Source organism: Candidatus Sphingomonas colombiensis (assembly GCA_029202845.1).
Lineage (GTDB): Bacteria > Pseudomonadota > Alphaproteobacteria > Sphingomonadales > Sphingomonadaceae > Sphingomonas > Sphingomonas colombiensis.
Genome location: CP119315.1, coordinates 3,021,511 through 3,077,190, shown reverse-complemented (window position 1 = coordinate 3,077,190; position 55,680 = coordinate 3,021,511). Strand labels below are relative to the sequence as shown.

57 protein-coding genes and 1 pseudogene (2 of these 58 cut by a window edge) are annotated in these 55,680 nt (G+C 64.6%); 34 read left to right on the top strand and 24 right to left on the bottom strand.

Annotated features, from left to right (window positions below; all coding sequences use genetic code 11):
• The 9 genes from P0Y64_14885 to P0Y64_14845 all read left to right on the top strand — a co-directional run.
• A protein-coding gene (locus P0Y64_14885) for a patatin-like protein (protein WEK42652.1) crosses the window boundary here: on the top strand, nt 1-893 show its end. The gene continues 1,405 nt to the left of window position 1, outside the view; 893 of the gene's 2,298 nt are visible here — the last part of the coding sequence; the start codon falls outside the window, past its left edge; it ends in the stop codon at nt 891-893.
• Between the two features lie 53 nt (nt 894-946).
• The gene (locus P0Y64_14880; GenBank protein ID WEK42651.1) at nt 947-1,267 is read left to right on the top strand and encodes a lipopolysaccharide assembly protein LapA domain-containing protein; all 321 of its coding nucleotides are present in this window, start codon (nt 947-949) and stop codon (nt 1,265-1,267) included.
• A 2-nt stretch (nt 1,268-1,269) separates the two neighbouring features.
• Nucleotides 1,270-1,944, top strand: a complete 675-nt coding sequence (pyrF, locus tag P0Y64_14875) for an orotidine-5'-phosphate decarboxylase (protein WEK42650.1) — start codon at nt 1,270-1,272, stop codon at nt 1,942-1,944.
• A 132-nt stretch (nt 1,945-2,076) separates the two neighbouring features.
• A complete protein-coding gene (locus tag P0Y64_14870; protein WEK42649.1) occupies nt 2,077-2,712 on the top strand; it encodes a phosphoribosylanthranilate isomerase in 636 nt (211 codons plus the stop codon).
• The gene (gene trpB / locus P0Y64_14865) at nt 2,709-3,920 is read left to right on the top strand and encodes a tryptophan synthase subunit beta (protein WEK42648.1); all 1,212 of its coding nucleotides are present in this window, start codon (nt 2,709-2,711) and stop codon (nt 3,918-3,920) included. The genes P0Y64_14870 and trpB overlap by 4 nt, the downstream gene beginning before the upstream one ends.
• Nucleotides 3,917-4,723 (top strand): tryptophan synthase subunit alpha, encoded by an 807-nt coding sequence (trpA, locus tag P0Y64_14860; protein ID WEK42647.1) that lies wholly within the window; start codon nt 3,917-3,919, stop codon nt 4,721-4,723. The genes trpB and trpA overlap by 4 nt, the downstream gene beginning before the upstream one ends.
• 2 nt (nt 4,724-4,725) lie before the next feature.
• Nucleotides 4,726-5,586, top strand: a complete 861-nt coding sequence (accD, locus tag P0Y64_14855) for an acetyl-CoA carboxylase, carboxyltransferase subunit beta (GenBank protein ID WEK42646.1) — start codon at nt 4,726-4,728, stop codon at nt 5,584-5,586.
• A 23-nt stretch (nt 5,587-5,609) separates the two neighbouring features.
• On the top strand, nt 5,610-6,959 hold the full coding sequence (locus tag P0Y64_14850; GenBank protein WEK42645.1) for a bifunctional folylpolyglutamate synthase/dihydrofolate synthase: 1,350 nt from the start codon (nt 5,610-5,612) through the stop codon (nt 6,957-6,959).
• Nucleotides 6,960-7,024: 65 nt separating this feature from the next.
• A complete protein-coding gene (locus P0Y64_14845; GenBank protein ID WEK42644.1) occupies nt 7,025-7,459 on the top strand; it encodes a hypothetical protein in 435 nt (144 codons plus the stop codon).
• Here the strand turns inward: P0Y64_14845 and P0Y64_14840 are convergent.
• Nucleotides 7,418-7,891 (bottom strand): response regulator, encoded by a 474-nt coding sequence (locus P0Y64_14840; GenBank protein WEK45064.1) that lies wholly within the window; start codon nt 7,889-7,891, stop codon nt 7,418-7,420. The two genes, P0Y64_14845 and P0Y64_14840, sit on opposite strands and share 42 nt — an antisense overlap.
• A 110-nt stretch (nt 7,892-8,001) precedes the next feature.
• Between P0Y64_14840 and P0Y64_14835 the strand changes: the two genes are divergently transcribed.
• Together P0Y64_14835 and rsmD are read left to right on the top strand one after the other, a co-directional pair.
• Nucleotides 8,002-9,030, top strand: coding sequence for a pseudouridine synthase (locus P0Y64_14835; GenBank protein WEK42643.1), 1,029 nt, complete (start codon nt 8,002-8,004; stop codon nt 9,028-9,030).
• Complete coding sequence (rsmD, locus tag P0Y64_14830) at nt 9,027-9,566, top strand: 16S rRNA (guanine(966)-N(2))-methyltransferase RsmD (protein ID WEK42642.1); 540 nt, start codon at nt 9,027-9,029, stop codon at nt 9,564-9,566. Before P0Y64_14835 ends, rsmD begins: the two co-directional genes overlap by 4 nt.
• Here the strand turns inward: rsmD and P0Y64_14825 are convergent.
• Nucleotides 9,563-10,852 (bottom strand): MFS transporter, encoded by a 1,290-nt coding sequence (locus P0Y64_14825; GenBank protein WEK42641.1) that lies wholly within the window; start codon nt 10,850-10,852, stop codon nt 9,563-9,565. The two genes, rsmD and P0Y64_14825, sit on opposite strands and share 4 nt — an antisense overlap.
• 269 nt (nt 10,853-11,121) lie before the next feature.
• On the opposite strand from P0Y64_14825, the gene P0Y64_14820 reads away from it, so the two are divergent.
• The 3 genes from P0Y64_14820 to P0Y64_14810 are packed head-to-tail and all read left to right on the top strand — an operon-like array spanning nt 11,122 to nt 13,294.
• Nucleotides 11,122-12,246, top strand: coding sequence for a bifunctional 2-C-methyl-D-erythritol 4-phosphate cytidylyltransferase/2-C-methyl-D-erythritol 2,4-cyclodiphosphate synthase (locus P0Y64_14820; GenBank protein WEK42640.1), 1,125 nt, complete (start codon nt 11,122-11,124; stop codon nt 12,244-12,246).
• On the top strand, nt 12,243-12,767 hold the full coding sequence (locus tag P0Y64_14815) for a hypothetical protein (protein ID WEK42639.1): 525 nt from the start codon (nt 12,243-12,245) through the stop codon (nt 12,765-12,767). Before P0Y64_14820 ends, P0Y64_14815 begins: the two co-directional genes overlap by 4 nt.
• On the top strand, nt 12,764-13,294 hold the full coding sequence (locus P0Y64_14810) for a CinA family protein (GenBank protein WEK42638.1): 531 nt from the start codon (nt 12,764-12,766) through the stop codon (nt 13,292-13,294). Before P0Y64_14815 ends, P0Y64_14810 begins: the two co-directional genes overlap by 4 nt.
• Here P0Y64_14810 and P0Y64_14805 read toward each other — a convergent pair.
• Nucleotides 13,228-13,713 carry a type II toxin-antitoxin system RatA family toxin gene (locus P0Y64_14805; GenBank protein WEK42637.1) on the bottom strand — a complete coding sequence of 162 codons (486 nt, stop codon included), beginning with the start codon at nt 13,711-13,713 and terminating at the stop codon, nt 13,228-13,230. The genes P0Y64_14810 and P0Y64_14805 overlap by 67 nt on opposite strands.
• A complete protein-coding gene (lipA, locus tag P0Y64_14800) occupies nt 13,700-14,617 on the bottom strand; it encodes a lipoyl synthase (GenBank protein WEK42636.1) in 918 nt (305 codons plus the stop codon). The genes P0Y64_14805 and lipA overlap by 14 nt, the downstream gene beginning before the upstream one ends.
• 54 nt (nt 14,618-14,671) lie before the next feature.
• Here lipA and P0Y64_14795 point away from each other — a divergent pair, with 54 nt between their 5' ends.
• The gene (locus P0Y64_14795; protein ID WEK42635.1) at nt 14,672-15,301 is read left to right on the top strand and encodes a carbonic anhydrase; all 630 of its coding nucleotides are present in this window, start codon (nt 14,672-14,674) and stop codon (nt 15,299-15,301) included.
• A gap of 60 nt (nt 15,302-15,361) precedes the next feature.
• On the opposite strand, the gene P0Y64_14790 is transcribed toward P0Y64_14795, so the two are convergent.
• The 3 genes from P0Y64_14790 to aspS all read right to left on the bottom strand — a co-directional run bounded on the left by P0Y64_14790 (nt 15,362) and on the right by aspS (nt 18,662).
• Nucleotides 15,362-16,132: a polyphosphate kinase gene (locus tag P0Y64_14790; protein WEK42634.1), complete on the bottom strand. Its 771-nt coding sequence runs from the start codon at nt 16,130-16,132 to the stop codon at nt 15,362-15,364.
• 31 nt (nt 16,133-16,163) lie between these two features.
• The gene (locus P0Y64_14785; protein WEK42633.1) at nt 16,164-16,769 is read right to left on the bottom strand and encodes an NAD(P)H-binding protein; all 606 of its coding nucleotides are present in this window, start codon (nt 16,767-16,769) and stop codon (nt 16,164-16,166) included.
• Nucleotides 16,770-16,841: 72 nt separating this feature from the next.
• Nucleotides 16,842-18,662 (bottom strand): aspartate--tRNA ligase, encoded by a 1,821-nt coding sequence (aspS, locus tag P0Y64_14780; GenBank protein ID WEK42632.1) that lies wholly within the window; start codon nt 18,660-18,662, stop codon nt 16,842-16,844.
• Nucleotides 18,663-18,800: 138 nt separating this feature from the next.
• On the opposite strand from aspS, the gene rnd reads away from it, so the two are divergent.
• Both rnd and P0Y64_14770 read left to right on the top strand, forming a co-directional pair.
• The gene (gene rnd / locus P0Y64_14775; GenBank protein WEK42631.1) at nt 18,801-19,979 is read left to right on the top strand and encodes a ribonuclease D; all 1,179 of its coding nucleotides are present in this window, start codon (nt 18,801-18,803) and stop codon (nt 19,977-19,979) included.
• Entirely contained in the window at nt 19,976-20,263 is a 288-nt protein-coding gene (locus tag P0Y64_14770) for an I78 family peptidase inhibitor (protein ID WEK42630.1), read from the top strand. The genes rnd and P0Y64_14770 overlap by 4 nt, the downstream gene beginning before the upstream one ends.
• A gap of 6 nt (nt 20,264-20,269) precedes the next feature.
• Here the strand turns inward: P0Y64_14770 and P0Y64_14765 are convergent, their stop codons facing one another.
• The 4 genes from P0Y64_14765 to P0Y64_14750 are packed head-to-tail and all read right to left on the bottom strand — an operon-like array spanning nt 20,270 to nt 25,759.
• On the bottom strand, nt 20,270-21,721 hold the full coding sequence (locus tag P0Y64_14765) for a Ppx/GppA family phosphatase (protein ID WEK42629.1): 1,452 nt from the start codon (nt 21,719-21,721) through the stop codon (nt 20,270-20,272).
• 11 nt (nt 21,722-21,732) lie between these two features.
• On the bottom strand, nt 21,733-23,910 hold the full coding sequence (locus P0Y64_14760) for an RNA degradosome polyphosphate kinase (GenBank protein WEK42628.1): 2,178 nt from the start codon (nt 23,908-23,910) through the stop codon (nt 21,733-21,735).
• Nucleotides 23,907-24,530 (bottom strand): DnaA/Hda family protein, encoded by a 624-nt coding sequence (locus P0Y64_14755; protein WEK42627.1) that lies wholly within the window; start codon nt 24,528-24,530, stop codon nt 23,907-23,909. The genes P0Y64_14760 and P0Y64_14755 overlap by 4 nt, the downstream gene beginning before the upstream one ends.
• On the bottom strand, nt 24,527-25,759 hold the full coding sequence (locus P0Y64_14750; protein WEK42626.1) for a heavy-metal-associated domain-containing protein: 1,233 nt from the start codon (nt 25,757-25,759) through the stop codon (nt 24,527-24,529). The genes P0Y64_14755 and P0Y64_14750 overlap by 4 nt, the downstream gene beginning before the upstream one ends.
• A gap of 64 nt (nt 25,760-25,823) precedes the next feature.
• Here P0Y64_14750 and purM point away from each other — a divergent pair, with 64 nt between their 5' ends.
• Genes purM through P0Y64_14730 form a run of 4 tightly spaced genes read left to right on the top strand, consistent with a single transcriptional unit; the run spans nt 25,824 to nt 28,453 of the window.
• Entirely contained in the window at nt 25,824-26,927 is a 1,104-nt protein-coding gene (gene purM, locus P0Y64_14745; protein ID WEK42625.1) for a phosphoribosylformylglycinamidine cyclo-ligase, read from the top strand.
• A 10-nt stretch (nt 26,928-26,937) separates the two neighbouring features.
• Nucleotides 26,938-27,501 carry a phosphoribosylglycinamide formyltransferase gene (purN, locus tag P0Y64_14740; GenBank protein WEK42624.1) on the top strand — a complete coding sequence of 188 codons (564 nt, stop codon included), beginning with the start codon at nt 26,938-26,940 and terminating at the stop codon, nt 27,499-27,501.
• Nucleotides 27,498-27,869: an MmcQ/YjbR family DNA-binding protein gene (locus tag P0Y64_14735; GenBank protein WEK42623.1), complete on the top strand. Its 372-nt coding sequence runs from the start codon at nt 27,498-27,500 to the stop codon at nt 27,867-27,869. Before purN ends, P0Y64_14735 begins: the two co-directional genes overlap by 4 nt.
• The gene (locus P0Y64_14730) at nt 27,866-28,453 is read left to right on the top strand and encodes a hypothetical protein (GenBank protein ID WEK42622.1); all 588 of its coding nucleotides are present in this window, start codon (nt 27,866-27,868) and stop codon (nt 28,451-28,453) included. Before P0Y64_14735 ends, P0Y64_14730 begins: the two co-directional genes overlap by 4 nt.
• A gap of 151 nt (nt 28,454-28,604) precedes the next feature.
• Here the strand turns inward: P0Y64_14730 and P0Y64_14725 are convergent, their stop codons facing one another.
• From P0Y64_14725 to P0Y64_14715, 3 genes are all read right to left on the bottom strand, one after another.
• Nucleotides 28,605-29,117, bottom strand: coding sequence for a hypothetical protein (locus tag P0Y64_14725; protein WEK42621.1), 513 nt, complete (start codon nt 29,115-29,117; stop codon nt 28,605-28,607).
• A gap of 61 nt (nt 29,118-29,178) precedes the next feature.
• Complete coding sequence (locus P0Y64_14720) at nt 29,179-29,565, bottom strand: nuclear transport factor 2 family protein (protein ID WEK42620.1); 387 nt, start codon at nt 29,563-29,565, stop codon at nt 29,179-29,181.
• The gene (locus P0Y64_14715; protein WEK42619.1) at nt 29,565-29,966 is read right to left on the bottom strand and encodes a GFA family protein; all 402 of its coding nucleotides are present in this window, start codon (nt 29,964-29,966) and stop codon (nt 29,565-29,567) included. Before P0Y64_14715 ends, P0Y64_14720 begins: the two co-directional genes overlap by 1 nt.
• Before the next feature lie 137 nt (nt 29,967-30,103).
• On the opposite strand from P0Y64_14715, the gene P0Y64_14710 reads away from it, so the two are divergent.
• Together P0Y64_14710 and P0Y64_14705 are read left to right on the top strand one after the other, a co-directional pair.
• Nucleotides 30,104-32,416 carry a UvrD-helicase domain-containing protein gene (locus tag P0Y64_14710; GenBank protein ID WEK42618.1) on the top strand — a complete coding sequence of 771 codons (2,313 nt, stop codon included), beginning with the start codon at nt 30,104-30,106 and terminating at the stop codon, nt 32,414-32,416.
• A 90-nt stretch (nt 32,417-32,506) separates the two neighbouring features.
• The gene (locus P0Y64_14705; protein ID WEK42617.1) at nt 32,507-33,034 is read left to right on the top strand and encodes a glycine zipper 2TM domain-containing protein; all 528 of its coding nucleotides are present in this window, start codon (nt 32,507-32,509) and stop codon (nt 33,032-33,034) included.
• 100 nt (nt 33,035-33,134) lie between these two features.
• Here the strand turns inward: P0Y64_14705 and P0Y64_14700 are convergent, their stop codons facing one another.
• Both P0Y64_14700 and P0Y64_14695 read right to left on the bottom strand, forming a co-directional pair.
• Nucleotides 33,135-33,479, bottom strand: coding sequence for a hypothetical protein (locus P0Y64_14700; protein WEK45063.1), 345 nt, complete (start codon nt 33,477-33,479; stop codon nt 33,135-33,137).
• A 50-nt stretch (nt 33,480-33,529) separates the two neighbouring features.
• Nucleotides 33,530-35,629: a prolyl oligopeptidase family serine peptidase gene (locus P0Y64_14695; GenBank protein WEK42616.1), complete on the bottom strand. Its 2,100-nt coding sequence runs from the start codon at nt 35,627-35,629 to the stop codon at nt 33,530-33,532.
• A 75-nt stretch (nt 35,630-35,704) separates the two neighbouring features.
• On the opposite strand from P0Y64_14695, the gene P0Y64_14690 reads away from it, so the two are divergent.
• Nucleotides 35,705-37,102: an MFS transporter gene (locus tag P0Y64_14690; protein WEK42615.1), complete on the top strand. Its 1,398-nt coding sequence runs from the start codon at nt 35,705-35,707 to the stop codon at nt 37,100-37,102.
• 11 nt (nt 37,103-37,113) lie between these two features.
• Here P0Y64_14690 and P0Y64_14685 read toward each other — a convergent pair whose 3' ends face one another.
• Together P0Y64_14685 and eno are read right to left on the bottom strand one after the other, a co-directional pair.
• Nucleotides 37,114-37,428 carry a septum formation initiator family protein gene (locus tag P0Y64_14685; GenBank protein ID WEK42614.1) on the bottom strand — a complete coding sequence of 105 codons (315 nt, stop codon included), beginning with the start codon at nt 37,426-37,428 and terminating at the stop codon, nt 37,114-37,116.
• Between the two features lie 43 nt (nt 37,429-37,471).
• Nucleotides 37,472-38,754: pseudogene (eno, locus tag P0Y64_14680) on the bottom strand (phosphopyruvate hydratase).
• A gap of 134 nt (nt 38,755-38,888) precedes the next feature.
• Here eno and P0Y64_14675 point away from each other — a divergent pair.
• From P0Y64_14675 to P0Y64_14655, 5 genes are all read left to right on the top strand, one after another.
• Nucleotides 38,889-39,377: a hypothetical protein gene (locus P0Y64_14675; protein WEK42613.1), complete on the top strand. Its 489-nt coding sequence runs from the start codon at nt 38,889-38,891 to the stop codon at nt 39,375-39,377.
• A 3-nt stretch (nt 39,378-39,380) separates the two neighbouring features.
• Complete coding sequence (locus P0Y64_14670) at nt 39,381-39,725, top strand: phage holin family protein (protein ID WEK42612.1); 345 nt, start codon at nt 39,381-39,383, stop codon at nt 39,723-39,725.
• 68 nt (nt 39,726-39,793) lie between these two features.
• The gene (locus P0Y64_14665; GenBank protein WEK42611.1) at nt 39,794-40,081 is read left to right on the top strand and encodes a hypothetical protein; all 288 of its coding nucleotides are present in this window, start codon (nt 39,794-39,796) and stop codon (nt 40,079-40,081) included.
• Nucleotides 40,078-40,554: a hypothetical protein gene (locus tag P0Y64_14660; protein ID WEK42610.1), complete on the top strand. Its 477-nt coding sequence runs from the start codon at nt 40,078-40,080 to the stop codon at nt 40,552-40,554. Before P0Y64_14665 ends, P0Y64_14660 begins: the two co-directional genes overlap by 4 nt.
• Nucleotides 40,555-40,594: 40 nt before the next feature.
• Nucleotides 40,595-40,828, top strand: coding sequence for a DUF4170 domain-containing protein (locus tag P0Y64_14655; GenBank protein WEK42609.1), 234 nt, complete (start codon nt 40,595-40,597; stop codon nt 40,826-40,828).
• Between the two features lie 257 nt (nt 40,829-41,085).
• On the opposite strand, the gene greA is transcribed toward P0Y64_14655, so the two are convergent.
• The 3 genes from greA to carA form a co-directional block, all read right to left on the bottom strand.
• Nucleotides 41,086-41,562 (bottom strand): transcription elongation factor GreA, encoded by a 477-nt coding sequence (gene greA / locus P0Y64_14650; protein WEK42608.1) that lies wholly within the window; start codon nt 41,560-41,562, stop codon nt 41,086-41,088.
• Between the two features lie 77 nt (nt 41,563-41,639).
• Nucleotides 41,640-44,972, bottom strand: a complete 3,333-nt coding sequence (carB, locus tag P0Y64_14645) for a carbamoyl-phosphate synthase large subunit (GenBank protein ID WEK42607.1) — start codon at nt 44,970-44,972, stop codon at nt 41,640-41,642.
• Between the two features lie 57 nt (nt 44,973-45,029).
• Nucleotides 45,030-46,202 (bottom strand): glutamine-hydrolyzing carbamoyl-phosphate synthase small subunit, encoded by a 1,173-nt coding sequence (gene carA / locus P0Y64_14640; protein WEK42606.1) that lies wholly within the window; start codon nt 46,200-46,202, stop codon nt 45,030-45,032.
• Nucleotides 46,203-46,345: 143 nt separating this feature from the next.
• Between carA and P0Y64_14635 the strand changes: the two genes are divergently transcribed.
• Genes P0Y64_14635 through rpoD form a run of 3 tightly spaced genes read left to right on the top strand, consistent with a single transcriptional unit; the run spans nt 46,346 to nt 50,765 of the window.
• A complete protein-coding gene (locus P0Y64_14635) occupies nt 46,346-46,798 on the top strand; it encodes a GatB/YqeY domain-containing protein (protein ID WEK45062.1) in 453 nt (150 codons plus the stop codon).
• 59 nt (nt 46,799-46,857) lie between these two features.
• A complete protein-coding gene (dnaG, locus tag P0Y64_14630) occupies nt 46,858-48,741 on the top strand; it encodes a DNA primase (protein WEK42605.1) in 1,884 nt (627 codons plus the stop codon).
• The gene (gene rpoD, locus P0Y64_14625) at nt 48,741-50,765 is read left to right on the top strand and encodes an RNA polymerase sigma factor RpoD (GenBank protein WEK42604.1); all 2,025 of its coding nucleotides are present in this window, start codon (nt 48,741-48,743) and stop codon (nt 50,763-50,765) included. The genes dnaG and rpoD overlap by 1 nt, the downstream gene beginning before the upstream one ends.
• A gap of 45 nt (nt 50,766-50,810) precedes the next feature.
• On the opposite strand, the gene P0Y64_14620 is transcribed toward rpoD, so the two are convergent.
• On the bottom strand, nt 50,811-51,887 hold the full coding sequence (locus tag P0Y64_14620; protein WEK42603.1) for a YadA-like family protein: 1,077 nt from the start codon (nt 51,885-51,887) through the stop codon (nt 50,811-50,813).
• Between the two features lie 392 nt (nt 51,888-52,279).
• Between P0Y64_14620 and P0Y64_14615 the strand changes: the two genes are divergently transcribed.
• Nucleotides 52,280-53,167, top strand: a complete 888-nt coding sequence (locus P0Y64_14615) for a hypothetical protein (protein ID WEK42602.1) — start codon at nt 52,280-52,282, stop codon at nt 53,165-53,167.
• A 145-nt stretch (nt 53,168-53,312) separates the two neighbouring features.
• The gene (locus P0Y64_14610) at nt 53,313-53,921 is read left to right on the top strand and encodes a hypothetical protein (GenBank protein WEK42601.1); all 609 of its coding nucleotides are present in this window, start codon (nt 53,313-53,315) and stop codon (nt 53,919-53,921) included.
• A gap of 110 nt (nt 53,922-54,031) precedes the next feature.
• Here the strand turns inward: P0Y64_14610 and rmuC are convergent, their stop codons facing one another.
• A complete protein-coding gene (rmuC, locus tag P0Y64_14605) occupies nt 54,032-55,408 on the bottom strand; it encodes a DNA recombination protein RmuC (GenBank protein WEK42600.1) in 1,377 nt (458 codons plus the stop codon).
• A 46-nt stretch (nt 55,409-55,454) separates the two neighbouring features.
• Nucleotides 55,455-55,680 carry the end of a Xaa-Pro peptidase family protein gene (locus P0Y64_14600; protein WEK42599.1) on the bottom strand. It continues 1,022 nt past the right edge of the window, so the window shows 226 of its 1,248 coding nt (coding positions 1,023-1,248); its start codon lies off the right edge, out of view; the stop codon is at nt 55,455-55,457.

The window sequence follows — 55,680 nt, the reverse complement described above, 5'->3', positions numbered from 1 at the left end:
TGATCGAGACGATCTCCGCGCTGTTGCATGGCATCGGCGGCGAGCCCGGTCCGCAGCACTGGCAACGTATCCGACAACTGATCGAGGCGGCGCTCGTAGGTCGCGGCTATGACGAGACGTCGCCCGACGTTGCCGGGAGCGCGGCCACGATCGATTTCCTGCGCACATTCGATCTCGGATTTCGCATCCGACGCCTGCGATTGATGTCCCGTCGCCTGAGCGAGCTGGAAGGCGGCGTCGCCAATGAAACGATCCTGCCGATCCGCGACGCGATCTACGAATCGCTTTCAGCCTATCTCGATTGCCAGAATCCGCGTTCGCACCATGCGCTTCGCGGCGAGGTTCGCGCACTGCGAGGCGACGCGGGCGCATTGCTCGATCGTCTGGCCGATTCGATGGAATTGAAGCGGCTGGATGCGGAGACGGATCTGCGGCTCGCGGAGGCGCTGGCCGCACTGCCCCGCGATCTGCGCCACGATCTGCTACTGCGCTACCTCGGCTTCCCCTATTTCGACGTGGCGACCCTTCCCCTGCTTCAAGGCGAGGGAATGGACGAATATGATCCGATCCAGGTCGATCGGATCGCGCCTGACGATGCGCGATCGATTCGTGGCGGGGGCGCCGAGGCGACGTTGAAAGGCATTCAATTCAATAGCTTCGGGGCATTCTTTAGCCGATCCTATCGCGAGAACGATTATCTGTGGGGCCGGCTGCACGGTGCGGAACGGATGATCGACATCGCGGTCTCCGCATTGGTTGGCGAGGCGCGCTTGCGGCCTGGGCGGGTGGCGGCAATCAAGCGCGCCGCATTCATCGCAATCCTCGATGAAGAGGCCCCGCGCCTCCATACCGCCGCCGTCCTGATCGAAACACTGCGTCGCGAAATCGGCTGAGGCTGGAAAAATCGCGCCAGCCCGTCTAGTCCCGTCCATGCGGGAGATCACCGATGCAGTTCCTAAAAATCCTCTTCTGGTGCCTGATCGCCTTCATCGCGGCGGTCTTCACCTTCGGCAATTGGAAGTGGGTGACGATCCAGCTGTTCGGGAATCTGGTCGCCGAAGTGAACCTCCCGTTCCTGCTGCTCGTCACCTTCGCGATCGGCTTCGTGCCGACGCTGATCTATCAGCGCGCGATGCGCTGGCGGCTGCGGTTGCGGCTGAACAACGCCGAGCGCACGCTTGCCGATTTGCGCGCCGCTCCAGTTGTTGCGCAGCCGGTTGAGCCTATCGCCGTTCCCGCCACTATCGCCTCGCCGGGAGAAGCCTGAACGTGAGTAACCGTATCTACGTCGCCCTCGATACCCCGGACATCGCCCGCGCAAAGGCGGTTGCCGAGCGCGTCCGCCACCATGTCGGCGGGATCAAGCTCGGGCTGGAATTCTTTGCCGCCAACGGCCGCACCGGCGTGCGCGAGATGGCGGATCTTGGGCTGCCGATCTTCCTCGACCTGAAGCTGCACGACATTCCGAACACCGTGGCCAAGGCGGTGCAGGCTTTGCGCGGGCTGGAACCGGCGATCCTGACGGTCCACGCAGCCGGCGGGCGGGCGATGCTGGAGGATGCCAAGGCCGCCGCCCCGACGGGCACCAAGGTGGTCGCGGTAACGATGCTGACCAGCCTCGACCAGCGCGATCTCGATGCGACCGGCATCACCGGCTCTCCGCACGATCAGGTGCTCCGTCTGACCGAACTGGCGATGCGGGCCGGCGTGGACGGCATCGTCTGCTCCGGCGCGGAAGTGAAGGCCGCGCACGAATTATGGCCAAAGGGTTTCTTCGTCGTCCCCGGCGTTCGCCCCGCCGACGGTGTGATCGGCGATCAGAAGCGGGTCGTCACGCCACGCGATGCGCTGGATAATGGAGCGTCGATCCTGGTGGTAGGCCGCCCGATCACGCAGGCCGATGATCCTGATGCCGCCGCCCGGGCGATCGGCGCGACGCTCTAGCATCTGCCGTCGATGACCGAAGGCTGACGCAAAACTTCGCGCGGTCGAAAGAATTTGTCGCTCGCATCCGCCGGCCGTCACCCCGATAGGCTAAGGCGAATGCGGGCTGCCGTCATTACGTGGAATCTCACCATGCCCACCACTGCCAAGATATGCGGCATCACGACGCCCGAGACGCTGGACGCGGCGATCGTCGGCGGGGCGAGCCATATCGGTTTCAACTTCTTCGCCCCCTCACCGCGTTATCTCGAAGCCGATCGCGCGGCGGCGCTGGCGGCACGGATGCCCTCGCATATCTGTCGTATCGGGGTGTTCGTCGATCCCGACGACGCGCTGATCGAAATGGCCGTTACGGCTGGCCGGCTGCAGGCACTGCAACTCCACAAGACCGCGCCGGCGCGCGTCGCTGAACTCGCGCGACGCACAGGGCTCGAAATCTGGGCGGTGGTTGCCGTGAAGGTCCGCGCCGATCTCGACGGTGCCTGCAACTACAGGGATGCGGCCAATCGCATCCTCTATGACGCCAAGACGCCCGATGATGCCGCGCTGCCCGCCGGGATGGGATTGCGCTTCGACTGGTCGGTCCTCGACGGCTTTCGCCATCCGCTGCCATGGGCGCTATCGGGTGGGCTGGATGCTGCAAACGTGGCGGAGGCGATCGGCCGCACCAACGCGTCGCTGGTCGACGTTTGTTCCGGCGTGGAATCCGCGCCGGGCGTGAAGGACGTGGACAAGATCGCCGCATTCCTTAAGGCGATCCCGCGATGACTACCCCCAATTCCTTCCGTGCGCAGCCCGATGAGCGCGGGCATTTCGGTGATTTCGGCGGCCGCTATGTCGCCGAGACGCTGATGCCGCTGATCCTCGATCTGGAGCGCGAATATCGTGCGGCGAAGGCCGATCCCGCGTTCCAGGCCGAGTTCGACGATCTGCTCGAACATTATGTCGGCCGCCCGAGCCCGCTCTATTTCGCGCCTCGGCTGACCGAGGAATTCGGCGGCGCGCAAATCTGGCTCAAGCGCGAGGAATTGAATCACACCGGCGCGCACAAGATCAATAATTGCATCGGCCAGATCCTGCTCGCGATCCGCATGGGCAAGACACGGATCATCGCCGAGACGGGTGCGGGCCAGCACGGCGTGGCGACTGCAACGGTGTGCGCGCGCTTCGGCCTTCCCTGCGTGATCTACATGGGCGCGAAGGACGTGGAGCGGCAGCAGCCGAACGTGTTCCGCATGAAGCTGCTCGGCGCGGAGGTGATCCCGGTCACGTCCGGCGCGATGACGCTGAAGGACGCGATGAACGAGGCGATGCGCGATTGGGTCGCGAACGTCCACGATACTTTCTACATCATCGGCACCGCCGCCGGCCCGCATCCCTATCCGGAGCTGGTGCGCGATTTCCAGAGCGTGATCGGCAAGGAAGCGCGCGCGCAGATGCTGTCGCGCTCCGGGCGCCTGCCCGATCTGCTGATTGCGGCGGTCGGCGGCGGATCGAATGCGATCGGGCTGTTCCATCCGTTCCTCGACGACGCGGAGGTCGCGATGATCGGCGTGGAGGCGGCCGGCCACGGCATCCACTCCGGCCAACATGCCGCAAGCCTGACCGGCGGCTCGCCCGGCATCCTTCACGGCAACAAAACCTATCTGTTGCAGGATGAGGACGGCCAGATCGCCGAGGCTCACTCGATCAGCGCCGGCCTCGATTATCCCGGCATCGGGCCGGAACATAGCTGGCTGCACGAAATCGGCCGCGTCCGTTACCTGCCGATCACCGATACCGAGGCGCTCGAGGCGTTCCAGCTCTGTTGCCGCGCCGAGGGGATCATCCCCGCGCTGGAAAGTGCCCACGCCCTCGCCGCGCTGCCCAAGGTGGCGAAGGATTATGGCAAGGACGCGATGATCCTCGTCAACGTCTCCGGCCGTGGGGACAAGGATATCTTCACCGTCGCCGATGCGCTGGGGGTGAAGCTGTGAGCCGCCTTTCCGATACGTTCGCCGCTACCTCGGCCGCTGGTCGAGCCGCGCTCGTCTGCTTCATCACCGCCGGCGATCCCACACCGGACGCGATGGGCGCGATCCTCGACGCGGTGGTCGCGGGCGGGGCCGATGTGATCGAGCTGGGCATGCCCTTCACCGATCCGATGGCGGACGGCCCGGCGATCCAGGCGGCGAACCTGCGCAGCCTCGCGGCGGGCACCACCACCGCCGCGATCCTGAAGATCGCGCGCGAGTTCCGCGCTCGCCACCCGAGCATTCCGCTGGTGCTGATGGGCTATGCCAATCCGATGCTGCGGCGCGGGCCGGAGTGGTTCGCCAACGCCACGCGCGATGCGGGCATCGACGGCGTGATCTGCGTCGACGTGCCGTCAGAGGAAGACGACGCGATCGGACCCGCGCTGCGTGCGGCCGGGGTCGATCTCGTTCGACTGGCCACGCCGACGACCGATGCCGCACGACTGCCCGCCGTTTTGGCGGGTGCGGGCGGCTTCCTCTATTACGTGTCGGTCGCCGGGATCACCGGGCTGCAACAGGCCGCGCAATCCTCGATCGAGGAGGCTGTGGCGCGGCTGAAGGCGGCAACCGATTTGCCGGTATCGGTCGGCTTCGGTATTCGCACGCCCGGACAGGCAGCCGCGATCGGCCGTATCGCCGATGGCGTGGTGGTCGGCTCCGCGACCGTCGAACTGATCGGCAAGCACGGCGCGGATGCGCCTGCCGCCGTGACCGCCTATATACGCACGTTGAGCGACGCGATCGGCGCCGCCCGCAAGGAATAGAAATGAGCTGGCTTTCGAGCGTCCGCAACGCCCTTTCCTTCGTCGTCGCGAAGAAGGAAACATCCCCCGACAACCTGTGGCACAAGTGCAAGGGTTGCGGGCAGATGGTCTTCACCCGCGAGCTGGAGGAGAACCTCAGCGTCTGCCCGAAGTGCGATCATCATGAGCGGATCGGGCCGAAGGATCGCTTCGCGCAGCTTATGGACGCGGGAAGCTGCGTCGAGCTGCCGGCCCCGCGCGCGCCGGAAGACCCGCTCAAGTTCCGCGATTCGAAGCGCTATGCCGAACGCCTCAAGGCGGCCCGCGCCAGCACCGGCGAAAACGATGCGTTCGTCAACGCGCGCGGGACGATCGACGGCCATCGCGTCGTGATCGGCGTGCAGGATTTCGCCTTCATGGGCGGATCGATGGGCCAGGCGGTGGGAGAGGCGTTCATTCAGGGCGTCGAAGCCGCGATCGCGGACAAGGCGCCATACATCGTCTTCACCGCATCGGGCGGCGCGCGGATGCAGGAAGGCATATTGAGCCTGATGCAGATGCCGCGTTCGACCGTCGCGATCCAGATGCTTCACGACGCGGGCCTGCCCTATATCGTGGTGCTGACCGATCCGACTTCGGGCGGGGTGATGGCTGCTTATGCCATGCTGGGCGACGTGCATATCGCCGAGCCGAAGGCGATGCTGGCCTTCACCGGGCGGCGTGTGATCGAGAATACGATCCGCGAGAAGCTGCCGGATGATTTCCAGACATCGGAATATCTGCTCGAGCATGGGATGCTCGACATGATCGTCCATCGCAAGGATCTGCGTCAGCAACTGGCGACGGTGATTTCCTACCTCTGCCACCAGCGCGCGGCGGCCTGACCCGGTCACGCGGGAGGGCTATCATGGCTGATCACGCGATCTCGGCCGATCCGGCGGTGCAGGCACAGCTCGATCGTTTGTGGTCGCTCTCCCCCGGCGCGGACGTGCTGGGGCTTGGGCGGATCACGCAGCTACTGGAGCGCGTCGGCAATCCGCATCTGCGCCTGCCGCCCGTGTTCCACGTCGCCGGGACCAACGGCAAGGGCTCGACCTGCGCGTTCCTGCGCGCCGCGCTGGAGGCCGCCGGGCTGCGCGTTCACGCTTATACCAGCCCGCACCTCGTCCGTTTCAACGAGCGTATCCGTCTGGCGGGCACGCTGATCGACGATGCCACGCTCGCGCCATTGCTGGCGGAGGTGCTCGACGTTGGCGGGGATATCGGCGCGAGCTTCTTCGAAGTGACTACCGCGGCGGCCTTTCTCGCGTTCGCGCGCACGCCGGCCGACGCCTGCGTGATCGAAGTCGGGCTCGGCGGGCGGCTTGACGCTACGAACGTTCTCCCCAAACCCGCGATCTGCGGCATCGCCGCGCTCGGCATCGATCACGAGGCATTCCTGCTCGCCGCGGAGGCCGGCACGCCCGAAGCGCCGCTCGATCGCATCGGCTTCGAGAAAGCGGGCATCGCCAAGCCCGATGTACCGCTCGTCACCCAGCATTATCCCGCATCGGTTGCAGCGAGCGTCGCCGCAGTCGCCGCCGCACGCGGTGCGACCGTGCTGGCACGAGGCACGAACTGGGACATATCGGCGACCGGCGATACGCTACGCTATCGCGACCAGGCCGGCGAGATCACGCTCCCGGCCCCGACGCTTGCCGGGCCGTATCAGATTGAAAACGCCGGGCTGGCAGTTGCCATGCTGTGGCACCAGCAAGCCGTGCCGGTCGACACCGCCGCGATCGCTTATGGTATCAGCGCCGCGCGCTGGCCCGCGCGGATGCAGCCACTTGGCGATGGGCCGCTCGTCCGTCGCCTGCGTCCCGAACAACGTCGCTTCGGAATATGGCTCGATGGCGCGCATAACGAATCCGCCGCCGCCGCGATCGCCGGATCATGGGGCGGAGGCGCGCCCACCACGATCGTTATCGGCATGCTCGCGAACAAGGATGCCCATGGCGTGCTGCGGCACCTGATCGGCGATCGGGCCGATTGCCATGTCGTCGCGGTGCCGGTCCCCAATCACGCCTGTCACGCCCCCGAATCGCTCGCGGCGATGGCGCGGGAATACGGCGCGACGGCAGCGACCATCGCCGATGATGTGAGCGCGGCATTCGATGCGCTCGCCCGATCGGGGTTCGGCAAATCCGTGCTGGTGGCGGGCTCGCTGTACCTCGCCGGTGAGGTGCTCGCGGCAAACGATGAGCCGCCTGCCTGACCTTTCTAATTGCGATTGACTTGCAATAGCTAAAAATGGAAGGTCGCGGCCGAGAGGAAGTCCGCATGACCTTGCCTGCCGCTACCATGACCGCCGCCGCCCTCCCTTACCCGCTGCCCCCCTGCCCCAATGCACGCGTATTGCTGTTCGCAATGCGGCGGATGGGCGCGCACGGGCTGGCCGATGCGCGCGCGGCGCACGCGATTTTCACGCTGTTTCGTGAAGGATTCCGCCGCCCGCTGACGCTGGTGCGCACATTGATGGCGGATCTTGCCGGCAATGCCTCGATGCCGATCGCGATCGCACCGTGCTGCTGCGGGCGGATCACGGTCGCCGAAGCGGGTTTGTTGACGATTGTCGCCCGCGTCGAAACGGCGCCGGAAACGGCCGCATTGCTGCTGGGCGATCTGCTCGGGATACGCCGCGCCGATGGCGTGCTGGCGAGCGTCGCCGCGGTTTCAGCGGCCTTCGCGGACGAAGGGCGGCCGATCCTCGCGTGATGCCCCGCTCTGCGTGAACAGGCGGAATCCACTTGGCAGGCGGCGGGGCTTCACCCCCGCCAGCGTCGCATCGATCGCGCTGATCGCGGCGAGAAGATCGCGCTGAGCAAAGGGCTTGGCGAGGTGGCCGCTCGCCAATGGCTCCGCATCTTCCGGGAAATTGCCTGTGACGAACAGCACCGGAATGCCGTGCTCGGCCGCGACTCGCGCAACCTCCACGCCGCTGCCATCAGCCAGTTCGACATCGACGAGCACCAGATCGATATCGTCCGCCTCGCGGATGATCGTCACCGCCAGCGCCACGCGATCGACCGTGGCGACGATCTGATAATTTTCGTGGGTCAGCAGATGCTCGACCTCGAACGCCACCAGCGGCTCATCTTCCACCAGCAAAAGGCGCGTGATCCGTCGATCTTTCCGCCCGAACACCATCGACAGCCTCATGACCACAAACGCTACGTTCCTGCGCCTTAACGCCGGGTTCACACTTTCGACGCAATTTTTTTTCGCGCGAGCAACGCAAGCAATGTATCAGCCGCGTCATGCCGAGCCATCCGTCAGACCAGCACCCCACTCACCGCATCGCCAAGCTCCTTGCGCGCGCCGGCGTCGCATCGCGACGCGAGGTCGAACGCATGATCGAGGAGGGCCGCGTCGCGAAGGACGGCGTGATCATCGAAACCCCCGCGACCCTGCTCGCATCGCTCGACGGCGTGACCGTCGATGATCAGCCGGTCGAGGCCGCCCCGCCCCCGGCGCGGCTGTTTATCTTCCATAAGCCGGCCGGCGTGCTCACCACCGAGCGTGATCCCCGTGGCCGCCCGACAATCTATGACCGGATGCCGAAGGATCTGCCCCGGCTGATGCCGGTCGGCCGGCTCGATTACAGCACCGAAGGGCTGCTGCTGATGACCAACGACGGTGAGTTGAAGCGACAGCTCGAGCTTCCCGCGACCGGGGTGCAGCGCGCCTATCGCGCGCGCGCCTATGGCCAGGTCTCCCAGCCGCAACTCGAATCGCTGATCGAGGGTGTGGAGATCGAGGGCATCCGCTACGGCTCGATCGACGCCAATATCGAGCGGCGCACCGGCGCCAACGTGTGGATCGAGATGATCCTCACCGAAGGCAAGAATCGCGAAGTACGCCGCGTGCTCGAACATCTCGGGCTGGAGGTCAGTCGGTTGATCCGCATCCGTTATGGCCCGTTCATTCTCGGGGAGATGCCGGTCGGCAGCATCGGCGAGGTGCGCCCGAACGATCTTGCCGCGTTCCGCCATTCGCTGGATCACAAGGGGCAGCAGCTTGGTGCGATAGCGGTCTCTTCCCTGTCAGCGCCGGCACCGCGCCGACCGCGCCGCGCGCCCGTTGCCGGCGCTCCCCGCGCGCCGCGACCGGCTACGACGCCCGTAGCAGCACCCGGCGCAAACAAGGCCCCGGCCCCCGCGAAAGCGCGCGAAGGGGCAGAGCCGCCCGTCACGCCCCCAACCGGCCGCCCCGCACGCCCGCCACAGCGCAAGGCCGGCTGGGCCAGACCCAAGCCGCCTACCGGGCCGAAGAGGCCACGCAAATGAGGATCATCGCAGGCCAGTGGCGTGGACGCCCGCTCGTCGCGCCGAAGGGAGACGCCACCCGCCCCACCGCCGATCGCACGCGAGAGGCGCTTTTCTCGATGCTCACCAGCCGGATCGGCAGTTTCGAGGGGCTGGCGGTCGCGGATCTCTTCGCCGGATCAGGTGCGCTCGGGCTGGAGGCGCTTTCACGCGGTGCGGCGCGCTGCCTGTTCGTGGAACAGGACAAGCCGGCGCTCGATGCGCTGCGGGCGAATATCGCCAAGCTCGGCGCGGCCAATGCCGATGTCCGCGCGGCCTCCGCGATCGGGCTCGGCCCGGCGACCGCGCCGCTCGATCTGATCATGATGGATCCGCCCTATGGCACGGGCGCGGGCAATGTCGCGCTCGATCGGCTGGCCCGGCTCGGCTGGGTTGGCGCGGGGACGTGGATCAGCATCGAAACGGCGTATAACGAGCCGGTGAACGTCACCGGCTTCACGATCGACGCGGATCGCACGCATGGCCGCGCGCGGCTGACGCTGCTTCGCCCCGCCTAGGGGCCTTCGACCACCATCGGCGCCACCCCGCGTCGCGGGCGCAGCGCGAGCAGCGCGACAAGGCTCATCAGCGAGGCGACGGCCAGGTACATGCCGACCGAGGCCAGCCCGCCGCCACGCTGCGACAGCCATTGCGCCGCGACCGGGGTCAGCCCGCCGCCGATGATCCCGGCCATGTTGAACGCGAGGCTGACGCCGGTATAGCGCACGCGCGCCGGGAACAGCCCCGGCAGCCATGCGCCGAGCGGGCCATAGACGAATCCCATCACCAGCAACGCAAAGGCAAGCGCGGCGAAGATCGATCCCAGCGCGCCCGAACCAAGGCCCGGCACCAGCAGGAACCCCGCGAGGATCGCGCCGACGCAGCCCCAGGTCAGCACGTTCCCCGGCGAGGTCCGGTCCGCCCAAACGCCGGACAGAACGATGCCCAGCGCCATGAACAGGATCGCGCCGAGCTGAAGCCCGAGAAACGTCTGCCGGTCGATCCCCAGCGTGGTCGTCGCGTAACCGAGCGCAAAGGCGGTCGCGATGTAATAAACCGCGAAACAGGCGATCGCGCCGAACGTACCGCCCAGCGCCATGCGCCAGTGATCGCGCAGCAATTCGCCCATCGGCACCGCCGGCGGCGGCCCCTCTTCGAGCATCTGAGAGAAAGCCGGCGTCTCCGCGATGCGCAGCCGCACCCACAGGCCAAGCCCCACCAGTACGACCGAGAGCAGGAATGGCACGCGCCAGCCCCACGCCATGAAATCGGCTGATGTCATCGTCAGGCCGAGCGCGAGGAACAATCCGTTGGCCGCGATGAAACCCAGCGGCGCGCCAAGCTGGGGCACCATGCCATATCGCCCGCGCCATCCCGGCGGCGCATTCTCCACCGCGAGCAGCGCCGCACCACCCCATTCGCCGCCGAGCCCGAAGCCCTGTCCGAAGCGCAACACGCAGAGCAGCAGCGGCGCCCACCAGCCGATCGTCGCATAGGTCGGCAGAAACGCGATCGCGAGCGTGGAGGCGCCCATCAGCATCAGCGAGGCGACCAGCGTCGATTTCCGCCCGATCCGATCGCCATAATGGCCGAACACCCAAGCCCCCACCGGCCGGGCAACGAACGCCACCGCAAGGCTCGCATAGGAAGAAAGCAACTGCACCGAGGCGCTTTCGGCGGGAAAGAACAACGGGCCGAACACCAGCGCAGCCGCAGTCGCGTAAATGTAGAAATCATAGAATTCGACTGTCGTGCCGACGAGGCTGGCGATCAGGATGCGACGGGTCGATGCGGCCGATGTCATCCGCCTTCCATCTCCGCTGATCGCCGATGCGTCAACATTTCGCGACGGAAACACGATTGTCCGGCCCCGACACATTTCCGCAACATCACGGTTCTAGCCAACAAACCGTCGACGACGTCCCCTCGACGTCGACTTGGCCGGGTTCTCCCTTTTTTCCCGGCCGTTCCCTGAACTACGGGGCGGCCTTCCCCCTGTCTGGCCGCCCCGGATTTTCTCCGCCACCGTCAGTCCATTGCCCGCCGCGCGCGGGCGGCCTAATGGCCCGCGCCATGAGCACCGCCGCGTTGATCGTCGCCGCCGGCAAGGGGGAGCGCACCGGCGCTGCCCTGCCGAAGCAATATGCCGCCATCGCGGGCCGGGCGATGCTCGCCTGGAGCCATGATGCGCTCAGGCGTCACCCGCTTATCGACGAGGTGCTGGTGGTGATCGGCGGCGGCCAGGAAGCGCTGTTCGAACATGCCCTGCCCGGCGCGCGTTACGTCATCGGCGGCGCGACGCGTCGCGAGTCGGTCGCGGCCGGGCTGGCGGCGCTATCCGGGGCCGATCGCGTATTGGTGCACGATGCGGCACGCCCGTTCCTCCCCGCCGAGGTGATCGGCCGGCTGATCGCCGCGCTCGACACGCATGATGGCGCGGTGCCGGTACTCCCGGTGATCGACACGCTGGTGAACGATGATGGCGCGACCGTCCCCCGCGAATCGCTCCATCGCGTTCAGACGCCACAGGCGTTTCGCTTCGATCGTCTCCTCGCGGCGCACGGCGCCTGGGCGGGCGGCGAGGCCACGGACGACGCGCAGATGGTTCGCGCGCTTGGCGGATCGGTGGCGCTGGTGCAGGGCGATCCGATGCTGGAAAAGATCACCTATCCGGGCGACATCGCCGCCGCCGAAGCGCGGCTGGGCGTGGAGACGCGTTCAGCGCTGGGCTTCGACGTACACCGCCTCGTCGATGGCGCGCAATTATGGCTGGGCGGCGTGCTGATCCCGCACCATCAGGGCCTGTCGGGTCATAGCGACGCGGACGTTGCGCTTCACGCCATCACCGATGCGGTGCTCGGCACGATCGCGGCCGGGGATATCGGGATGCACTTCCCGCCGAGCGATCCGCAATGGCGCGGGGCGGAGTCCGGCCAGTTCCTGCGTCACGCGCTATCGCTGCTCCATGCGCGCGGTGGCCGCGTCACCTTCGTCGATCTGACGCTGATCTGCGAAGCGCCGAAGATCGGGCCGCATCGCGAGACGATTCGCGCGCGAATCGCGGAACTTCTCGGCCTGTCGTCCGATCGTGTCAGCGTGAAAGCGACGACCACCGAACACCTTGGCTTCACGGGGCGCGGAGAAGGCATTGCGGCACAGGCGGTCGTCACCGCGACATTGCCGGGAGCGGTGCTGTGAAGCGCCTCGCCGCGCTGCTCGCGCTTATCGCCATGCCCACCGTCGCCAGCGCACAAACGCCGTGCCTCACCGCCAACGACGCGGAGGCGATCGCGCTCGTCGCCATGCCGGACATCATTCGCGAGACCGGGCGCATCTGCACCACCCTGCCCCCCGCGAGCCTTGTGCGACGCCCGAGCAGCGCGTTCCTCGCGCGCTATGAAGCCGCCGCCGATGCGGCGTGGCCGACCGCGCGCGCCGCCATCGTCAAGCTCAGCGACCCGGCGGTCGATGCGCTTCTCCAGTCGGATTACGCCCGCCCGCTGCTCACCTCGATCTTCGCGCCGCAGATCGTCGGGCGCGTTCAGTCGGCCGACTGCCCGACGATCGATCGGCTGGTTACGCTGCTGGAGCCGCTGCCCGCGCGCAACACCGCCGGGATCATCGTCGCGACGCTGCAATATCTGAAAGCGCGAAAGGTTCGCGGGAAGCAGGTTGCCGTTGTTCCCGACCTTCCGGTATGTGCGGCGGTGTCCCAATGACCGATAGCGTACTTCCCCCCGAGCTTGTCGCCGCCGCCACCCGCGTGGTCGAGGCGAATCGCGCCATCGGGCGCCGCATCGCCGTGGCGGAAAGCTGCACCGGCGGCCTTGTCGCCGCCGCGCTCACCGAAATTCCCGGCTCGTCCGACGTGCTGGAGGCGAGCCTCGTCACTTATTCGAACGATGCCAAGCTCTCGCTGCTTCACGTCAGCAACGACGTAATCGAGACGTTCGGCGCGGTATCGATCGCCGTCGCATGGAGCATGGCGCAGGGTGCGCTGGAGGTGACTCGGGCCGATGTCGCGGTGGCGATCACCGGCGTCGCGGGTCCAGGCGGCGGATCGGAAAAGAAGCCGGTCGGCACCGTCGTATTCGCTCGCGCAGAGCGTGGCGGCGATCCGTCGGACGTGGTCGCCGACAAGCACCAGTTCGGCGATATCGGGCGCGGCGGCGTCCGGCTTCAGGCCGCGCTGTGTGCGCTCGACCTGCTGATGCCGTCCACGTCGGAAGCCCCGCTCGAGCCGTAAAGCACCCGCGCGCGTTCCTCGAACGCGCCGATCATCCGGCGGAGCGCAGCCGCGAAGACCTGCCCCGCCATCATCTCGAACACGCGGTTCTTGAACGCGAAATCGACCGAGAAATCGACGAAGCAACCGTCGCCATCGGGGCGGAACCCCCAATCATTGTGGAGAAACTTGAGCGGCCCGTCGACATAGTCGACGTGCACCGCGCTCGACGGCTCTTTCACCACGCGTGAGGTGAAGGTTTCGCGCAGCCCCTTGAAGCCGACGATCATGTCCGCGATCGTTTCCTCCGGCGTATCGCTGCGCACGCGCATCGCGATCACCCACGGCAGGAACTCGGCATAGCGCTCCACGTCCGCGACCAGATCGAACATCTGCGCGGAGGTATAGGGCAGCCGGCGGGTTTCCTTATGCTTTGGCAAGCTGCGCCTCGCGCGCCGCCCTCATCTTCGCGAAATCGTCGCCGGCGTGATAGCTCGAACGGGTCAGCGGCGAACTCGCGACCAGCAGGAAGCCCTTCGCCCGCGCGATCGCGGCATAGGCATCGAACGCCTTGGGGGTGACGAAATCCGCGACCTTGGCGTGGCGCGGCGTGGGCTGGAGATATTGCCCCATCGTCAGGAAATCGATGTCGGCGGAACGCATGTCGTCCATCACCTGATGCACTTCGAGCCGCTCCTCACCCAGGCCGAGCATCACGCCGGATTTGGTGAAGATCGACGGATCGTGCCGCTTCACGCTCTCCAGCAGGCGCAGCGACGCATAATAGCGCGCGCCCGGCCGGATCGTCGGATAGAGCCGGGGGACGGTTTCGAGATTGTGGTTGTAAACGTCCGGTCCCGCCTCAACGATCGACTCGACCGCGGCCTGCGCCTTGTTGCGGAAATCGGGGGTCAGGATCTCGATCGTCGTGTTCGGCGTATTGCGGCGCAGCGCCTGGATCACCTTCACGAAATGCGATGCGCCGCCATCCGGCAGATCATCGCGATCGACGGAGGTGATGACGATATGCTCAAGCCCCAGTTCAGCGGCGGCCACCGCAACATGCTCAGGCTCCTGCTGATCGACCGCGCGGGGCATCCCCGTCTTCACGTTGCAGAAGGCGCAGGCCCGCGTGCAGGTGTCGCCCAGGATCATCACCGTCGCGTGCTTCTTCGTCCAGCATTCGCCGATGTTCGGGCAGGCCGCTTCCTCACATACGGTGGCGAGGTTCAGGCGGCGCATAAGCTGCTTCGTTTCGGCGAAACCGATGGAGGTCGGCGCCTTCACGCGAATCCAGTCAGGCTTGCGCTGGCGCGGCGCGGCGACGGGCGTCATTTCGTTCATGGGAGCGCAGATAGCGACTGCACACGCGCGAAACAACGCGATAAGACGCGCGCCATGACTCACTTTACCGATCTCGTCGCCGGATATCGGCGTTTCCGCGAACATGGATTGATCGAACAGCGGGATCGATGGGCGGAATTATCGGAGGGTCAAAGCCCCAAGGTGATGGTGATCGCCTGTTCCGACAGCCGCACCGATCCCGCCACCGTTTTCGACGTTTCGCCGGGCGAGATCTTCGTCATCCGCAACATTTCCAATCTCGTTCCGCCGTTCGAGCTGGGCGGCGGGCGGCACGGCGTTTCCGCGGCGCTGGAGTTCGCGGTGACTCAGCTCAAGGTCGAGGATATCGTCATCATGGGCCACGGCTCATGCGGCGGCGTCCATGCGTCGCTCACCCATCGCTTCGACAATGCCAAGCCCGGCGAAGGCGGCTTCATCGCACGCTGGATCGACATGCTGGACGAGGCGCGTGATCGCATCGTCGCCGAATATGGCGATGGCGACGAAGCGGCGCATCAGCTTGAGCTGGAAACGGTGCGCGTCAGCCTCGGCAATCTGCGCAGCTTCCCCTGCGTGCGGGAGGCGGAGGCCGAGGGGCGCCTGCGCCTGCATGGCGCGTGGTTCTCGATCCGCGGCGGCGTGCTCTGGGTGATGGGCGAAAACGGCGAGTTCGCGCCCGCCTGATCGCGCCCGATCCGTTTCGCCCGTTCGCGCCGGCTAGACGACGCGAACGGGCGGGGCCGGTCAACGAGCCAGCGCTTCGTGCGCGATACGGGCCAGTTCGGGATCGAGCGGCGGGGGGGCCATCGGCACGTTCGCGGCCAGCGTGTCCGCCACCACGGTAAGCGCCGCGATCCGCGCCGCTTTCTTGTCGTTGCCGTCGATCACATGCCACGGCGCGATGCCTGTATCGGTGCGCTCGAACATTTCGTGCATCGCCTCCAGATAGGCGGCGCGCTTGGCGCGATTGCGATAATCCTCCAGCCCGGTCTTCCAGCGCTTCCAGGGATCGTCGATCCGGTCCTGCAAACGCTTGTCCTGCTCCTTCTGCCCGACATGCACGAACAGCTTCACCAACGTGGTGCCGGCGTCGATCAGCCGCGTCTCGAATTCGTTGATCTGGCCGTAGCTGCGTTTCCATTCCGCCCGCGTCGCGAAGCCCTCGACCCGTTCGACCAGCACGCGCCCGTACCAGCTACGATCGAACACGGTGATGTCGCCCGGCGCGGGCAATCTGGTGCGGAATCGCCACAGGAAGGGATGCGCCTTCTCCTCCACTGTCGGCGCCGAGATCGGATAGACCTCGAAATGGCGCGGGTCCCATGTGGCGACGAGTCGCTGGATGATCCCGCCCTTCCCGGCCGCATCCCATCCTTCGAGCATGATCACCGCCGGTCGCTCATGAACGATATGCGCGACGAGAATCCGGTCCAGCCGCTTCTGCAAGCGGGTGAGATCGCGACGGTAATCACCCTTATAGAGCTTTCCCCGCTCATAATCGGCGAGATCGATCATCTCGCCAGAGTGCCGGGAAAACCGGCCGGGCTCAATATCCCACGGTAAAGCGTTCGCGATGGTGCGCAGGGCGCTCCACTTCATCGGCCATGGCGATCGCGAAATCGGCGAAGCTGATCACGCTGCGGCCATCCGCCCCGAACAACGGCTGATCCTTGCCGATGCGATATTCGCCGCGGCGCGGGCCATCTTCGAAATTGATCGCGGGCGAGATGAACACCCAGTCCGGCAGCTCGCTGGCCTTTAGCGCATCGAGAAAAGCGATGCCGGCCCCGGCCTCCACGCGAAAGGCATCGGGGAAACCCGGCGAGTCGAACAACCGCTTTCCCGGCTCAGTCTCAAGGCTCGCCGCACCACCGACGAGCAGCATCCTGGGCACGCCCGCCGCCTTAACGGCGGCGATCAGCGCCGGTGCATCGGTATCGGCGAAGCGCATCGCGCTCACCACGGCGTCCTGCGTCGCGAGCGACTTCACCAGCGCGTCGCGATCCGCAACATCCAGCGCGAGCCACGTCACGCGATCCGCCGGCGCGCCCGGATGACGCGCGATCGCGAGCACATCCACGCCGCGCCGCGCCAGCTCCCCGACAATTTCCGAACCCGCGCGCCCGGACGCGCCCAGAACCGCAACTCTCATCGCCATTCTCCTTGCCGTATCGGCAGAAGATAGGCGGTGAGGTCCGCAACCGAAAGACGCGCCCGATCGAGTTCAGCTCGCGTTCGGCGCGACGGCCTTGTTCACATCGACACCTTCCGCCGTGGAACGCAGGTTCAGCTCACGGAGCTGTTTCGCCGAAACGAAGCTGGGCGCACCCATCATCAGATCTTCGGCCTTCTGCGTCATCGGGAAGACGATCACCTCGCGGATGTTCGGCTGATCGGCGAGCAGCATGACGATCCGGTCGATGCCGGGCGCTGAGCCGCCGTGCGGCGGCGCGCCGAACTTGAACGCGTTTATCATGCCGGCGAAGTTCGTATCGACGTCCTGCTGGCTGTAGCCTGCGATCTCGAACGCCTTGTACATGATCTCCGGGCGATGATTCCGGATCGCGCCCGAGGACAGCTCCACGCCGTTGCAGACGATATCGTATTGGTAAGCGAGGATATCGAGCGGGTTCATCGTTTCCAGCGCCTCCAGCTCACCCTGCGGCATGCTGAACGGGTTGTGGCTGAAATCGACCTTCTTCGCGTCCTCGTCATATTCGAACATCGGGAAATCGACGATCCAGCAGAATTCGAACCGGCTCTGGTCGATCAGCTCAAGCTGCTCGGCGACGCGCGTGCGCGCAAGGCCCGCAAGTTTGGCCGCCTGCGCTTCCTTGCCGGCGGCGAAGAAGATGCCGTCGTCCGGGCCGAGGCCGAGCTGATCCGCCATCGCGGACATCTTGTCCTCGCCATGGTTCTTGGCGATCGGGCCGCCCCATTCGCCGCCCTTGCGGGTTGCATAGCCAAGGCCAGCGAACCCTTCGGCCTGCGCCCAGCCATTCATATCGTCGAAGAACTTGCGGCTCTTCTCCGCGGTTTTCGGCGCCGGGATCGCGCGCACCACGTCACCCGCCTCGACGATCGACGCGAACCGGCCGAAGCCGGAGCCGACGAAGTGATCGGACACGTCGGAAATCAGGATCGGATTGCGCAGGTCAGGCTTGTCGTTGCCGTATTTCAGCATCGATTCGCGATACGGGATGCGCTTGAACGGCAGCGAGCTGACGGTGCGCCCCTTGCCCTGCCAATTCGCGAATTCGGTGAACACGCCGTGCAGTACCGGCTCGATCGCGGCGAACACGTCTTCCTGCGTGACGTAGCTCATCTCGAAATCGAGCTGGTAGAATTCGCCCGGGCTACGATCGGCGCGCGCGTCCTCGTCGCGGAAGCATGGCGCGATCTGGAAATAACGATCGAAGCCCGCGACCATCATCAGCTGCTTGAACATCTGCGGCGCTTGCGGAAGCGCGTAGAACTTGCCCGGATGAACGCGGCTGGGGACGAGATAGTCGCGCGCGCCTTCGGGGCTGGACGCGGTGAGGATCGGCGTCTGGAATTCGGTGAAACCCTGATCGATCATCCGCTTGCGGATCGATGCGATCACGGAGGAGCGCAGCATGATATTGGCGTGCAGCTTCTCGCGACGCAGATCGAGGAAGCGGTAGCGCAGCCGGATTTCCTCCGGATATTCCGCTTCGCCAGCCACCGGCATGGGCAGTTCCTGCGCCAGCGACTGGACGGTCGCAACATTGGCGAAAATCTCGATCTCGCCGGTCGCGAGGTTCGGATTGATCGTCGCGTCGGAACGCTTCTTCACCGTCCCGTCGATCGTCACGACCGATTCGACGCGCAGCGACTCGAGCAGGCCAAGCGCCGGCGAATCGCTGTCCGCGACGATCTGGGTGATGCCGTAATGATCGCGCAGGTCGACGAACAACACGCCGCCGTGATCGCGCTTGCGGTGGACCCAGCCGGAAAGGCGAACGGTCTCCCCGACATTGGCGGCGGAAAGCTGGGCGCAGGTGTGCGTGCGATAGGCGTGCATATTCTCTTGTCTCGGTTCCTGACCTTGCGTGAGAGGGCTTTGTTGCCCTTCCCTTCTGCCGGTCGTGCGGAAGTCCGCGCCCTCCCCTTACATCCCCGCTTTGTCAAGGCGCCCGCGTAGAGCTATGGGGCGCGACTTATGCATGTTCATCCGCTGATCACCGATAACGCGACGCTCGCAAACCTTTGCGCGCGCCTCGCTGACGCCCCCTTCATCTGCGTCGACACTGAATTCATGCGAGAAAGCACCTATTGGCCCGAGCTGTGCCTGATCCAGATCGCCGATACGGAGGAAGCCGCCGCGATCGATCCCAAAGCGCCGGGGCTCGATATGGCGCCGCTGCTCGAACTGCTGGTCGACAATGACGAGGTGTTGAAGGTGTTCCACGCCGGTGGGCAGGACATCGAGATCATCTACAACCTTACCGGCAAGACGCCCTATCCGCTGTTCGACACGCAGGTCGCGGCGATGGCGCTCGGTCAGGGCGAGCAGATCGGTTATTCGAATCTGGTCGATAGCTGGCTCGGCATCCAGATCGACAAGGGCGCCCGCTTCACCGATTGGTCGCGTCGTCCGCTCGATCAGCGCCAGGTCGATTATGCGATCGGCGACGTCACCCATTTGTCGAACATCTTCCCGCGGATGCTGGAACGGCTGCGCAAGACCGGGCGCGGCGCGTGGCTCGATCAGGAGATGGAGCGACTCGCCGATCCGGCGAATTATGCCAACGATCCCGATCTTGCGTGGAAGCGCGTCCGCATCTCCGGTCGCAAACCCGAAGTGTTGGGGCGGCTGAAGGCGATCGCGCGCTGGCGCGAGCTTGAGGCACGCGGCAAGGATCTGCCGCGCGGCCGCATCGTGAAGGACGAGACGCTCGCCGATCTCGCCGGCCATCCGCCGAAGAAGCAGGCGGATCTGTCAAAAGTCCGCGGGCTCTCCGCCACCTGGGCCTCAAATGACATTGGCAAGCGGCTGATGACGGCGATCGCGGAGGCCGAGCCGATGCCCGCGAGCGAAATGCCGCCGCGCGACGATCGTAAGCCGGGGCTGGGCAAGGAAGGATCGCTGGTCGCCGATCTGCTGAAGCTGCTGCTCAAAATCCGGGCTCGCGATATCGACGTCGCACCGCGCCTTCTCGCGCGTGGCGAGGAACTGGAGGCGCTGGCCGCCGGGCAGCGCGACGGTCTCGCCATCCTCGCGGGCTGGCGCTACGATCAATTCGGGCATGACGCGCTTGATCTGGTCGAGGGACGACTCGGCTTTGCGGTTCAGGGCGGCAAGCTCAAGATGACGCGAACCGAGGGGACTGCCGCATGAACAAGGCCCTGTTTGCCGCGCTGCCGATGATCGCGCTCGCCGGCTGTGTCGACGATCGCCCCGCCATGCCGGGGCCGGCGCGCGAATGCCGCGCGGGCCCGGCGCAGCGCTTCATCGGCATGCCGTTCCGGCCGGCGCTTTCGCGGCAGGCCCGGCGCGCGTCGGGCGCGCGGAGCGTCCGCGTGCTCTATCCTGGCCAGCCTGCAACGATGGATTATCGGATCGACCGGCTCAACATCATGATCGGCGAACGTAACAGGATCGCCAGCGTCAATTGCGGTTGATCTTGCTCAGCCAGTGATGATCGGCGCGCGGCCGAGCGCCGTCGCCAGCGCATTGTGCCTCTTGATCACGGCCTCACCGTAGAGGCTGCGATCCGACGGATCGAGATCGAGCGTCAACGCACGGGCGTCGATCGACAGGCGCGAGCGCTGCAACGGCCCCGCCAGGCCGCCCGAGAGGCGCTGCCCCAGCCGCATGGCGAGCCCCCAGCCAAGCGCGCGACGCAGATCCTCGTCGCTCGCCAGCGCCGGCAGTGGCGACGGGCTCGCGACGCTGCCGCCAAGCCCCGTCCACAAGGCTTGCGCCATCATCGCGCGGCCACGCGCATCCACTCCGACCCAATTGCCGTGGAGCCCGATCTCCATCCCGCGCTCGGCGCGAAATTCCGGGTTCGCGCGCCATCCGACATCGGCAAGCTGGCATGCGGCGTGGCGGAGCCGGACATCGGCAGGCGCCTCGTCCGCGAAAAGCGGGGCGATCCAATCGTGCAACAGATCGCCGTGTTCGGGGAAGCGGCCCGCACGTCGTCCTTCATCACGAGTGGCAACCACCAGCGGATCCTGCGCGCGGGTTCGCTCGTCGAGTGCGCTGTAAAGCAGACCTTCGCGCAGGCCATAAGCCGAGACGATCGTTTCTTTGCTTTTCAGGTGCTTGAGCAGCGACGCCAGCACCGCCGCGGCATCACCCAGCGTCGGAATACGCCCCGAAGAAAGCCCCGGAACCGCTTTTAACCGCCCTTTGGGAAGGTGCGAAATCGTCCGCCCCAACCGAGCGATCGTCTCCGCCGACATGGCATATTCATGAATGATCGGCAGCGGATAATGCGTGCGATCCATGTCCAGCCGCGCCAGCGCGCGCCACGATCCACCGACCAGATAGAGCGGAAGTCCACGGCCCGCACCACCCCAGCCAGCCTCGCGCAGCAGCCGCCCGACCTTGCGATCAAGACCGCCCTTGTCTCTCAATGCCGCGATCCTGAGCACGCCCAACGGGAAAGACGCATGTTGCTTGATCTCGCCGTTCTTCACCCGCACCAGTTCGAGGCTACCGCCGCCGAGATCGCCAACGATGCCATCCGCCTGTGGAATCGCGGAAAGCACGCCATGGCCCGCCGCGCGCGCCTCCAGCGTGCCGGAGAGCAATTCCACGCTCAATCCGGCGCGCCGGGCGATCGCGAGCAACTCGCCACCGTTCACCGCGTCCCGCGCGGCGGCGGTCGCGACGGTGCGCACAGTGTCGCAACGCATTTCGCGCGCCAGCGCCGCGAAACGCTCAAGCGCGGTCTCCGCCGCTGCCATCGCCTCCGCGTCGATGGCGCCGGTCTGGACGAGGCTCCGCCCCAGCCCGGCCAACACTTTTTCGTTGAACAAGGTCGCCGGCAGACGCGCCGGCCCTTGATAGACGACCAGACGGATCGAATTCGATCCGATGTCGATGATCGCCGTGCGCGGCGCGGCCATCTTCCGCCCCTTCAGCGTTGCCGGCGCAACGACAAAGTGGGCACCTCACCACCCTCCGCCAGCGCGGCGCCACGGCCCGAAAGCGACGGGTTCGTCATGAAATAGCGGTGGAGGTTGAACGGCTTGTCGCCCGGTTCGAGTCGCACATAGCTACCATCCGATTCCAGTTCCCAGCTCTGTTCGTCATCGATCAGATTCGCGACCATCACCTGATCGAGCACCTGATCGTGCACCGTCTCGTTGGTTAGCGGCAGCATATATTCGACCCGGCGATCGAAGTTGCGCGGCATCCAGTCCGCCGAGGATATCAGCACATGCGCACCGTCATTGGGCAGCGCCGCACCATTGCCGAAGCAGGCGATCCGGCTGTGCTCCAGAAAACGCCCGACCACCGATTTCACGCGGATATTGTCGGACATCCCCGGCACCTTGGGCCGCAGGCAGCAAATGCCGCGGACGACCAGATCGATCTCCACGCCCGCGCCGCTCGCCTCATAGAGTTTCTCGATGATCGCTGGATCGACGACGCTGTTCATCTTTGCCCAGATCGCCGCCGGTCGCCCGGCGCGGGCATGGGCAATCTCGCCGTCGATCAGTTCGATCAGCCGATCACGCAGGCCGCGCGGGGAGATGACGAGCAACTCCATGCCGCGTGGCTCGACATAGCCGGTGATGTAGTTGAACACTTGTCCCGCATCGCGGCCGATGCGCGGATCGGCGGTGAAGAAACTCAGATCGGTATAGATGCGCGCGGTGATCGGATGATAATTGCCGGTGCCGAAATGGCAGTAAGTACGGAACTGACCGCCCTCACGCCGCACCACCACCGAAATCTTGGCGTGGGTTTTCCAATCGATGAAGCCATAGACCACCTGTACGCCCGCACGTTCCAGCGCGTTGGCCCACATCAAATTCTGCTCTTCGTCGAACCGCGCTTTCAGCTCGACCACCGCCGTAACCGATTTGCCCGCCTCCGCCGCCGCGATCAGCGCGTTAATCACCGCCGATTGCTTGCCCGCGCGATAGAGCGTCTGCTTGATCGCCACCACGTCCGGGTCCGCCGCCGCCTGCTTCAGGAAAGCAAGCACGACGTCGAACGTTTCATAGGGATGGTGGACGACGATGTCCTTCGATCGGATCGCCGCGAAACAATCGCCACCGAACTCCCGGATGCGCTCGGGAAAGCGTGGAGTGAAGGGCGGGAATTTCAGATCGGGGCGATCCTCCTCATATAATTGATCGAGATCGCCGATGCCGAGGAACGAGCCGCTCTCGGTGACGAGCGCGCCGCCGCCGCCCAATTCCCCACGCAACACGGTTTCCAGCGCCTCGGGCATCCCCGTTTCCAGCTCCAGCCGGATCACGCGCCCGCGACGACGCCGCTTGATCGCGTTGGCGAAATAGCGAACGAGATCCTCCGCCTCTTCCTCGATCTCGATATCGCTGTCGCGCAACACGCGGAATTCCGCCGCGCCCTCAACGCGATATCCCGGAAACAGCACCGGCGAGAAACGCTTCACGATCGATTCGATCGCGACATAGCGCGCCTTCTCGCCCGGCAGGCGGACGAAGCGGCGCATCGACGCGGGCAGCATCACCAGTTCGCGGATCGGCTCGTCATCGGAAAGCCGCATGAGATCGAACATCACCGCCAGCCCCTTGTTGGGCATGAACGGGAATGGATGCGCGGGATCTAGCGCCTGTGGGGTGAGCACCGGCAGCAATTGCTCCCGGAAATGCGTTTCAAGCCAGCCGATCTCGTCAAGCGAAAGCGCCGCGTCGACCCTGCTCGACCCGAGCACCTGAAGCCCCGTGTCGGCGAGTGCGTGGCGGATATCGCGCCACACGTTTTCCTGATCCATCAGCAACTTATCGGCGGTATCTGTAATCGCCGTGAGCTGTTGTGTGGGGGTAAGCCCATCGGCCGACCGTGCCTCCACCTCCAGCAGTTGCTGCCCCTTCAGCCCGGCGACGCGGACCATGAAGAATTCGTCGAGGTTCGATCCCGAAATCGACAGGAACCGCAGCCGTTCCAGCAGCGGATGCGCCGGATTGCATGCCTCTTCCAGCACGCGCCGGTTGAACGCCAGCCATGAAAGCTCGCGATTGAAGTAACGGCCAGATGCGCTCGGCTCGAACGGATCGTCGTCGTCCTTGATGCTGGCGGCGATATGGGCTGGGCGGGTCATTCGATGTCCGTCGACGGAGGCGGGATCAGGGCGGCGGCGGCAAGCGTGGTACGCGCGAGCGGGATCGACAACCGCTTGCGGCGCTCCAGCACCTCCTGATCCAGCGCATCGACCGTTCGCATGACAGCGATATGACTACGCTCGATCCGCGTGACGAGCCAGTCGACCAGATCCGGCCGCGCATCCAGCCCGCGACGCAGGAACTGTCGCTCCAGCAAGGCGTGCATCAACTCGTCATCGGGTGCGCCGATCGCCGCGATCGGCGAGGCGCCGAGACGAGAATTGAGATCGGGCAGCTTGATGCGCCATTCCGGTGGCGCCGCATCCGCGACGATCAGCAGCGGCTTGCGCTCCGCCTGCGCGCGGTTCCAGGCGTGGAACAGCTCCGTCTCCGATCGCTTTTCCGCGTCATCGATGATCGTGCCCCCGCTCTTGGAGGCGAAGATGCGCGCGAGCAGGCTGCGCCCCGATTTGCGCGGGCCGGTCAACAGCGCGGTCATCACCGGCCATGCGCCCCAATGCTCCACCATATGCGCGGCGCGAGCGTTCGAGGGCGTCACCAAAAACTCCTCGTCGCGCGGATCGGCGGGCCACTCCAGCGGCAGCGCGATCTGTGTCATCCGGCGGTCACGTTGTCCGCAGCCACGTCGGGCGGGAGCAATTGTGGCGCGCGGCGGATACGAATCGTCGCGCCGGATCCGAACACCTGCCAGCCGCGTGACTGCAACGCCGCGCGGAAAGCGTCAGGCGTGCCGCCATAGGCCACGCTCATCACCGAGACTCCGCCCAGCGCGAGGCTGGAGGTAACGGCGGTGGAGACCCCCGGCACAGCGCGCATAGCTGCTTCCGTGCTGTTCACGGCGCCGGCGCCGGGCGAATCGAACTGAACCGAGATCATGGTGCTGGCGGTAGTCGCGTTTTCGACCGGCAAGGTGTCGTCTGGGGTCACCACGTCCGTCGTAGCCTCCACGGGAGGCACGTAAGCCAGCCCCGGATCGCTACGCAGCAGGCCGTTGCGCGATGCGGACTGATACAGATCGTCGAGCCGCTTCACCCCCGCATCCAGCAATTGCGAAAGGCCGCTCGGCCCGCTGACGCGAAGCGCGAACTGCCCGAACAGGCGGTTGTCCGGCCCACCACGCGCCTGAAACACGCCGACGATCGGGCCGCCCGGCCATTGCCGGTAAAGCCGCACGGTCGGGATCAGCACATCGCTGCCGCCATATTGATTGAGCACCGAGCGCCACCAGCCTCGGCCGGGCCGCTGCGTCTGGCCGTAATTGAGCAGCAGCGGATCGGGCCCGGTGCCGACGGGGCGGATATAATCCACCGTACTTCCGCCGGTCCGGTAGCGCGCCCAGGCCTCTTGCCACGGCGTCCGTTGCTCGAACGCGGTAGCGACTCCGCCTGACCAGATAACCGGGATCACCACCATCGGCGCCGATCGGCTTACATAATTGCTGACGCCGAGCATCGCGCTGGCCCGCGCACGATCGAACAATACTCCCAGCCGCGCGATATAGCGGTTCGGCCCGATCTGTTCGTTTTCGACGACGATACCGGAAACGAGCGAATCGAGCGCGCTATCCGAAACCAGGCCACCGCCGGCACCCAGCCGCTGCGAAAGCTGCACCCACGCCTTGCGCTGCGCCAGCCGCCAGCCGCCATATCGCGCGCTATCCGCATCCTTCGCGGAGACATCGACCTGCACACCGCTCACCTCGAAATCGGATGAACTGTCGACTGGCGCGACCCCGCGGTCGCCGCCTTCGATCTGTGCGATGCCGATGCCGGTGCCGAGAAGCAGCACGCCAATGGCGGAAGCGAGGAAAATCGGACGAAGACGCATCTTGGTCGCCTTTTGGCGAAGCAGGCGTGGAAATCCAAGCGAGATATGTCTAGTCGCGCTCGACATGACCCAAGATCGTGGCAGTGCGCCTTATACCTACGCCGACGCGGGCGTTTCCATCGCCGGCGGAAATGCGCTGGTTCGTGCCATCGCTCCCCTCGCCCGCGCAACGCGGCGACCGGGGGCTGACGCGGATCTGGGCGGCTTTGGCGGATTTTTCGATCTGCGCGCGGCCGGGTTTCAGGATCCGCTGCTTGTCGCGGCCAATGATGGCGTCGGCACCAAGCTGAAGCTCGCGATCGAGCATGATCGCCACGAAGGCGTCGGCATCGATCTCGTCGCGATGTGCGCCAACGATCTGATCGTGCAGGGCGCGGAGCCGCTTTTCTTCCTCGATTATTATGCCACCGGCCGGCTCGATAATGTGGTGGCCGAACAGGTTGTCGCCTCGATTGCCGAGGGCTGCCGGGTCGCCGGTTGCGCCTTGATCGGCGGCGAGACGGCGGAAATGCCCGGCATGTATGCCGAGGGGGATTATGACCTCGCCGGCTTCTGCGTCGGTGCCGTGGAGCGATCGGCGGTGCTGACCGGCACTGAAATTGCGCCGGGCGACGTGATTCTCGGCCTGGCTTCCTCCGGAGTCCATTCGAATGGCTTTTCGTTGGTGCGCCGGCTCGCGGCGGACAAGGGCTGGCGGCTCGATCGCCCCGCGCTGTTCGATCAGGACCGGCTGCTGATCGACACGCTGATGGCGCCGACGCGCATCTATGTGAAAAGCCTGCTGCCGCTGCTGCGGGCGCGGCGCATCAAGGGGCTGGCACATATCACCGGCGGCGGCCTGCTGGAGAATATCCCGCGCGTCCTGCCCGACGGTCGCCACGCAATTGTCGACGCCGATGCGTGGCCACAGCCGCGCCTGATGGCCTTCCTGCAATCGCAGGGCTCGATCGAGCCAGAGGAAATGGCACGCACGTTCAACTGCGGCATCGGCATGGTGGCGATCGTCGCGGCCGACGCGGCGGACGCGGTCACCGCGGAGCTTGAGGCGGCGGGCGAAACCGTCTTCCGCATCGGCGCGATCGAGGCCGGGGAACGGGGATGCACCGTGCGCGGGGGCGCTGAGACATGGAGCGCGCGCGCGGCATGGACCGCGACGCATCACGCATGAGCTATCGGGCATGAGCAACCCGGCAAAGGTCGCGATCCTCGTTTCCGGGCGCGGATCGAATATGCAATCGCTGGTGAAGGCAGCAGGCGATGCCTATCAGGTGGTTGTTATTGCCTCCGATCGGCCGGACGCCGCCGGCCTCGCATGGGCGCGGGAGCATGGTATCCCCACCTTCGCGCTTTCGCCCAAGGGGATCGGCAAGCCGGCTTATGAAGCCGCGCTGGATGCCGCGTTGAAAGCATCCGGCGCGGAATTTATCGCGCTCGCGGGCTATATGCGGTTGCTTTCGGACGAATTCGTCTCCGGTTGGCGCGGGCGGATCGTCAACATCCATCCTTCGCTCCTGCCAAAATATAAGGGGCTGGATACGCATGGCCGCGCCATCGCGGCGGGGGATGCCGAAGCGGGCTGCTCGGTCCATGTCGTCACCGAGGAACTCGATGGTGGCGAGGTGCTGGGGCAGGTGCGCGTGCCAATTCTTCCCGGCGACAACGCGGACGCGCTGGCCGCGCGCGTTCTGGCGGAGGAACATCAGCTTTATCCGCGCGTCCTGACGGAATGGCTGACCAGATGACCATCGAGCCGCTGCTGGCTCGCGTCCGCGAAATCGCGCTGGCGCTGCCCGCATCGGCGGAACGACCGAGCCACGGCGCGCCGGGATTTTATATCGAAAAAGGCAAATTCTTCGCCTATTTCTGGCACGATCATCACGGCGACGGTGAGACCGTGGTGATCGTCAAAACCTCCGATCGCGAGGAGCAGGCGATGCTGATCGAAATGGATCCCGATTTCTATTTCCGCCCCGCCTATCTTGGGCCTTCCGGCTGGGTGGCGATGCGGCTGAACCGCGCGGATACCGACTGGGATCGCGTTGGGGACCGGATCGCGCGGAGCTGGGAACTCGTCGCGCCGCGCCGTTTGCTGGAGATGGGTGGTCGATGAGCGAAACCGCCGATCAGGCCGCCACCCGCCGTCGCTGGATCACGCTGGCCGAGTTGGTCGCCGTAGTTGGCATGTTGATCGGGGCCGGCACGCTCTATCTCAACTGGTCCGGTCGTCGCGCGGATGATGCGGCCCGTGCCGCGCAGGTGGCTAGCGCGGATCGCGCGCACGGCGTCGTAACGCTGATCGGCAAGGTGACGGATGGTGGACGGGCGCTCGCGCTGGCCGATGGCGACCGCAATTTCAGCGCCGCGACGGTTTCCTTCCCGAAGACGCTGGGTGTCGCGCAACAGGATGCGCTCCCCGGCCCCAGGATCTCGAGTGACTGGTTCGCCGATGCTCTGCTGACGGCGATCGACGACAGCGATGCGCACGCGGGCCGCCTCCCGGTGCTCATCTCCGCGAGTTGGTGGGATGGCGACAAGAGCCGCACTGAAACCGCGCGTTACGACATATTGTGGCGCACCGAAGGCCGTTTCCTGCGCGGTCGCAAGCTGGTGCTGACCGGCCTCGCACTTACCTCGCGCAGCACCTCGCCCGCTGCGCTGGATGGCGCATGGCAGCGCAAACAGCCGAAGAAATAGCGCCTTCACATCAATAGCCGGCGTTATCGACGCAGCGCCTGAAGCACGAATTTCGCGGCTCGAAGCCAGAAATCCTCCCGACTTGAAGGGATGAAGGCAACGAATGGCTGGCGCCGCAACATGCCTGAAAATGATGGGCAAACGAGCTCGGCTAGAGAAGCCGGCTGTCATAAGCCCATTGAAGCAACGCCTGTCTTTGCCTTGGGCGGCAAAACGGATCCCCCGGATTACAGTGTTTGCGAACCTGCGCCGCATGACGCCTGAAGGCCCGCCAGCGCGCGATCTGGCGGCGATCCTCTTCCGGCATCCTTCGTCCCGAATAATATCGGCAATACCATTGGAACCAGCCGCGTGGATCGTCTGGATGTATCCACCCCTTCTCGATCCAGATGCGGAGCGGAACACTCGCCCGCACGCCGAAATAGTTTAACGAACAATCCGGGCGTTGAAGGGCCAGCTTGGCATTTTCGAACCAGCTCGCGGGGAACTCCGCCCTGCAATCCGTCATGTATTTTCCGCAGAACACACCCAAATCGAGCATATCGGAAGGCGTCAGTTCGGGCAGAAAGTCCGGATCGAAGTCCTCCCCCATCGGGGCGGAACGCGTGTAGCGATAACCGTGCTGCATCCGATCGTTGACGACTATTTCGACGACGCGATTCATCCGCAAAATCCGACCTGCCTTACCATGGGCACCATGGATGATCTCTTCACCGCCCCTTCCGCTAGGCCATCAGCGCGGCGGCCATGCGCGGGACCACGGCATCGAATGCCTTGATCGGACGGATCATCACCTTGAACCCGGTGATCAGCCCGGCTTCATCCCAAGCAATGATATCGACGCCATTGACGTATTTGCCATCCACCGCGCATTCGAACTCCAGAACGGCGGACCGCTCCGCGCGCCATTCGCCGACATAATGGAACGCCGGGCCGCCCAGCACTTCGGCTGCGGCGAGGAGATATTTCATCGTCAACGCTTTTCCTGCCTGCGGCGTGTGCACAGCCGGGCTTTGGAACACGCAATCATCGTGCAGCAGCGCTGCCAGTCGTTCCTTCGATGGCGCGTGCATATAATCGTGCCAGCCGGCGATCGGATCGAGCGCAGCCATCAGTCCATCCCCGGATAAGTGGCGAATTCGGGAAGTGCTTCCATCCCCTTCACCCAGTTCAGCCGATGCCGGACCATGATATGTGCGCCGGGCGGAAACGCTTCGGGATCGTCCATCGTGCCGGACTGAATATCGACGATCCCCGGCAAAGCCGTGGGGTTGCGATAAAACAGACCGGTCCCGCATTTGGCGCAATATTCGCGGGTTCCGGTTTCCGACGAATGATAGGCATTCGTCTCGCCCTCGATCATCACCTGTTCTTCGCCGAAAGCGATCCAGCCAACCATCGGAGCACCGGACCAGCGCCGGCAATCGTCGCAATGACATAACGCGTGATGCTTCGGCTCACCCTCGGTGCGCCAGGTCACCGCGCCGCAATGGCATTTGCCTGTGATCGACATCGAATTCCTCCTGACAATGTTTTTACTTTGTTCTCACGATGCGCGCGCCAAGGCAAGCTCCTTTACGCCCAGGTCGAGGCCACTCCGTGCCCAAAGCACGCTTGCCCCAACGGCGTTCGTTCCCTACCTGTTCGACGGTGACCGTACCAGTATCCACACCCGATGACCCGCCCTATCTCACCGGGCTGAACGCGCCGCAGCGTGATGCGGTGCTGACCACCGAAGGCCCTGTACTCGTCCTCGCCGGCGCCGGCACGGGCAAGACGGCCGCGTTGACCGCGCGGCTCGCGCATCTGTTGTGGACGCGCAAAGCCTATCCTTCCGAAATCCTCGCCGTCACCTTCACCAACAAGGCGGCGCGGGAAATGAAGGAACGCGTCGGGCGGCTGGTCGGCGATGCCGTGGAGGGGATGCCGTGGCTGGGCACCTTCCATGCGATCGGCGCGAAGATGCTGCGTCGCCATGCCGAGTTGGTCGGGCTGCAGTCGAACTTCACCATTCTCGATACCGACGATCAGTTGCGGCTGCTCAAGCAACTCATTGCCGCCGCCGGGATCGACGAGAAGCGTTTCCCGGCAAAGCAGGCGGCCGGCCTGATCGACGAATGGAAGAACAAGGGTCTTACCCCAAGGGATATCGATGCCGGGGAGAGCGAGCGTTACGGCAACGGGCGCGGCGGCGAACTGTATCAGCAGTATCAGGATCGGCTGAAGGCGGTGAACGCCTGCGATTTCGGCGATCTGCTCCTCCACGCGCTGACGATCCTGCGTACCGATCGCGAGGTGCTGGGGCATTATCAGCAGCGTTTTCGCTATATCATGGTGGACGAATATCAGGACACCAACAGCGTTCAATATCTCTGGCTCAGGCTGCTGGCGCAGGAGCGGCGCAACATCTGCTGCGTCGGCGATGACGACCAGTCGATCTATTCATGGCGCGGCGCGCAGGTGGAGAATATCCTGCGTTTCGAGCGCGATTTCCCCGGCGCGAAGGTGATCCGGCTGGAGCAGAATTATCGCTCCACACCGCATATCCTCGGCGCGGCGGGCGGCGTGATCGCGAACAACAGCGGCCGGCTCGGCAAGACGTTGTGGACCGATATCGACGTTGGCGAGAAGGTCGGCGTCATCGGCGTATGGGACGGGCCGGAGGAAGCGCGTCGCGTCGGTGACGAGATCGAGGCGTGCCAGCGCAACGGCAAGAGCCTCGACGAGATGGCGATCCTCGTTCGCGCCCAGCATCAGACGCGCGAGTTCGAAGACCGCTTCATCGCGATCGGTCTGCCCTATCGCATCGTCGGCGGCTTCCGCTTTTATGAGCGGCAGGAAATCCGCGACGCGCTCGCCTATCTGCGCATCGTCAACCAGCCGGCGGACGATCTCGCGTTCGAGCGGATCGTCAACACGCCCAAGCGCGGGCTGGGCGACAAGGCGATCGCGCGACTTCACCAACTCGCTCGCGCGGAAGGGATGCCGCTGAGCGCCGCCGCCGCGCGTATCCTCGATACCGATGAATTGACCCCGCAGGCGCGCCGGGCGCTCGGCAATTTCGTCGGCGATATCATGCGCTGGCGCGAGATGGCGCGCGATCTGTCGCATCCCGATCTCGCACGACAGATACTCGACGAAAGCGGCTATACCGCGATGTGGCAGGCCGAGAAATCGACCGAGGCCGCCGGCAGGCTGGAAAACCTCAACGAACTGGCCCGTGCCATGGAGGAATATGAAAGCCTCGGCGCATTCCTCGAACACGTCAGCCTGGTCATGGACAATGAAGGCGCGCGCGAGGAAGCGAAGGTCACCATCATGACCATCCACGCCGCCAAGGGGCTGGAATTCGATACCGTGTTCCTCGTCGGCTGGGAGGAAGGCGTATTCCCCTCACAGCGGGCGCTGGATGAGGGGGGCGTCCGCAGCCTCGAGGAAGAACGTCGGCTCGCTTATGTCGCGATCACACGCGCACGGCGGCGCGCGACGATCCTCCATGCCGCCAATCGTCGCATTTACGGCCAATGGACCTCGTCGATCCCATCCCGCTTCGTGGAAGAACTGCCCGACGATCATATCGAGCAGGAAACCACCATGTCGGGTGGCGCGAGCCTGTGGCGGGCCAATTGGTCCGAACGCGCCGATCCTTTCGCTGAAGTCGCGCGCGGCACGGGGCGTGGCCCCGGCTGGCAGCGCGCGGCGGGTAATCTCGGCACCAAGCCAGGCGGCGAGTGGAAAAGCCGAACCTTCACGCGCGAGCCGACGCGCGTGGTGGAGAGTCGCTCGCCGTCGGTCAGCCTTGGCAACAAGGGGCGCAGCGACCTCGTGGTGGGGATGCGGGTGTTTCACCAGAAATTCGGCGCGGGCGAAATTGTAGAGATCGAAGGCAACAAGCTGGAGATCGAATTCGAAAATGCCGGGCGCAAACGCGTGATGGACAGTTTCGTCAGCACCTCTGGCTGAATTTTCCGTTTTTCCGAGCCGTTCAGGAAAGATACGGTTGCGGCACAATAATTCATGTTCGCCCGATCCGGGCCAGGGAGGTTTTCGAAAATGCTTACCCGGTTTCTAGGCGCGACCCTTGTCGCCGCCAGCCTCACCGGCGCGATGCCCGCGCTGGCGCAATCTTCCGCTGACGAAGCGCGTTTCCGCGCGGCGCAGGATCGTTTCGATCGAGAACTGAATGTGTTCCGTCAGGAATATGATCGCTACATTCAGATTTCGCGCCGCAATCCGGGCGGCTACCCGCCGCCGCGCGCAGACAACGGCTATAACGGCAGCGAGGGCTGGCGCGACGAAAACGGTTACGATCCGTCGCGCTACTATCGTGGCGGCACGCAATATCAGGAGCGCGCGATGGGCACCGATGAGCGCGTCTATTCCGGGAACGACGGCCGTTATTATTGCAAGCGCAGCGACGGCACGACCGGGCTTGTGGTCGGTGGTGCGGTCGGCGGCATCCTAGGCAATGTGATCGATGGCGGCCGCAGCCGTATCGTCGGCACCTTGCTGGGCGGTGCGGCGGGCGCATTGGCGGGCAAGTCGATCGACCAGAAGAACTCGTCGTTGCGCTGCCAATGATACGCGCCGGCACCGGATGCGACATGGAGCGCATCCGGTGCCGGGCACGGTTTCAGCAAATTTCAGCTGTTCCATCGGCCTTTCGGACCGAGGACGAAGCTCAGCGCTCGATCGCGAGCAACGTCACGCCAGCGTAGCGCGCGTCGGACGGATCGAACAATTCGGATGCTTCGAAGCGGCGCGGTGTCATCCGCAAGCCACCAAGGCCGGCGATCTTGAACGCGCCGATCTTCTCTTCGCGCGGCGGCTTGCCGTCACGATCGAGCGTGATCGCATCGACGTACAACTCACCATGTTTGGTATAGACGACATGCGGAGCGATCGTGATCGAGCCGCGATTATAGGTCGCCGCCAGCGCCTGACGCTTGACGATTGCCTCGAACACGATCGGCATTCCCGCCGGGGGGGCGGAGGCCACGCGATCCTCCTCGGAATTGAGCTTCATGTCGGTCATATTAATTGCTCTGCTGCGATGCAGCAATAACCTTTGCTAGCTTATTTTGTTGCCGGCCAAATCAGCCGCTGGCTGAAATAAACCATCTGAAGCGCCTGCAATCGTGCGCCCTGCGCGATATCCGCATCTCCAGAATGTCCGCCCGCAATATCCTCATAAAACAGATATGGCAGCCCATATTCCTTCATCCGCGCCGCGAATTTGCGCGCGTGCTGCGGCCCGACGCGATCGTCCTTGGTTGTCGTCCAGATATAAGGTTCCGGATAAGCAACGCCGCGCTTTAGATTGTTATAAGGCGATATTTTTTCAAGAAAGGCGCGTTCCGCTGGTACGCTGACCGAACCATATTCGTCCACCCATGAGGCGCCCGCCGCGATCTTCTCGTAACGCATCATATCGAGCAGCGGCACCTGGATGGTCACCGCATTCCACAATTCGGGGTGCTGGGTGAGTTCGACCCCCATCAGCAAGCCACCGTTCGACCCGCCATAAATGCCCAGTTTTCTGGTGCTGGTGATCTTGCGCGCGAACAGATCCCGCGCGACCGCAGCGAAATCGTCATAGATGATCTGCCGCTTGGTCTTGCGGCCCGCGTCATGCCATTTCGGCCCGAATTCGCCGCCGCCCCGGATATTGGCGAGCACGAACGCCCCGCCCTGCTCCGTCCAGATCTTGCCGGTCGCGCCGAGATAGGTCGGCAACCGCGCAAGCTCGAACCCGCCATAAGCCGTCATCAGCGTCGGCATGGTACCATCGAGCTTCGCGTCTTTCGGCAGCACGACGAAATAGGGCACCTTCGTGCCGTCGCTCGACACCGCCTCATATTGCTCGACCTTCACGCCCGTCGCGTCGAACCGCGCGGGCAAGGTCTTGAGGGTGACCGGCGCGTCTGCCGTCGCCGCATCCACCGCGGCGAGGATCGTCGGCGTGGCGAAGCCATTGATCGCGACAAAGGCTTTGTCGCTGCGATCAGTGGTGCTGACGATGCCGACGCTCATGTTTTCCGGCACCGGCAGCGCGGTCTGTCGCCAGCCGTCGCCGGACGCCGCAAAGCTCGCCAGCCGCCCGCGCACATTGTCGATATAGGTGACGAGCACCCGATCGCGCGTCGTCGCCACCCCCTGCACCGATTGCCGCGCATCGGGCGCGAACAGCACGCGGGGACTGAGCTTGCCCGCGTTCAACTCCGCCAACGGCACCCAGGCGATCGCGCCGGCGGCCACGTCGCCCCACGGATCGCTCGTCTCGAAAACCACCCGGCCATCGACCATCCCGCTTGCGAAGGCCCGTGCCGGCACGTCGAGCTTGCGTGTGCCGGCCGGCGTCCAGACGAACTTTTCGCCGCCGAAGAAGGTGTTGCGCCGCTCGATCATCACAAGCCGGTTGCCGGCCGCGTCGGTCAACGTCCCGGCATAGCTGCCGAGCTGGTCATCCTGCTGCCCGCGAAAAACCTCGATCGCCTGATCGAGCGGCTGGCCCCGCTTCACCAGCTTGACCACGAAGGGGTAGCTGGACGCGGTCATCGTCCCCTGCCCCCAATCGCGCGAGACGAGCAAACTGTCCTTGTCGATCCAGGTCGCGCCCTGTTTCGATGTCGGCAGGTGGAAACCGCCATCGACGAACCGGCCGGTCACGAGATCGAACTCGCGCAGCTCCACCGCATCCTCGCCGCCCTCGGAAAGCTGGACGAGGCACAGCCGCTCCTCGGGCTGAAGGCAGGTCGCGCCCTTCCACACCCACTTCTTGCCCTCCGCCTTCGACAGCGCGTCGAGATCGAGCAACGTGGTCCATTCAGGCGAAGCGGCGGCGTAATCCGCCTCGCTCGTCCAGCGCCAGATGCCTTGCGGATGCTCCGCATCGCGCCAGAAATTCAGGATACGCCCGCCCACCTGCTCCGGCATCGGGATGCGATCCTTGGCCGATGCGATGGCGAACGCCTCGTCATAATAAGTGCGGAAACGCGAATCGCTCTCCAGCCGAGCCAGCGCGCGCGCATTTTCGCTCTCAACCCAGGCGAGGGGCTTGGCGCCGTCCTTGTCTTCGAGCCAGATATAGGGATCGTCCGTCATCTTTTTCGTCTGCGCGAGCGCCGGTCCGGCGGCAAGGGCAACGAGGCAGAAAGCCAGCGTGAGATGACGCATCGGCGAAGCGCTCCTCAAAAAAAGCGTCATGCCAAGCGATTGCGATGATCGCAATCGGCGCTATCGAGGAATGTAATGCACGACGGCCTCCCTCTCCCGCGGCGTTACGCCGCGATCGCCGCGATGTCCTTCGGATCAGCGCTTGTCGTCATCGATGGCGGTGTCGCCAATGTCGCGTTGCCGACCATCGCGCATGATCTGGGCGTGGAGCACAGTTCTGTCGTGTCGATCGTCACCGTTTATCAGGTGATGCTGGTGATGCTGTTGCTGCCCTTTGCCGGGCTGGGCGAGCGGATCGGGCTGAAGCGAACGTATCAGGGCGGGCAGTTGATCTTCACGATCGCGACGCTTTTGTGCTTCTTCGCCAAAAGCCTGCCGTTCTTGCTGATCGTGCGCGCGGTGCAGGCACTGGGAGCAGCCGGGGTGCTGAGCGTCTCCTCCGCATTGATCCGGCAGATCTATCCATCGAACCAGCTCGGGCGCGGGCTTGCGATCAATTCGGTGGTGGTGACCAGTTCGGCCGCCGCCGCGCCGACCATCGGCGGCATCGTGCTGGCATTCGCGCCATGGCCATGGGTGTTCGCAAGCGCGATTCCCTTCGCGATCGTCAGCTTGTTGCTCGGGCGCGCGATCCCCGATCCCGCGCCACGCCATGCCTCGTTCGACGTGACGGCGGCGATCACCTGCGCCGCGATGTTCGGCCTGATTATCGGTGGGCTGGAAAGCGGCGTTCACGGCGACAGCCCGGTCGTGTCCGCCGCGATCGTGCTGACCGGCATCATCGTCGGGTTCACCTTCGTGCGCAGCCAGCGCCGCGAGGCCAATCCGATCCTGCCGGTCGATCTGCTCGCACGCCCCGTGCTGGGGTTGAGCGCGATCGGCGGCTTCATCGCCTTTACCGCGTCCATGACGCTGCTGATCTCCACCCCGTTCCGATTGCAGGAGCTGGGATTTTCGGCGGCGGAGATCGGTGCGATGATCGCGCCATGGCCGATGACCAATATGATCGTCGCGCCGCTTGCCGGCTATCTTTCCGATCGCGTTCCCGCTGGCCTGCTCGGCGGGATCGGCATGGTGGTGTCGGTCATCGCATTGGTGTTGATCGCGTTCATGCCGGCGCATCCGACCTTTTTCGACGTAGCATGGCGCATGGCGCTGTGCGGCTCCGGCTTCGGCACTTACCTGCCGCCGAACGCCCGGCTGATCATCGGCTCGGCCCCGCGTGAGCGGGCGGCCGCGGCTGGCGGCTTGGTCTCCACTGTCCGCCTGACCGGCCAGACGACGGGTGCGACGCTGGTGGCGGCGCTGCTCGCATTCGGCGTCGGCACCGGGCGCGTACCGCCGATGATCTCGGCCGGCTTCGCGCTGATCGCGGGCCTGTGCAGCATCGCGCGGCTACGCCCCTCGATCCGCAATCCGTCGCTCGCCGAAACGCGGGACGAAATCCCGACGCTGCGGCAGACGCGCTACTGAGGCATTGCCGCTTAGCGGAGTGGGACGATCACTTCGTCGGGATGCGCGACGTTCAGCTCACGACGCACCAGCTCGTCAACCATATCGGGATTGGCGTGGCGCGGATCGAGCAACGCGACGCGGTTGCGCAGCATCAGCCGGCGCTGATCGAGCTGGGCATAATCATGCTCGCGCTTCACCAGCTGTCGCTTGTAATCGCCGAGTGCGAGCACGCCATTTGGCCCCGCGACGGCATAGATGCCGAAGAAGGCCATGACGGTGAGCGCGGCGGCCGGAAGAGCCGCGCGCTTCAGCGTTACAAGAAAGGTTGACGGCCGGCGACGCATTAACGAGCTTTCTCGCGCGAAACCGGCCGTTTATCAAGTTGTTTCAGCGATTCCTGAGCACGTCGCGGCCGGCATAATGCGCGACATGGCCAAGCTCTTCTTCGATACGAATCAACTGGTTGTATTTGGCCAGCCGATCCGAACGCGCGAGGCTGCCGGTTTTGATCTGGCCGCAATTCGTCGCGACCGCGAGATCGGCGATGGTCGCGTCCTCGGTCTCGCCCGAACGGTGGCTCATCACGGCGGTATAGCCGGCACGCTCGGCGATCCGAATCGCCTCCAGCGTCTCGGTCAGCGTGCCGATCTGATTAACCTTCACCAGCAGTCGAATTGGCCAGCCCGCGCGAGATGCCGTCACGCAGCCGCTTCGGGTTGGTTACGAACAGATCGTCGCCGACAAGCTGAACCTTGCCGCCAACCGCATCGGTCAGCGCCTTCCAGCCCTCGAAATCGTCTTCGGCCATGCCGTCCTCGATCGAGAGGATCGGATAGCGCGCGACGAGATCGGCGAGATAATCGGCCATGGCGCCGGGCTCGAGCGTCTTGCCCTCACCCGCGATGACATACTTGCCGTCCTTGAAGAATTCGGTCGCCGCGCAATCCAGCGCCAGCATCACGTCCTCGCCGGGCTTGTATCCAGCGCGCTCGATCGAGGTCATGATGAAGTCCAGCGCATCGGTCGTGCTGGCAAGGTTCGGCGCGAAACCGCCCTCGTCGCCCACTGCCGTGGCGAGGCCCTTTTCGTGCAGCCCCTTCTTGAGCGTGTGGAAGATCTCCGCACCGCAGCGCACCGCCTCGACGATGTTCTCCGCCCCGACCGGCATGATCATGAATTCCTGGAAATCGATCGGATTGTCGGCGTGTTCGCCGCCGTTGATGATGTTCATCATCGGCACCGGCAGGACATGCGCCGCCGGGCCGCCGACATAGCGATAGAGCGGCAGACCGCGCGCATCCGCGGCCGCCTTCGCCACCGCGAGGCTGACGCCGAGGATCGCGTTAGCGCCGAGCCGCCCCTTGTTCTCCGTGCCGTCGAGTTCGATCAGCGCGTAGATCCAGCTCCATCTGATCCTCGGCATCGAAGCCGACGATCGCCTCGGCGATCTCGCCGTTGACGTTATCCACCGCCTGATCGACGCCCTTGCCGAGCCAGCGCGACTTGTCGCCGTCGCGCTTCTCCACGGCTTCATGCGCGCCGGTGGAGGCGCCGGAAGGGACCGCGGCGCGCCCAAAGCTGCCGTCCTCCAGCAGCACGTCCACTTCGACGGTGGGGTTGCCTCGGCTGTCGAGGATAGTGCGGCCATGGACGTCGATGATTGCTGTCACGAAACGATCCTTCTACGATGGAGAGAATAGCGGTTCGCGCTGCCTCTAACCGTGCGGCCGCCGGGCTGCAATTCACGATGGAACCTCCGCGCATGGGACGGGGTTGTCATGGTGACCAAGGAAGGATTTCGACGATGTCCGATACCCCGCTTAAGCCCATGACCGACAGCGACGTGACGCCCGCGTCCAGCGATGCCACGGCGCAAGCGGCCGATTCTCTCAAGAATGGCGATGGCCGGCGTTTCACGGACGCGAAGCAGGCGTTGACGGACAATACCGCCAAGTTTCGCGAACAAGCAGGCGATAAGGCGCGCGGGCTCGCTGAGGACGGCAAGGCCCGCGCCACCAGTGCGCTGGAACAATTCTCGCAACTGCTCACCGATGCAGCCGGTCAGGTCGATGACAAGCTGGGCGAGCAATATGGCCAATATGCCCGCACCGCCGCCGAAAAGGTGCAGGGTTTCTCGAGCCATCTCGACGAGCACAGTGTCGACGAGTTGATCGACAGCGCGCGCGATCTGGTGCGCAAAAGCCCGGGCGTCGCGATCGGCGCGGCGGCGGCGGTCGGCTTTGTTGTCGCCCGCCTGCTCACCGCCGGGCTGGACCAGCGCGACCGGACCTGACGCGTGGCGGAGGGGGATCGTCCGACTGTCGACGCCGGGATTGCTGATCTCGTAAGTCAGCTTGCCGGGGACGCGCGCGAAGTGGCCAGCGCCGAGATCGGCCTGATGAAGGCGCGCGTCAGCACCAGCGTCGCGCTCTTTCGTGACGCGGCGATCCTGTTCGCGGCGGCGGCGCTGCTGGCGCTTGCGGCGCTGATCGCGTTGCTCGTCGGGCTGATCGGGACGATCGCGCCGCATACCGGCACCGGGATCGCAACCGCGATCGTTTGCGGTGTCGTGCTGCTGATCGCCGCGACGCTCGCCTTGCTCGGCAAGGGCAAGCTCTCCCAGCGGGCACCGCGCCCATGACTGAGCTGACCGACATCGATCGCGCCGAAGCCCGCGTTGCCGATGCGCGGGAAAGGATGACGGAAACCTTGGGCGTGCTCCAGATGCGGCTGGCTCCGCGTCATGTCGCGCAGGAAGCGATCGAGCGCATCAGCGACACCGGCGGGCGAGCACTCGACGCGAGCGTGGATGCGGCGAAGCGTCACCCCGGAAAGATCGCGGGCGGCATCGCCCTTCTTGCCGCCTTCCTCGGCCGTCGCCATATCGGCAACTTGATCGACACGGCACGAAAATCTCATCGCGATCGCAAGAAACCGGCGCGCGCGGCGCGCGTTAAATCAGCACACCCGCCTCGCGCGGAAAGGACAGAGAGATGACCGACGCTCCCACCGAAAACGCTCACGGCAAGTTGCGCGATGGGCTCGATTCCGCGCGCGACAAGGCTTCCTCGGCATTGGAGGGTGCCCGCTCCCGCGCAACCGGCGCGGTGGAAGCATCGCGCGATCGTGCCCGCAACGCGGCGCAGCGCACCGCCGAGACGGTCGAGACCAATCCGATCGGCGTGATCGTCGGCGGGCTTGCGCTCGGCGCATTGGTTGCGGCCGTTATCCCGCGTGGGAAACGCGAGAAGGAATTGCTCGCGCCGATCGGCAAGCGGGTCGGCGCCACCGCCGCCTCCGCGATCGCCGCCGCCAAGAGCGCGGGCAAGAGCGAACTCGACTCGCTCGGCATCAACAAGGATGCAGCGCGCAGTCAGGCCAAATCGCTGCTCGACGGGCTGGTAAAAGCGGCCAGTTCGGCCGGCAATGCCGCCACTAAAGCAGGCAAAGAGGGGATGGGGTCGCATTGACCCCTTCCCTTTCACACCCCCTCGGGTCTAGGGCGCGCGCATGAGTAAGCTTCACCTCGTCTTCGGCGGCCGTGTCGCCGATCCGCGCACCCTTGAATTCGAAGATCTCGCGTCGATCGACATCGTCGGCGTGTTTCCGGATTATGCCAGCGCCGAAAAGGCATGGCGCGCGTCCGCCCAGCGCACGGTCGACGATGCCGAAATGAAATATGTGGTGGTTCACCTCCACCGCCTGCTTGAGCCGGATCTGCTGAAGCCGGGCAGCGCGGGCTGATCGCCCCCTCCTGATCGTTCCGCCGTTTCCCCGGCATTGTTCCGGAAGACTGCGGAATGCGGTGCCGCCGATGAGCGTAGCGCCGCGCCAAAGCACTACTCCCCCGGAATCGACAAAGCGCTGCCTTCTCTCGCAAGAAAAGGCAGCGCTTTGTCGTATGCGGCAGGAAGAACCCCGCCCAACCGTCCGGAGGAACGCGCCGGGCAAGACGCTATCACGCGCCCGGCACGCTCATCATCCCCAACGGCTTCTTGCGTTTAGATGAATTCGATGTTCGCCACGACGTAGTAACGGTCGCCCGCAGGCACCGATACTTCAACCTCGTCATCGACGCTGCGCCCGATCAGCGCGCGGCCGAGCGGCGAATTATAGCTGATGCGCCCGGTTTTCGCATCCGCCTCGGTCTGGCCGACGATCTGATATCGCACCGGCTTGTCCGCGTCATCGAGCAGGGTCACCGTCGCGCCGAACACCACCTTATCGCCCGAAAGGTCCTTCGGATCGATGATCTGCGCGCGCGACAGCTTGTCCTCGATGTCGCCGATCAGCGCCTCGACCTGCCCCTGGCGCTCCTTCGCCGCATGATATTCGGCGTTTTCCGACAAATCCCCATGCGCCCGCGCTTCTTCGATCGCATCAACGATCAGCGGACGCTCCGCTTTCAGGCGCTTCAGATCAGCATTCAGCTTCTCGTAGCCCTCCTGGAGCATCGGCATCTTCTCGACCGTCGCCATCACGCAATCCCTTCGTCAAAACCCCTTCGCCAGCGGCTTTTAATTAACCGCTTCGCACCGTCCTGCTATGTCGGGGATCAATTGTGCGACTGCGAATAATAAGACTGCAGCGGCCTGACTTCAAGGTTGCGCATCGCCGAACTGGCAATTGCCTTCGCCACTTCGACGCAAGCGGGCGCCGTGGTGAAATACGGGATCTTCTGCGCGAGCGCCGAAGCCCGGATCGGTTGCGAATCCTTCAGGCTCTGCCACCCTTCGGTGGTGTTGAAGATCAGATCGATCCCGCCATCCTTGATCCGATCGACGATATGCGGCCGGCCCTGCGCGACCTTGTTCACCCGCTCCACCGGCAAACCGGCGGCTTCGAGATGGTCCGCCGTCCCGCCGGTCGCCACGATCGTGAAGCCCGCATCGACCAGTTCCCGCACCGCCGGTACGATATGCTCCTTGTCGCCGTCCTTCACGCTGACGAATGCAGCGCCGGACGTGGGCAGCACAACGCTCGATCCGAGTTGCGACTTGGCGAAAGCGGTGGTGAAATCGCTAGCGATTCCCATCACTTCACCCGTCGATTTCATTTCCGGCGACAACACCGGATCGACACCGGGGAAGCGATTGAACGGAAAAACCGCTTCCTTGACCGCGAAATAATCGATGTCACGATCGATCTTCGGCAGATCGCGCAGCTTCTCGCCGGCCATTACGCGCGAGGCGATCTTGGCGATCGGGGCGCCGATGGCCTTGGCGACGAACGGCACGGTGCGGCTGGCACGCGGGTTTACCTCGATCAGGTAAACCTTGCCGTCCTTCACCGCGAACTGGATGTTCATCAGCCCGCGCACGTTGAGCCCGCGCGCCAGCGCCTCGGTCTGCCGCTCGATCTCCGCAACCACGTCCGCGGTCAGCGAATAAGGCGGGATCGAGCAGGCGCTGTCGCCCGAATGGACCCCTGCCTCTTCGATATGCTGGAGCACGCCGGCGACCACGACGTCATCCCCGTCGCAGATCGCATCCACGTCCACCTCGATCGCATCACGCAGATATTGATCGATCAGAACCGGCGCATCGCCAGACACTTGCACCGCAGTTTGAATATAATTTTCAAGCTGCACCGGGCCGTCGACGATCTCCATCGCGCGGCCCCCGAGCACGTAGCTCGGACGCATCAGCACTGGATAACCGACACGCTCGGCGACGATCAGTGCTTCTTCACGACTGCGCGCGATACCATTGGCGGGCTGGAGCAGCTTGAGCTTGCTCACAAGCGCCGCGAACCGCTCGCGATCCTCCGCCAGATCGATAGCATCGGGCGAGGTGCCGAGGATGGGGATACCCGCATTCTCCAGCGCGCGCGCCAGATTGAGCGGGGTCTGGCCGCCGAACTGGACGATCACGCCGACCAGTTCGCCCTTCGATTGCTCGACGTGGAGGATTTCCAGCACGTCTTCGGCCGTCAGCGGCTCGAAATAGAGGCGATCGGAAGTGTCATAGTCGGTCGACACCGTTTCCGGGTTGCAATTGACCATGATCGTCTCGAACCCGGCGTCCGCCAACGCGAAGCACGCGTGGCAGCAGCAATAATCGAATTCGATCCCTTGCCCGATCCTGTTCGGACCACCACCGAGGATGACGATCTTGCGCCGCTCGGACGGCAGCGCTTCATTCTCCGGCTCGCCGAAGCTAGGCGCCTCATACGTCGAATACATATACGGCGTCTTGGCATCGAACTCCGCCGCGCAGGTATCGATCCGCTTGAACACCGGGCGCACGCCGAGCCGGTGGCGCAGCGCGCGCACCTCATCCTCGGTCACGCCGCCGGTCATCGCGACGACCGCCTCGTGAATCAGGCCGGAGCCGCGAGCGATGCCACGCTCCATTCCGCGCAGATTGGCCGATTGCAGCGCAAGCCACGCGAGCCGCTTATCGGAGAAGCCCATCGACTTCAGCCGGCGCATCCCCGCCGCGTCGATCGGCAGGCCGTGTTGCGTTACATCGCGCTCGGCCGCGATGATCTCCGCGATCCGCTCAAGGAACCACGGATCGTATTTGGCAATCGCATTGACTTCCGCGACGGTGAACCCCTCGCGCAGCGCCTGCGCCGCAACGAGCAGCCGATCCGGCGTCGCCACCGCCAGCGCCGCCTCGATCTCGGCACGCGGCGCACCGACAAGGCGATCGACCTGGTTGAAGCCGGACAGGCCGGTTTCGAGCCCGCGCAATGCCTTCTGCATCGATTCGTGAATGTTGCGGCCGATCGCCATGACTTCGCCGACCGACTTCATCGCAGTGCCCAGTACCGGCTCCGCGCCCTTGAACTTTTCAAAGGCGAAGCGCGGGATCTTGGTGACGACATAATCGATCGTCGGCTCGAAGCTCGCCGGCGTCGCGCCGGTGATGTCATTCTCGATCTCGTCGAGCGTATAGCCAACCGCCAGCTTCGCCGCGACCTTGGCGATCGGGAAGCCGGTCGCCTTGGACGCCAGCGCGGACGAGCGCGACACGCGCGGGTTCATCTCGATCACGATCAGGCGGCCATCCTTCGGATTGACCGCGAACTGTACGTTAGAACCGCCTGTTTCCACGCCGATTTCACGCAACACCGCGATGCTGGCGTTACGCATGATCTGATATTCCTTATCAGTCAGCGTCAGCGCCGGCGCGACGGTGATCGAGTCGCCCGTATGGACGCCCATCGGATCGATATTCTCGATCGAGCAGATGATGATGCAATTGTCCGCACGATCGCGGACCACCTCCATCTCATATTCCTTCCAGCCGAGCAGCGATTCCTCGATCAGCACCTCATTAGTCGGTGACGCATCAAGGCCCTTGCGGACGATTTCGAGGAACTCCTCGCGGTTATAGGCAACGCCGCCACCGGTGCCGCCCAGCGTGAAGCTTGGGCGGATGATCGCGGGAAGACCGACCTTCTCCAGCCCGGCCAGCGCATCCGCTTCGCTATGCGCGATATGGCTCCGCGCGGATTCGAGGCCGATCTTGTCCATCGCGTCGCGGAACTTCAGCCGGTCTTCCGCCTTGTCGATCGCTTCCGCATCAGCGCCGATCATCGTCACACCGAACTTCTCAAGCGTGCCGTCATTGAACAGCGCGAGCGCGGTGTTGAGCGCGGTCTGCCCGCCCATCGTCGGCAGCACCGCATCGGGGCGCTCCTTCTCGATGATCTTGGCGACCACCTCCGGCGTGATCGGCTCGACATAGGTCGCGTCGGCCAGCTCGGGGTCGGTCATGATCGTCGCCGGGTTCGAATTGACCAGGACGATGCGATAGCCCTCTTCCTTGAGCGCCTTGATCGCCTGCGTGCCCGAATAATCGAACTCGCACGCCTGACCGATGACGATCGGGCCGGCGCCGATGACGAGGATGGAGGAGATGTCGGTACGTTTGGGCATGGTGTCAGTCGATCCGGCGGAAGGTCAGGCGTTCAGAATGGGCTGCGGCGTCTTGCGTCACCGCAGCATCCCCACGAACCGCTCGAACAGATAAAAACTATCCTGCGGCCCCGGCGAGGCTTCCGGGTGATATTGCACGCTGAACGCCGGCCGATCGGTCAATTCCAGCCCGGCGTTGCTGCCGTCGAACAGCGACACATGCGTCTCGCGCACGCCTTCGGGCAGCGTTTCGCTATCCACCGTGAAGCCGTGGTTCATGCTGGTGATCTCGACCGCGCCGTCGGACAGTCGCTTGACCGGATGGTTCGCGCCGCGATGGCCCTGGAACATCTTGGTGGTTTTCGCGCCGACCGTCAGCCCCAGCAATTGATGGCCGAGGCAGATGCCGAACAGCGGCTTGCCCGTTTCCAGCAGCTTCTGGATCACCGGAACGGCATATTCGCCAGTCGCCGCAGGATCGCCGGGGCCGTTCGACAGGAAAATGCCGTCCGGGCCGAGCGCCATGATCTCGTCATAGCTCGCCGTCGCCGGCACCACCGACACCTTGGCTCCTGCCTGAACAAGATTACGGAAGATATTGTGCTTGCTGCCGTAATCCACCGCGACCACATGCGGCCGCTCGCCGCCGTCGATCCCGGCATAACCGAAGCCGAGCCGCCAGACGCCGCCTTCGCGCGTCTCGCCCCAGCCATAATGCGTTTCTGTCGTCACCGCCTTGGCGAGGTCCATCCCCTCGAGCCCCGGCCAGCCGCGCGCCATTTCCAGCAACAGCGGGATATCGAACTTGCCTGATGCGGAGTGCGCGATCACGCCGTTAGGCGCCCCGCCGGTGCGGATGCGACGGGTCAGCGCGCGGGTGTCGATGCCCGATACGCCAACGCGGGCGTGGCGCTTCATCCAGCCGTCGAGCCGCTCGACACTGCGAAAATTGGAGGGCGCGGTCACGTCCTCGCGTACGATCATCCCGAGCGCGTGCGGCTCGTCGGCCTCCACGTCGTCGGGATTCGCGCCGACATTGCCGATATGCGGGAAGGTGAAGGTGATGATCTGCCCCGCGAAGCTGGGGTCGGTCATGATCTCCTGATAGCCGGTCATCGCGGTGTGGAAGCACACTTCCCCCACCACTTCGCCCTCGGCTCCGAAACCTCGACCCCAGGCGACTTCACCGGTAGCGAGAACTATGACGCCGGTGGCGCCTTCGGGCACGTCAAAGGGCTTGGCGTCGGCCATGATCGGCGGGCACTCCGTTGGTTTGGATCAGCGATGTCGCTAAGCCCCGCCCGCTAAGCCTTTGCCCCCTTCGCGTCAACCGGAAGCGTGGTCTTCTGCGCCGCGACTTCCGCTCAGGCGGAAGCCGATCTAACATGGACGACATGATTCGAGACGACATCAAGCAAGCCCAGATCGCCGCAATGAAAGCCGGCGACAAAGAAACCCGCGCGGCAGTCAGCCTGATGCAGGCCGCGATCAAGAATCGCGATATCGAAGCGCGCACCGGCTCCGCCGTAACCGATGACGACGCGCTGGTCGTCGAGGTGCTGCAAAAGATGGTGAAGCAGCGCCGCGAGTCGATCGAGATGTACCGCAAAGGCGGTCGCGAGGAACTGGCTGTGGCCGAGGAGAATGAGGTCGCGGTGATCGAGCGCTTCCTGCCGCAACAATTGAGCGAGGCGGATACCAGCGCGGCGATCGAAGCGATCAAGGCAGAGCTGGGCGCGTCCGGCATGAAGGACATGGGCCGCGTGATGGCGGAGCTTAAAGCGCGCCACGCCAGCGTGCTCGATATGTCCAAGGCAAGCGGGCTGGTGAAGGCCGCGCTGAGCTGAACTGAAACATTTTACAATTGCGGAGCGAGGGCCTCCGGCGCATAGGTTATAATGCGTGTGTGAGTCTCTCGCCCGCCTTTCTTGACGAGCTGCGTTCCCGCACCTCGTTGTCTGCCCTGGTGGGCAAGACGGTGAAGCTCACCAAGGCGGGGCGCGAGCACAAGGGCTGCTGCCCGTTCCATAACGAAAAGACGCCCAGCTTCTACGTCAACGACGAGAAGGGCTTTTATCACTGTTTCGGCTGCTCGGCGCATGGCGATGCGATTCGCTGGATGACCGATCAGCGCGGCCTGCCCTTCATGGATGCGGTCAAGGAACTCGCCGCCGCTGCCGGTCTTGAACTCCCCGCCCTTGATCCCCGCGCCGCACAAAAAGCCGAGCGGCAGAAGGGCCTGCACGACGCGATGGCCGAAGCGCAGGCGTGGTTCGTCGCGCAGCTATCCGGCATTTCTGGTGGGGACGCGCGTGCGCTGATCGAGCGACGTGGGCTTTCGGCGGAAACGGCGCGCCTGTTCGGCATCGGTTTTGCGCCCGATGCCCGCGGGAAGCTCCGCACGGCGCTCAAGGAATATGGCGATGCGGCGCTGATCGAGGCCGGGTTGCTGATCAGCGTCGAGAACAAGGATCCCTACGACCGCTTCCGTGGTCGGCTGATGATCCCGATCCGCGATGCCCGCGGGCGTGTGATCGCATTCGGCGGACGCGTGATCGGCGATGGCGAGCCGAAATACCTCAACTCTCCCGACACGCCGTTGTTCGACAAGGGGCGCACACTCTACAACCTCGATCGCGCCGCGCCCGCCGCGCGCAAGGCGAACCGCGTGTTCGTCGTCGAAGGCTATATGGACGTGATCGCGCTGGCGCAGGCCGGCATCGCGGAGGCGGTCGCGCCGCTCGGCACCGCGCTTACCGAGCATCAGCTTGAGCGGCTGTGGCAGATGGTCGACGTGCCGATCCTGTGCTTCGACGGCGACAGCGCGGGGCAAAAGGCCGCGATCCGGGCGGCGCATCGTTCGCTGCCGATGCTCGCCCCCGGCCGCAGCCTTGCCTTCGTCACGCTCCCTGACGGGATGGATCCGGATGATCTGGTCAAGGCCAAGGGTATCGCGGCGTTCGAGACGCTGGTGCGCGAGGCGGAGCCGCTGGTCGATCGCCTGTGGAAGCACGAATTCGCCGCCGAGCCGCTCACCACGCCGGAACAGCGCGCGGGGCTGCGTCGCCGGTTGGGCGAACTGGCGCAGTCGATCGCCGATCCATCGGTTCGCAACGAATATCAGAACGAATTTCGTCATCGCTTCGATGATGCCTTCACCCGTCCGCGCGCCAGCTTTACGCCGCGCGCGCCCGGCCAACGCGGCGATCGCCGGCCCGGTCAACGCTGGACGCCGCCGCCAGCGCCGATCACCGAGGACGTGAAGGTGATGCGCGCCGTCGGCGGAATCGATCGCGTTCTGGCCAAGGCCGTGCTCGCCGGGTTGATCCGCCACCCGGCGGAAATCGCGCGACACATGGAGGTGTTGGGCGGCTTGCGCCTGGTCGATGGCGCGCTCGGGCGATTGTTCGAGGCGGTTGTCGATGTCGCGCTGGAAGATCGGGCGCTTGATAGCCAGCGACTCGTGACCATATTAGGGAAATCGGGTTTCGAGACGGTCGCTTCCGACCTGCTTCGGGCCGATAAGATGCCATACAGCTTTACGCAGCGAACAGGGGATGAAAGCCGGGCGCGCGAAGACCTCGACGAGGCAATCGCGATTCTGGTGGCAGGCCCTGAGGTGAATGCGGCGCTCGCGGATGCAACTTCCGCGATGCAGGCGCGCTTTACCGACGAGGCGTTTGAGCGACAGGTGACGTTAGTGAAGGAAAAGCAGGCGTTGGAGCTTCGGCTTGCAAATCTCGTGCAGTCGAACGAAGACGCCCGCGCTTTTGGTGCCGAGGACGATTGATGGCGAAGGTAAACGGTAGCGGTGGCGATGATACGACGGATGTGGCCGATGCTCCGCTGATCGATTTGAACGACGCGAACGTCAAGAAGCTGATCGCTCGCGCCAAAAAGCGCGGGTACATCACCTATGACCAGCTGAACGAGGCGCTGCCGCAGGACCAGATGTCCTCCGATCAGCTCGAGGATATCATGTCCGCGCTCAATGAAATGGGCGTGAACATCGTCGAGAACGACGAGCAGGGCGAAGACGGCGAAGAGCAGGAATCCGAAGACGAGGTCGATGCCGTCGACTCCGATCAGGAAAACGCGCCCGTCATCGAGAAGAAGAAAGAGACGATCGATCGCACCGACGATCCCGTCCGCATGTATCTGCGCGAGATGGGGGCCGTGGAGCTGCTGTCGCGCGAGGGCGAGATCGCAATCGCCAAGCGGATCGAGGCCGGCCGCGACACGATGATCCTGGGATTGTGCGAAAGCCCGATCACCTTCAACGCGATCATCGACTGGTCGACCGCTCTCAACGAAGGCGCGATGCAATTGCGCGAGATCCTCGATCTCGATGCGATGCTGTCCAAAGGCCCGTCGCCCGAGCAGGTGGCCGGCGCCGAAGAAGACGATAACGGCGAGATCAGCGCATCGAGCACCGGCCCGACCTACAAGGAAGAGGAAGAGCCGGAAGAAGAGGCCGCAGCCGACGATGATGACGGGCTGACCGAGCGTCGCGCCCCGCGTCCATCCGACGACGACGACGAGGATAACACCCTCTCGCTCGCGCAGATGGAGGAAACGCTCAAGCCGCAGGCGCTGGAGAAGTTCGCCAACATCACGGCGATCTACAAGAAATTCTCCAAGATGCAGGGCCAGCGGCTCGACGCGATGGGCGCCGGCGGGGAGCTTTCGGCGGCGGAAGAACGCAAATATCAGAAGCTGCGCGAAGATCTCACCGCCGAGGTGGAAAGCGTCCAGTTTCACAATGCGAAGATCGAATATCTCGTCGATCAGCTATACAGCTTCAACCGCCGCCTGACCGCGCTGGGCGGCCAGATGCTGCGTCTGGCGGAACGGCACAAGGTCAACCGCAAGGATTTCCTCGAGCGCTATATGGGCCACGAACTGGATGACACGTTCATCCAGTCCGTGAACGGCCTCGACAAGAAGTGGACCGCCTTCGCTACCAACGAAGCACCGGCCGTCGATCGCATTCGCACCGAGATTTCGGAAATCTCGCAGCAAACCGGCATGGCGCTCGGCGAATTCCGCCGCATCGTCAACATGGTGCAGAAGGGCGAGCGCGAGGCGCGGATCGCGAAGAAGGAGATGGTCGAGGCCAATCTCCGCCTCGTCATCTCGATCGCGAAGAAATACACCAACCGCGGTCTGCAGTTCCTGGATTTGATCCAGGAGGGCAATATCGGGCTGATGAAGGCGGTGGATAAGTTCGAATATCGCCGCGGCTATAAATTCTCGACCTATGCGACCTGGTGGATCAGGCAGGCGATCACGCGCTCGATCGCCGATCAGGCGCGCACGATCCGTATCCCGGTTCACATGATCGAGACGATCAACAAGCTGGTCCGCACCAGCCGGCAGTTCCTCCACGAGCAGGGCCGCGAGCCGACGCCGGAGGAAATGGCGGAGCGCCTCTCCATGCCGTTGGAGAAGGTGCGCAAGGTGATGAAGATCGCCAAGGAGCCGATCTCGCTCGAAACGCCGATCGGCGACGAGGAGGATTCGCATCTCGGCGATTTCATCGAGGACAAGAATGCGATCATCCCGGTGGATGCCGCGATCCAGGCGAACCTGAAGGAAACCGTCACCCGCGTCCTCGCCAGCCTCACCCCGCGCGAAGAGCGCGTGCTGCGCATGCGCTTCGGCATCGGCATGAACACCGATCATACGCTGGAAGAGGTCGGCCAGCAGTTCAGCGTGACGCGTGAGCGCATCCGGCAGATCGAGGCGAAGGCGCTGCGGAAGCTCAAGCACCCGAGCCGCAGCCGCAAGATGCGCTCCTTCCTCGATCAGTAAACGACGACACGAAGGGCGGCTCGCGGGCCGCCCTTCTCTTTTCGGTCAGAAGTGGAAACCGACCGAGGCATTGTAACTGAAATCGCCATGCCGCGTGTCGACGGCGGCGCCCGCCCGCACTACCGGCGCATTCTCACCGATGAACGCCTTTGACAGCCCCATCGCGAACGCGGTCTGTCCCCGGCTGCCGCCGATCGCCGCGCCCATCATGCCACGCCCGGGAATGAACGCCTGCGGCAACGCAGAGAGCGCGTTCGATCCAGCCGCGAGCGCGCTCATGTCTCGACGCAACTCGACATTGTTCGCCGCGATCATCTGCCGGCTGGTGACGGCGGCACGATCCAGCGTCTCGGCCATCGCCCGATCGGTATAGTCATTCGCCGCCGTCAACGTCGCCGCTGCGCTGCGATCGGTATAGCCGTTCGCTGCGGATAAAGTGGCGGTGCTCGATGCGGTGAGTTGACCGACGGTCGCGGCGTCGTTCACGGCGATCCCATCGGCCACCCCGGTCAGCCGGCGATCCCCGGCGGTGCCCGCAAATGAAACCGAGCTACCACCACTTTGCGCCCCGATCGTGATCGGCCCATTCGGATACACCTGCCGTATCATCCCAGCCCGCCCTTCATCGAGATCGCCACGCAACGTGACGACGGAATCCTGCGCTGCCAACACGATCTGGTTCACCACATCGATGCGAATCCCCTGTTGAGCAACGGCGTTCGCGGTCGCGCCAAGCTGCGCATTCAGCGTGCCGATCGCGGAACCCTGCGCCTGGACGTCGAGCGTCAACGCGTTCGCCACACCGACCGATGCGCTAAGCTGCCCTGCAAGCGAACCCAGCGCCTGTTGCTGCGCCTGCAAATTGACCGCCGCAGCCGCCGCAGCCGAATCGATTACGGCCAGCCGATCCAGGAGCGAGGCGCGATCCGCTTCCAATTGTGTGATCGCCTGTGTGTTGGTGGTGATGCGGCCGTCAATCAACGTGATCGATCCAGCCTGAAGCGTGACGCGAGCGTCCAGAGACACGAGCGAATCGATCACATCCAGCAGCGTCTGCGCTGACGCCGGGGCGGGCAGGATCGCGGCCAGCGCTCCAAGCGACAGAATATTTGGGCGAAGCATCCTGATCTCCCGAAAAGTCCCGGCGGCGAATGGACGAGAACGCCGCCGGGGAAACCGCACCTCCCTCCGAAGAGGTGTCATGCGACCAAACGGAGAGCGTCGGGCGAGGGACCATGCCCACAATCGCTCCCCTTCCAGCGACGAAGGTGGACTGTTTCGCCGCCGGTCCGTTCTTTCTAGCCACGCAGCGCTTGCGACATGGTCGACGACTTTTGCCATGATTGCTGCGTGAAACACGGACGTCGATCCGACCGCTAAAGGGCATAAGGTCGGCGAAGTTTGCGCAAATCATCTCCGTTCCGGCGACAATGCCCGCAATTTGCCGATCTCAACCGATCCGGAACGGAGCCGCCCCATTGCGGGAATCGTCGCTCGGCGATCAGATTCGTGCGATGAACGACACCCCATCGATCCGCCCTGGTGATCAGCAATGCGTCACCGCGTCGCAACTCGTCCGCCATTTCGGATTGTGGCAGGAACGCGCGGCCCGAGCGCCGGTCTATATCCTCCACCGCGGCCGACCACGCTATGCGCTGACCTCTATCGACGTGATGGAAGCTTTATGCGCACCCCTTTCGGTCGCGCCCGCCGATAACAACGCGCTCGCCACATTGCTCGACGCTGATGGCACAATCGCGATGATCCTCGATCGAGAGGGGCGTGTGGCGCTGGCTAGCAGCGCGGCGCGCGCTCGGTACGGCGCAGTGATGCGGAGCAGTTCTCGTCCAGGAGAAATCGCCTCGTCCGGCGGCGCAATGCTTGATGACGCGATTGCACGGGTAATCGCCAGCGGGATCGCCGAGTCGATCGAGATTGTGCCCGAGACCTTCCTCTCACGGCGCCTGCGTTGCGATCTCACGCCGTTTCCGACTGGTTGCCTGTTGCGCGCGGTCGATGTCACGACCGAGCAGGCGCTTGCCGCTATCCGCGCACAATTGCTGGCGATGTCCGAAGCAGGCGCCGCATCCGGCGCGATCAATGTCAGAATAAATCTGCGCGGTTATGTGGTCGCGCCTTCCCCGGATCTGGCGGCGCTGACCGGCATCGCGGCTGAAGCGCTGGCGACCGCCCGCTTCGCCTCTTTGCTTACCGTGGGCAGTCGGGTTCAGGCCGGCCACGCACTCGATGCCGTCGCGACCGACGGCATCGCGCGGAGCGTGACAGCGGAATGCCTGATCCATGGCGCGGCCCCGATGCCGGTGGCGATCGGCGTCGGGGCTGTCACGATCGCTGGGAGAATCGAGGAGTTGGCGATCACGATCGTTCGCGCCGTCGCATAAACTCTGTCTTTACGTCGGCACGCTAGAAGGACCGCTTGATCACCATCTCGCACGATAAGTCGCGGCGAGGCGTGCTGTACAAGGGACCATCGTGCAAATAGTTTCAACTTCCGCCCCTGCCCTTCTGGGTGAATCCATCGCCGTATTGGTCGATGCGGATGGGACCGGCAACGCGAGCTGGCCGGTCGCGCTCGCCTATCCGGCGACACCCCTGCGTGATCTGGCCGATGCGGTGCATGCACTGTGTGCCCTGCACGGGATGGCGCCGAGTATCATTGATCAGGCGGGTACCGCCCCGGGTTCATCGGGTGCTGTGCGGGAATGGTTGTCTGCGGCCGCACTGGCTTTCGACGCTGAACGTAATTTGCTCGCAACGCTGACCGCTGCGGTCGGCCCGTTGCCCTCCACGCCGGGTCAGGCACAATCGGAAGCAGCGATCGTCTCGCAGCGTCACGCGCTGACGATGTTGGCTGAATCCGATCGTGTCGGCTGCGCGGTTGGCGCGACGGCGGCGTTCCTGCTCGAATGGACCTCGATCCGCCGCGTACTCGTCATCGCCGGCGAGCGTGTCGGTATTTTCCCGGAGCGGAGCCCATTACCAACCGACCGCCAGACAATCGCCATGCTCGATGATCTTGGCGGCGGCAGCGCGACTCGGCGCGCCGTTACCTTCGGTGTGCAGCAGTTGCTCGCCCAGCATCGGGGGTTGTGGCAACTCCTTGACGCCCGCGCCTCGGCGCGACGGGGGAGCTGATCCGCCGACAACGACAAATTGCGAAAAGCCAGCGACAGGTATCGCTTCTCGCACTGAAAAACGCCGTCGCCTGATAACCAAGTGCGGCGGCCCGCCTCGGATCAAAAGAGCTATTCCGCGGTCAGCTTATCCGCTTCGCTCTCTGCATGACCCGCGAGCAATTCCACCGGCGAGATCGATTCGATCTCGCGCGCGCCGGGCTCGATATTCAAATCCCGCAGCTTGCGCGCACTTACGAGTGCTCGCGTTTCAAAGCTGTTGACGAAGGTGTTGTAGTTTTTGACCGCAGTGTTGAGCCCGCTGCCCACCACGCGCAGATCGCCGACCGCCTTGGCGAGCCGATCATATAATTCCTTGCCCAGCGCGCCGATCTGTCGCGCCTCGGTCGCCAGGCGCTCCTGCCGCCACACAGCCGAGACGGTGCGCGCGATCGCTATCAGATTGGTCGGCGTCGCAAGCAGAACACGTTTGTCGAACGCCGCGTCCCACAAGGTCGAATCGTGCTCCAGCGCGGCGGAGAGAAAATGTTCGCCCGGTACGAACATGATCACATAGTCGGGCGCGTCGGGGAACTGGCTCCAATAAGCCTTGGCGCCCAGAGTGTTGACGTGGGCCCGCATCGCATGGGCGTGCGCGGTCAACCCAAGCTGACGCTCCTTCTCGTCAACCGCAGCAAACGCGTCCTGATAGGAATTGAGTGACACTTTGGCGTCGATCACCAGCGATTTGCCTCCCGGCACGCGCACCACGGCATCGGGACGCAACCTTTCGCCGTCATCGCCGGTGACACTGACCTCCATCGCGAAATCGGTATGTTCGGCCAGCCCGCAGGTTTCGAGTACGTTACGCAACTGCTGCTCACCCCAGCGTCCGCGCGCTTTGGGTGCGGCGCGCAGCGCGTTGACCAGTTTCTGCGCCTCCGCTCGAACCGATTCCTGCCCGATGCGCATTGCCTCGATCTGGCCATGGAGCGAGCCGAACGCATCGCGCCGTTCTGCCTCTACCTTGGCGACGCCTTCTTCGTATCGCTGAAGTCGCTCGGTGACCGGCTGGAGCAGCGCCTTCAGCCCCTGCCCCGCACTTTCCTCCGACTGACGGAAGCGCTCGTCGGCGCGCTCCAAAAAAGCCTTCTGCGCCTCACCGAGCAGATTGCCGGCGACCTCTCGGAAGCGCCCGGCCATATCGTCCTTCGCTTCCTTGAATTCGGTGAGGCGCGCCTCGAACGCCTCCGCCTCGGTTTCGCGGCGGGCAAGCTCTGTGCGAGCATTGTCACGCTCATCCCGGATTGCGTCGAGTTCGCTGCGCAAACCATCTGCCGCCTTCGCACGCTCCGTCGCGGCGGCGAGATCGACAATTGCCTTCCTGAATTCGTCTGCGCGCTGATCGCGCTCTGCCCGCAAGCCCGCGACGTCACGCCGCGCAATAAACCAGCCAAGCGCGAGCCCAACGACAACGGCGACAAGAGCGATGACGGCAGTTTCTATCATCGCCGGAACATAATCGGAACATCAGCCACTTGGCAATGGCCTTGCCTCAAACCGGAGCATCGATCGACGTCGGCGGCGTGCTGAACCAGCGCGGGCCATCGGCCGTCATGTGGAAACAATCCTCCAGCCGCACACCATATTGGCCCGGAATGTAGATGCCCGGCTCATTGGAAAAACACATACCGGCCGCGAGCGGCATCGCCTCGCCATGGACGAGGTTGACCGGCTCGTGCCCGTCCATCCCAATGCCATGCCCAGTGCGGTGCGACAGG

Coding starts and splice junctions, on each gene's coding strand:
- P0Y64_14795 (WEK42635.1), top strand. CDS start 14,672: ATGACTCACTTTACCGATCTCGTCGCCGGATATCGGCGTTTCCGCGAA.
- P0Y64_14690 (WEK42615.1), top strand. CDS start 35,705: ATGCACGACGGCCTCCCTCTCCCGCGGCGTTACGCCGCGATCGCCGCG.
- lipA (WEK42636.1), bottom strand. CDS start 14,617: ATGAACGAAATGACGCCCGTCGCCGCGCCGCGCCAGCGCAAGCCTGAC.
- P0Y64_14720 (WEK42620.1), bottom strand. CDS start 29,565: ATGGCTGCGCTCGATCCGATCGCCGGCTGGCACGATTATATGCACGCG.
- aspS (WEK42632.1), bottom strand. CDS start 18,662: ATGCACGCCTATCGCACGCACACCTGCGCCCAGCTTTCCGCCGCCAAT.
- P0Y64_14725 (WEK42621.1), bottom strand. CDS start 29,117: ATGAATCGCGTCGTCGAAATAGTCGTCAACGATCGGATGCAGCACGGT.
- P0Y64_14700 (WEK45063.1), bottom strand. CDS start 33,479: ATGAAGCTCAATTCCGAGGAGGATCGCGTGGCCTCCGCCCCCCCGGCG.
- P0Y64_14845 (WEK42644.1), top strand. CDS start 7,025: ATGACCTTGCCTGCCGCTACCATGACCGCCGCCGCCCTCCCTTACCCG.
- trpB (WEK42648.1), top strand. CDS start 2,709: ATGACTACCCCCAATTCCTTCCGTGCGCAGCCCGATGAGCGCGGGCAT.
- P0Y64_14675 (WEK42613.1), top strand. CDS start 38,889: ATGTCCGATACCCCGCTTAAGCCCATGACCGACAGCGACGTGACGCCC.
- P0Y64_14820 (WEK42640.1), top strand. CDS start 11,122: ATGAGCACCGCCGCGTTGATCGTCGCCGCCGGCAAGGGGGAGCGCACC.
- P0Y64_14790 (WEK42634.1), bottom strand. CDS start 16,132: ATGATCGATCTCGCCGATTATGAGCGGGGAAAGCTCTATAAGGGTGAT.
- P0Y64_14750 (WEK42626.1), bottom strand. CDS start 25,759: ATGCGTCTTCGTCCGATTTTCCTCGCTTCCGCCATTGGCGTGCTGCTT.
- rpoD (WEK42604.1), top strand. CDS start 48,741: ATGGCGAAGGTAAACGGTAGCGGTGGCGATGATACGACGGATGTGGCC.
- P0Y64_14810 (WEK42638.1), top strand. CDS start 12,764: ATGACCGATAGCGTACTTCCCCCCGAGCTTGTCGCCGCCGCCACCCGC.
- P0Y64_14880 (WEK42651.1), top strand. CDS start 947: ATGCAGTTCCTAAAAATCCTCTTCTGGTGCCTGATCGCCTTCATCGCG.
- P0Y64_14760 (WEK42628.1), bottom strand. CDS start 23,910: ATGACCCGCCCAGCCCATATCGCCGCCAGCATCAAGGACGACGACGAT.
- P0Y64_14825 (WEK42641.1), bottom strand. CDS start 10,852: ATGACATCGGCCGCATCGACCCGTCGCATCCTGATCGCCAGCCTCGTC.
- carA (WEK42606.1), bottom strand. CDS start 46,202: ATGGCCGACGCCAAGCCCTTTGACGTGCCCGAAGGCGCCACCGGCGTC.
- P0Y64_14705 (WEK42617.1), top strand. CDS start 32,507: ATGCTTACCCGGTTTCTAGGCGCGACCCTTGTCGCCGCCAGCCTCACC.
- purM (WEK42625.1), top strand. CDS start 25,824: ATGACCCAAGATCGTGGCAGTGCGCCTTATACCTACGCCGACGCGGGC.
- P0Y64_14655 (WEK42609.1), top strand. CDS start 40,595: ATGAGTAAGCTTCACCTCGTCTTCGGCGGCCGTGTCGCCGATCCGCGC.
- purN (WEK42624.1), top strand. CDS start 26,938: ATGAGCAACCCGGCAAAGGTCGCGATCCTCGTTTCCGGGCGCGGATCG.
- P0Y64_14715 (WEK42619.1), bottom strand. CDS start 29,966: ATGTCGATCACAGGCAAATGCCATTGCGGCGCGGTGACCTGGCGCACC.
- P0Y64_14695 (WEK42616.1), bottom strand. CDS start 35,629: ATGCGTCATCTCACGCTGGCTTTCTGCCTCGTTGCCCTTGCCGCCGGA.
- P0Y64_14615 (WEK42602.1), top strand. CDS start 52,280: ATGAACGACACCCCATCGATCCGCCCTGGTGATCAGCAATGCGTCACC.
- accD (WEK42646.1), top strand. CDS start 4,726: ATGAGCTGGCTTTCGAGCGTCCGCAACGCCCTTTCCTTCGTCGTCGCG.
- P0Y64_14770 (WEK42630.1), top strand. CDS start 19,976: ATGAACAAGGCCCTGTTTGCCGCGCTGCCGATGATCGCGCTCGCCGGC.
- P0Y64_14735 (WEK42623.1), top strand. CDS start 27,498: ATGACCATCGAGCCGCTGCTGGCTCGCGTCCGCGAAATCGCGCTGGCG.
- rmuC (WEK42600.1), bottom strand. CDS start 55,408: ATGATAGAAACTGCCGTCATCGCTCTTGTCGCCGTTGTCGTTGGGCTC.
- rnd (WEK42631.1), top strand. CDS start 18,801: ATGCATGTTCATCCGCTGATCACCGATAACGCGACGCTCGCAAACCTT.
- P0Y64_14850 (WEK42645.1), top strand. CDS start 5,610: ATGGCTGATCACGCGATCTCGGCCGATCCGGCGGTGCAGGCACAGCTC.
- P0Y64_14660 (WEK42610.1), top strand. CDS start 40,078: ATGACCGACGCTCCCACCGAAAACGCTCACGGCAAGTTGCGCGATGGG.
- P0Y64_14685 (WEK42614.1), bottom strand. CDS start 37,428: ATGCGTCGCCGGCCGTCAACCTTTCTTGTAACGCTGAAGCGCGCGGCT.
- greA (WEK42608.1), bottom strand. CDS start 41,562: ATGGCGACGGTCGAGAAGATGCCGATGCTCCAGGAGGGCTACGAGAAG.
- P0Y64_14840 (WEK45064.1), bottom strand. CDS start 7,891: ATGGTGTTCGGGCGGAAAGATCGACGGATCACGCGCCTTTTGCTGGTG.
- P0Y64_14755 (WEK42627.1), bottom strand. CDS start 24,530: ATGACACAGATCGCGCTGCCGCTGGAGTGGCCCGCCGATCCGCGCGAC.
- P0Y64_14765 (WEK42629.1), bottom strand. CDS start 21,721: ATGGCCGCGCCGCGCACGGCGATCATCGACATCGGATCGAATTCGATC.
- P0Y64_14730 (WEK42622.1), top strand. CDS start 27,866: ATGAGCGAAACCGCCGATCAGGCCGCCACCCGCCGTCGCTGGATCACG.
- P0Y64_14785 (WEK42633.1), bottom strand. CDS start 16,769: ATGAGAGTTGCGGTTCTGGGCGCGTCCGGGCGCGCGGGTTCGGAAATT.
- P0Y64_14835 (WEK42643.1), top strand. CDS start 8,002: ATGCCGAGCCATCCGTCAGACCAGCACCCCACTCACCGCATCGCCAAG.
- P0Y64_14620 (WEK42603.1), bottom strand. CDS start 51,887: ATGCTTCGCCCAAATATTCTGTCGCTTGGAGCGCTGGCCGCGATCCTG.
- rsmD (WEK42642.1), top strand. CDS start 9,027: ATGAGGATCATCGCAGGCCAGTGGCGTGGACGCCCGCTCGTCGCGCCG.
- P0Y64_14870 (WEK42649.1), top strand. CDS start 2,077: ATGCCCACCACTGCCAAGATATGCGGCATCACGACGCCCGAGACGCTG.
- carB (WEK42607.1), bottom strand. CDS start 44,972: ATGCCCAAACGTACCGACATCTCCTCCATCCTCGTCATCGGCGCCGGC.
- P0Y64_14635 (WEK45062.1), top strand. CDS start 46,346: ATGATTCGAGACGACATCAAGCAAGCCCAGATCGCCGCAATGAAAGCC.